The 57,671-nt window shown below is 36.5% G+C and carries 54 protein-coding genes (1 of these 54 only partly in view); 24 read left to right on the top strand and 30 right to left on the bottom strand.

Translation table 11 applies throughout. The features are described 5' to 3' along the window. The 3 genes from EQG63_RS03610 to EQG63_RS03600 form a co-directional block, all read right to left on the bottom strand. Positions 1–917: the 5' portion of an OmpA family protein gene (locus tag EQG63_RS03610; RefSeq protein WP_129434516.1), read on the bottom strand. The gene continues 952 nt to the left of window position 1, outside the view; the window shows 917 of its 1,869 coding nt (coding positions 1–917); its start codon is at positions 915–917; the stop codon falls past the left edge of the window. Positions 918–928: 11 nt separating this feature from the next. After that, positions 929–1,861 carry a PorP/SprF family type IX secretion system membrane protein gene (locus EQG63_RS03605; RefSeq protein ID WP_129434514.1) on the bottom strand — a complete coding sequence of 311 codons (933 nt, stop codon included), beginning with the start codon at positions 1,859–1,861 and terminating at the stop codon, positions 929–931. Between the two features lie 65 nt (positions 1,862–1,926). Beyond that, positions 1,927–7,386, bottom strand: a complete 5,460-nt coding sequence (locus EQG63_RS03600; protein ID WP_129434512.1) for a fibronectin type III domain-containing protein — start codon at positions 7,384–7,386, stop codon at positions 1,927–1,929. Positions 7,387–7,550: 164 nt separating this feature from the next. Here EQG63_RS03600 and hflX point away from each other — a divergent pair, with 164 nt between their 5' ends. After that, positions 7,551–8,777 carry a GTPase HflX gene (gene hflX, locus EQG63_RS03595; RefSeq protein WP_129435272.1) on the top strand — a complete coding sequence of 409 codons (1,227 nt, stop codon included), beginning with the start codon at positions 7,551–7,553 and terminating at the stop codon, positions 8,775–8,777. A 48-nt stretch (positions 8,778–8,825) separates the two neighbouring features. Here hflX and EQG63_RS03590 read toward each other — a convergent pair whose 3' ends face one another. Genes EQG63_RS03590 through EQG63_RS03560 form a run of 7 tightly spaced genes read right to left on the bottom strand, consistent with a single transcriptional unit; the run spans position 8,826 to position 13,369 of the window. Further along, complete coding sequence (locus EQG63_RS03590) at positions 8,826–9,716, bottom strand: DUF3078 domain-containing protein (RefSeq protein ID WP_129434510.1); 891 nt, start codon at positions 9,714–9,716, stop codon at positions 8,826–8,828. Positions 9,717–9,760: 44 nt separating this feature from the next. Further along, positions 9,761–10,267 carry a DUF2480 family protein gene (locus tag EQG63_RS03585; RefSeq protein WP_129434508.1) on the bottom strand — a complete coding sequence of 169 codons (507 nt, stop codon included), beginning with the start codon at positions 10,265–10,267 and terminating at the stop codon, positions 9,761–9,763. 6 nt (positions 10,268–10,273) lie between these two features. Continuing rightward, positions 10,274–10,819 carry a GNAT family N-acetyltransferase gene (locus tag EQG63_RS03580; RefSeq protein ID WP_129434506.1) on the bottom strand — a complete coding sequence of 182 codons (546 nt, stop codon included), beginning with the start codon at positions 10,817–10,819 and terminating at the stop codon, positions 10,274–10,276. A 7-nt stretch (positions 10,820–10,826) separates the two neighbouring features. Next, positions 10,827–11,150: an SUF system Fe-S cluster assembly protein gene (locus EQG63_RS03575; RefSeq protein ID WP_129434504.1), complete on the bottom strand. Its 324-nt coding sequence runs from the start codon at positions 11,148–11,150 to the stop codon at positions 10,827–10,829. Positions 11,151–11,195: 45 nt separating this feature from the next. Continuing rightward, complete coding sequence (locus EQG63_RS03570; RefSeq protein ID WP_129434502.1) at positions 11,196–11,615, bottom strand: SufE family protein; 420 nt, start codon at positions 11,613–11,615, stop codon at positions 11,196–11,198. Between the two features lie 10 nt (positions 11,616–11,625). Beyond that, positions 11,626–12,138 carry a hypothetical protein gene (locus EQG63_RS03565; RefSeq protein ID WP_129434500.1) on the bottom strand — a complete coding sequence of 171 codons (513 nt, stop codon included), beginning with the start codon at positions 12,136–12,138 and terminating at the stop codon, positions 11,626–11,628. Positions 12,139–12,154: 16 nt separating this feature from the next. After that, entirely contained in the window at positions 12,155–13,369 is a 1,215-nt protein-coding gene (locus EQG63_RS03560) for an aminotransferase class V-fold PLP-dependent enzyme (RefSeq protein WP_129434499.1), read from the bottom strand. A 165-nt stretch (positions 13,370–13,534) separates the two neighbouring features. Between EQG63_RS03560 and EQG63_RS03555 the strand changes: the two genes are divergently transcribed. Continuing rightward, the gene (locus EQG63_RS03555) at positions 13,535–14,872 is read left to right on the top strand and encodes a serine hydrolase domain-containing protein (protein ID WP_129434497.1); all 1,338 of its coding nucleotides are present in this window, start codon (positions 13,535–13,537) and stop codon (positions 14,870–14,872) included. Between the two features lie 4 nt (positions 14,873–14,876). Here the strand turns inward: EQG63_RS03555 and EQG63_RS03550 are convergent, their stop codons facing one another. The 7 genes from EQG63_RS03550 to EQG63_RS03520 all read right to left on the bottom strand — a co-directional run bounded on the left by EQG63_RS03550 (position 14,877) and on the right by EQG63_RS03520 (position 21,469). Further along, positions 14,877–15,962 carry a hypothetical protein gene (locus EQG63_RS03550; RefSeq protein WP_129434495.1) on the bottom strand — a complete coding sequence of 362 codons (1,086 nt, stop codon included), beginning with the start codon at positions 15,960–15,962 and terminating at the stop codon, positions 14,877–14,879. A 271-nt stretch (positions 15,963–16,233) separates the two neighbouring features. Continuing rightward, positions 16,234–17,550 (bottom strand): Fe-S cluster assembly protein SufD, encoded by a 1,317-nt coding sequence (gene sufD / locus EQG63_RS03545; RefSeq protein WP_129434493.1) that lies wholly within the window; start codon positions 17,548–17,550, stop codon positions 16,234–16,236. Between the two features lie 2 nt (positions 17,551–17,552). After that, positions 17,553–18,305 (bottom strand): Fe-S cluster assembly ATPase SufC, encoded by a 753-nt coding sequence (gene sufC / locus EQG63_RS03540; RefSeq protein ID WP_129434491.1) that lies wholly within the window; start codon positions 18,303–18,305, stop codon positions 17,553–17,555. Positions 18,306–18,324: 19 nt separating this feature from the next. Then, complete coding sequence (locus tag EQG63_RS12325) at positions 18,325–19,029, bottom strand: DUF5684 domain-containing protein (RefSeq protein ID WP_206733253.1); 705 nt, start codon at positions 19,027–19,029, stop codon at positions 18,325–18,327. Between the two features lie 117 nt (positions 19,030–19,146). Continuing rightward, on the bottom strand, positions 19,147–19,638 hold the full coding sequence (locus EQG63_RS03530) for a flavodoxin family protein (protein ID WP_235827804.1): 492 nt from the start codon (positions 19,636–19,638) through the stop codon (positions 19,147–19,149). Then, positions 19,638–21,086, bottom strand: coding sequence for a Fe-S cluster assembly protein SufB (sufB, locus tag EQG63_RS03525; protein WP_129434487.1), 1,449 nt, complete (start codon positions 21,084–21,086; stop codon positions 19,638–19,640). The genes EQG63_RS03530 and sufB overlap by 1 nt, the downstream gene beginning before the upstream one ends. 53 nt (positions 21,087–21,139) lie before the next feature. Continuing rightward, positions 21,140–21,469, bottom strand: coding sequence for a HesB/IscA family protein (locus EQG63_RS03520; RefSeq protein WP_129434485.1), 330 nt, complete (start codon positions 21,467–21,469; stop codon positions 21,140–21,142). 161 nt (positions 21,470–21,630) lie between these two features. Here EQG63_RS03520 and EQG63_RS03515 point away from each other — a divergent pair, with 161 nt between their 5' ends. The 7 genes from EQG63_RS03515 to rnpA all read left to right on the top strand — a co-directional run bounded on the left by EQG63_RS03515 (position 21,631) and on the right by rnpA (position 30,454). Then, positions 21,631–22,590, top strand: a complete 960-nt coding sequence (locus EQG63_RS03515; protein ID WP_129434483.1) for a YjgN family protein — start codon at positions 21,631–21,633, stop codon at positions 22,588–22,590. Between the two features lie 3 nt (positions 22,591–22,593). Further along, positions 22,594–23,658, top strand: a complete 1,065-nt coding sequence (locus EQG63_RS03510; protein WP_129434481.1) for a M48 family metallopeptidase — start codon at positions 22,594–22,596, stop codon at positions 23,656–23,658. Between the two features lie 117 nt (positions 23,659–23,775). Continuing rightward, positions 23,776–24,636, top strand: a complete 861-nt coding sequence (locus tag EQG63_RS03505) for an MBL fold metallo-hydrolase (RefSeq protein ID WP_129434479.1) — start codon at positions 23,776–23,778, stop codon at positions 24,634–24,636. A gap of 62 nt (positions 24,637–24,698) precedes the next feature. After that, positions 24,699–26,306, top strand: coding sequence for a S8 family peptidase (locus EQG63_RS03500; RefSeq protein ID WP_129434477.1), 1,608 nt, complete (start codon positions 24,699–24,701; stop codon positions 26,304–26,306). A 62-nt stretch (positions 26,307–26,368) separates the two neighbouring features. Next, the gene (locus tag EQG63_RS03495; protein WP_129434475.1) at positions 26,369–28,237 is read left to right on the top strand and encodes a M1 family metallopeptidase; all 1,869 of its coding nucleotides are present in this window, start codon (positions 26,369–26,371) and stop codon (positions 28,235–28,237) included. 90 nt (positions 28,238–28,327) lie between these two features. After that, on the top strand, positions 28,328–30,013 hold the full coding sequence (gene ggt / locus EQG63_RS03490) for a gamma-glutamyltransferase (RefSeq protein ID WP_129434473.1): 1,686 nt from the start codon (positions 28,328–28,330) through the stop codon (positions 30,011–30,013). A gap of 63 nt (positions 30,014–30,076) precedes the next feature. Then, positions 30,077–30,454: a ribonuclease P protein component gene (gene rnpA, locus EQG63_RS03485; protein ID WP_129434471.1), complete on the top strand. Its 378-nt coding sequence runs from the start codon at positions 30,077–30,079 to the stop codon at positions 30,452–30,454. A 57-nt stretch (positions 30,455–30,511) separates the two neighbouring features. Here the strand turns inward: rnpA and pckA are convergent, their stop codons facing one another. Continuing rightward, a complete protein-coding gene (gene pckA / locus EQG63_RS03480) occupies positions 30,512–32,137 on the bottom strand; it encodes a phosphoenolpyruvate carboxykinase (ATP) (protein ID WP_129434469.1) in 1,626 nt (541 codons plus the stop codon). Between the two features lie 69 nt (positions 32,138–32,206). Further along, positions 32,207–32,593, bottom strand: a complete 387-nt coding sequence (locus EQG63_RS03475; protein ID WP_129434467.1) for a DUF423 domain-containing protein — start codon at positions 32,591–32,593, stop codon at positions 32,207–32,209. Between the two features lie 115 nt (positions 32,594–32,708). On the opposite strand from EQG63_RS03475, the gene EQG63_RS03470 reads away from it, so the two are divergent. Continuing rightward, the gene (locus tag EQG63_RS03470) at positions 32,709–34,061 is read left to right on the top strand and encodes a saccharopine dehydrogenase family protein (RefSeq protein WP_129434465.1); all 1,353 of its coding nucleotides are present in this window, start codon (positions 32,709–32,711) and stop codon (positions 34,059–34,061) included. Between the two features lie 57 nt (positions 34,062–34,118). On the opposite strand, the gene EQG63_RS03465 is transcribed toward EQG63_RS03470, so the two are convergent. Then, positions 34,119–34,733, bottom strand: a complete 615-nt coding sequence (locus EQG63_RS03465; protein WP_129434463.1) for a hypothetical protein — start codon at positions 34,731–34,733, stop codon at positions 34,119–34,121. A gap of 150 nt (positions 34,734–34,883) precedes the next feature. On the opposite strand from EQG63_RS03465, the gene EQG63_RS03460 reads away from it, so the two are divergent. Continuing rightward, the gene (locus EQG63_RS03460) at positions 34,884–35,354 is read left to right on the top strand and encodes an Lrp/AsnC family transcriptional regulator (RefSeq protein WP_129434461.1); all 471 of its coding nucleotides are present in this window, start codon (positions 34,884–34,886) and stop codon (positions 35,352–35,354) included. Between the two features lie 62 nt (positions 35,355–35,416). On the opposite strand, the gene EQG63_RS03455 is transcribed toward EQG63_RS03460, so the two are convergent. Then, the gene (locus EQG63_RS03455) at positions 35,417–36,307 is read right to left on the bottom strand and encodes an NAD(P)H-binding protein (RefSeq protein WP_129434459.1); all 891 of its coding nucleotides are present in this window, start codon (positions 36,305–36,307) and stop codon (positions 35,417–35,419) included. Between the two features lie 72 nt (positions 36,308–36,379). Here EQG63_RS03455 and EQG63_RS03450 point away from each other — a divergent pair, with 72 nt between their 5' ends. Further along, positions 36,380–36,739: a winged helix-turn-helix transcriptional regulator gene (locus EQG63_RS03450; RefSeq protein ID WP_235827803.1), complete on the top strand. Its 360-nt coding sequence runs from the start codon at positions 36,380–36,382 to the stop codon at positions 36,737–36,739. A 49-nt stretch (positions 36,740–36,788) separates the two neighbouring features. On the opposite strand, the gene EQG63_RS03445 is transcribed toward EQG63_RS03450, so the two are convergent. After that, positions 36,789–37,472, bottom strand: coding sequence for a zinc metallopeptidase (locus EQG63_RS03445; RefSeq protein ID WP_129435266.1), 684 nt, complete (start codon positions 37,470–37,472; stop codon positions 36,789–36,791). A gap of 167 nt (positions 37,473–37,639) precedes the next feature. Then, entirely contained in the window at positions 37,640–40,474 is a 2,835-nt protein-coding gene (leuS, locus tag EQG63_RS03440) for a leucine--tRNA ligase (RefSeq protein ID WP_129434457.1), read from the bottom strand. A gap of 197 nt (positions 40,475–40,671) precedes the next feature. On the opposite strand from leuS, the gene EQG63_RS03435 reads away from it, so the two are divergent. The 4 genes from EQG63_RS03435 (at position 40,672) to truB (ending at position 43,467) form a co-directional block, all read left to right on the top strand. Next, a complete protein-coding gene (locus EQG63_RS03435; protein ID WP_129434455.1) occupies positions 40,672–41,547 on the top strand; it encodes a cell division protein FtsX in 876 nt (291 codons plus the stop codon). A gap of 46 nt (positions 41,548–41,593) precedes the next feature. Then, entirely contained in the window at positions 41,594–41,830 is a 237-nt protein-coding gene (locus EQG63_RS03430) for a DUF3098 domain-containing protein (protein ID WP_129434453.1), read from the top strand. Positions 41,831–41,946: 116 nt separating this feature from the next. Next, on the top strand, positions 41,947–42,756 hold the full coding sequence (locus tag EQG63_RS03425; RefSeq protein WP_129434452.1) for an undecaprenyl-diphosphate phosphatase: 810 nt from the start codon (positions 41,947–41,949) through the stop codon (positions 42,754–42,756). A gap of 6 nt (positions 42,757–42,762) precedes the next feature. After that, entirely contained in the window at positions 42,763–43,467 is a 705-nt protein-coding gene (gene truB / locus EQG63_RS03420) for a tRNA pseudouridine(55) synthase TruB (RefSeq protein WP_129434450.1), read from the top strand. A gap of 2 nt (positions 43,468–43,469) precedes the next feature. Here truB and EQG63_RS03415 read toward each other — a convergent pair whose 3' ends face one another. Beyond that, the gene (locus EQG63_RS03415; protein ID WP_129434448.1) at positions 43,470–44,093 is read right to left on the bottom strand and encodes a thioredoxin family protein; all 624 of its coding nucleotides are present in this window, start codon (positions 44,091–44,093) and stop codon (positions 43,470–43,472) included. 69 nt (positions 44,094–44,162) lie between these two features. On the opposite strand from EQG63_RS03415, the gene EQG63_RS03410 reads away from it, so the two are divergent. After that, on the top strand, positions 44,163–44,720 hold the full coding sequence (locus EQG63_RS03410; RefSeq protein WP_129434446.1) for a DNA-3-methyladenine glycosylase I: 558 nt from the start codon (positions 44,163–44,165) through the stop codon (positions 44,718–44,720). A 46-nt stretch (positions 44,721–44,766) separates the two neighbouring features. Here EQG63_RS03410 and EQG63_RS03405 read toward each other — a convergent pair whose 3' ends face one another. Beyond that, positions 44,767–46,116: a LamG-like jellyroll fold domain-containing protein gene (locus tag EQG63_RS03405; protein WP_129434443.1), complete on the bottom strand. Its 1,350-nt coding sequence runs from the start codon at positions 46,114–46,116 to the stop codon at positions 44,767–44,769. 184 nt (positions 46,117–46,300) lie between these two features. Between EQG63_RS03405 and EQG63_RS03400 the strand changes: the two genes are divergently transcribed. Continuing rightward, complete coding sequence (locus tag EQG63_RS03400; protein WP_129434441.1) at positions 46,301–46,525, top strand: VF530 family protein; 225 nt, start codon at positions 46,301–46,303, stop codon at positions 46,523–46,525. Here EQG63_RS03400 and aat read toward each other — a convergent pair. From aat to EQG63_RS03385, 3 genes are all read right to left on the bottom strand, one after another. After that, a complete protein-coding gene (gene aat / locus EQG63_RS03395; protein WP_129434439.1) occupies positions 46,522–47,160 on the bottom strand; it encodes a leucyl/phenylalanyl-tRNA--protein transferase in 639 nt (212 codons plus the stop codon). The genes EQG63_RS03400 and aat overlap by 4 nt on opposite strands. 90 nt (positions 47,161–47,250) lie before the next feature. Then, the gene (locus EQG63_RS03390; protein WP_129434437.1) at positions 47,251–47,628 is read right to left on the bottom strand and encodes a DUF3127 domain-containing protein; all 378 of its coding nucleotides are present in this window, start codon (positions 47,626–47,628) and stop codon (positions 47,251–47,253) included. A 14-nt stretch (positions 47,629–47,642) separates the two neighbouring features. Further along, complete coding sequence (locus EQG63_RS03385; RefSeq protein ID WP_129434435.1) at positions 47,643–48,515, bottom strand: flavin reductase family protein; 873 nt, start codon at positions 48,513–48,515, stop codon at positions 47,643–47,645. 148 nt (positions 48,516–48,663) lie between these two features. On the opposite strand from EQG63_RS03385, the gene EQG63_RS03380 reads away from it, so the two are divergent. Genes EQG63_RS03380 through EQG63_RS03355 form a run of 6 tightly spaced genes read left to right on the top strand, consistent with a single transcriptional unit; the run spans position 48,664 to position 55,018 of the window. Next, complete coding sequence (locus EQG63_RS03380) at positions 48,664–49,815, top strand: sensor histidine kinase (protein WP_129434433.1); 1,152 nt, start codon at positions 48,664–48,666, stop codon at positions 49,813–49,815. Continuing rightward, entirely contained in the window at positions 49,806–50,918 is a 1,113-nt protein-coding gene (locus EQG63_RS03375) for an NAD(P)/FAD-dependent oxidoreductase (RefSeq protein WP_129434431.1), read from the top strand. The genes EQG63_RS03380 and EQG63_RS03375 overlap by 10 nt, the downstream gene beginning before the upstream one ends. Continuing rightward, on the top strand, positions 50,919–51,653 hold the full coding sequence (gene mtgA / locus EQG63_RS03370; protein ID WP_129434429.1) for a monofunctional biosynthetic peptidoglycan transglycosylase: 735 nt from the start codon (positions 50,919–50,921) through the stop codon (positions 51,651–51,653). Positions 51,654–51,711: 58 nt separating this feature from the next. After that, positions 51,712–52,566: a DUF4349 domain-containing protein gene (locus tag EQG63_RS03365; protein ID WP_129434427.1), complete on the top strand. Its 855-nt coding sequence runs from the start codon at positions 51,712–51,714 to the stop codon at positions 52,564–52,566. Positions 52,567–52,571: 5 nt separating this feature from the next. Next, positions 52,572–54,209, top strand: a complete 1,638-nt coding sequence (locus EQG63_RS03360) for a S41 family peptidase (RefSeq protein WP_129434425.1) — start codon at positions 52,572–52,574, stop codon at positions 54,207–54,209. Then, entirely contained in the window at positions 54,209–55,018 is an 810-nt protein-coding gene (locus tag EQG63_RS03355) for an OmpA family protein (protein WP_129434423.1), read from the top strand. The genes EQG63_RS03360 and EQG63_RS03355 overlap by 1 nt, the downstream gene beginning before the upstream one ends. On the opposite strand, the gene EQG63_RS03350 is transcribed toward EQG63_RS03355, so the two are convergent. Further along, positions 55,015–55,461: a GNAT family N-acetyltransferase gene (locus EQG63_RS03350; protein WP_129434421.1), complete on the bottom strand. Its 447-nt coding sequence runs from the start codon at positions 55,459–55,461 to the stop codon at positions 55,015–55,017. The two genes, EQG63_RS03355 and EQG63_RS03350, sit on opposite strands and share 4 nt — an antisense overlap. A gap of 57 nt (positions 55,462–55,518) precedes the next feature. Beyond that, a complete protein-coding gene (locus EQG63_RS03345) occupies positions 55,519–57,573 on the bottom strand; it encodes a LysM peptidoglycan-binding domain-containing protein (RefSeq protein WP_129434419.1) in 2,055 nt (684 codons plus the stop codon). Between the last annotated feature and the right edge of the window lie 98 nt (positions 57,574–57,671).

Raw genomic sequence — 57,671 nt, 5'->3', positions numbered from 1 at the left:
ATATCATTACCCCCAATTCCACCAGGACGGTCAGAATTAAAGTATAATGTAGTTCCATCTTTACTTAAAGAAGGATTAGAGGTATTGAATTCTTTTCCATTAAATGATAATGCCGTGATATTTTCCCATTTACCCTCTTTATTGGTAGCTTTGAAAAGGTACATTTTACCGAATTTATTTTTCTTGTCGTCTGATTTTACAAAATCATTTTCGAAAAAACTTTCTCTAGTAAAATAAATAGTATTTCCATCTGCCGATAAGGCTACTGGACCTTCATGGAATTTAGTATTCAATTCTGTGATTGTAGTCACTTCGCCATTGGCTTTATTATCTGTAAAATCGACTTTATACAAATCCAATTTAGGTTGTCCGTTCCAGTTATAGGTTTTTCTAGATTCGTTTCTAGCCGAAGACATATATAGTGTATTCCCGTTTAAAAGAGCACCAAAATCAGAATATTTACTATTGATTTCTATCGAATTTACATCAAATTGCTTTTTTTGTTTGGACAAATTAGCTACATAATTTTTTTCTGCTAGGTAATTTTTTGCTCTAGAATCGCCAGGTGATGCTGCAGCAAATTTGTCCATTAGAGTATTTGCTTCCTCGTACTTTTTATTAGCTTTTAGCATTTGAGCATAGCGGAAATAGGTTTCCCCATCTTGAGGTGTTTCTACCGTTTTGGCGTACCATTTTTCGGCTTCAACAGCGTTGAACATATTATAATAACAATCTGCTAATTGTTTGTACACGTATGTATCGGCTTTTTGTTTATCGACTAGTTTAAGATATTCTTTAGCAGCCGTTACATATTCATAACTCTTATAAAGTTTATCAGCCGACTTTGTATCATTGTTTTGAGAATAACCACTAAAAAAAGTTAAAACAAAACTTAAGGAAATATATATTTTTTTCATCTTCAATTGTATTAGAAATAACGAGGAGAACTCGACACTTTTTTAGGGAAATTCAAATCAAATAATAAAATAACTTCGTGCGAAGATGGTGTTGCTATTTTCAAATCGGAAACAATATGATCATATGCATATCCAATACGCAAACCATCTGTTATTTTATAATTTACCATCGCACCAAAAGAATCTTGTAATCGATATGTTGCACCTAACTCAAACTTTTCAAAAAACAAGAAGTTTGTCGATACATCTAAAGAAGTTGGCGCATTAAACGCCGATTTAACCATAAAAAATGGTTTGAATTTTAAATTTGGGTTCAACTGAAACACATAACCTCCTGTGAAAAAGTAATGCAAAGCTTCAGTTCCAAATTTTAAAGCTTGACCACTTCTGTCAATATTCAAATGGTTGGATTTTAACATATTAGGCACCGAAAAAGCTAAATAATATTTATTGGTATAATAAAACAATCCAGACCCAATGTTTAAATAGGTTTTATTAATATTTTGAGAGAAAGCAGGGTCGTTTGGATCAGGTACATTAGCATAAACCTCATCAAATAAGCCTACTTTATGAAAAGTGGCACCCGCTTTAATACCCATTGCTAATTTGTGCTCACCCCCAAGATTTAAAGTGTAGGAAACATCTCCATACACATTGGTTTCATTAACAGGACCAATTTTATCGGAAATAGCTGAAAGCCCTAGACCCACATTTTTCCCTACTGGCGAATGCCCTGTAGCCGTAAAAGTAGTTGGAGAATCTTCAATATTTACCCATTGTTTTCTATATAATAAACCAATTGATAAATTTTCTTTTGAACCAGCATAAGCAGGATTAATCACGTTCATATTATACATATACTGAGTATAATGGGGATCTTGCTGTGCTTGTGTCTCCAGGAAGGAAACGAGTGAAACAATTGTTACGAAAAATAATTTTCTCATTTTTTATTATTATTTATAAGAAGCATAGTCTGCTATTTCATACAAACTATGCTCCTCTTTTATATTTATCTATTAATGTAAATCCAACCAGTTTTGTTTGCGCCATCATTTTGTTCAATTACAAAATAATAGGTTCCATCTGGAAGTGCATCACCTTTATCTGATTGACCTTTCCATTGGTTGGTGTAATTCGCATAGCTGTACACTTTTGTTCCATATCTGTTAAATATGCTCAATTGTTTTACACCTAATCCTTGTAAGTCAAAAAATTCATTATCACCATCTCCGTTAGGCGAAATTCCTTTTTGAATAATACAAAGAGTACTCACCACTCGGAACGTTTGTGTATCTACACATCCATCAGGAATCGTGGTAACACTTACGGTAAATGTATGAGGGAAACTTGTTGCCGGCATACCCAGTTGAGAAACATTTAAAGTATTTTGATTACCTCCAACGGTATCTCCATTAGAATTAGTCCATACATAATTCACGGAAGCTGGATCGTAAGAGTTTTCAAATGGCTTAGCCGTGATAATATAACTTACACCCTCACATTCTCCACTTGTCGTAATAGGAATATCTGCAGTATCTAATGAAACTTCTATTTGTTGTGAAGTTGAACATCCAAAATTAGAAACCACTACTTCATATGTACCAAATTGGGTCACAGAAATTGTACTTGTATTATTAGGGCTTGGTTGTGTTCCACCTCCTAATAAGGTCCATGTATAGGTTACATTTGGATCAGTCAGTGCAAAATTAGTTGGAGTAACAGAAAGTGTTGCAGCTTCGTTCACACATTTTATTTCATTTGTTGGAGTTATCGTAAAACTAGGAACAAAATTAACTGTAAATGACATTTGTATTGGAGTAACATTCGTACATCCATTCAATGTAATCACTACTTCGTATAATCCTGTTACATTCGGATTTATTTGACTTCCAGTTGCAGCAATTGGAACTCCGTTAATTGTCCAAGCATACGTTGCATCAGTCACTACGAAATTAGTTGGAACAACTGTAATAGTTGTGGTTGAAATTTCATTGGCACAAATGGTATTATCAGCATCGGAAGAAACTAACGTCGCTACTGGATTCGGATTAATTGTAATTGTAACCGATTCTTGTACTTGATTACATCCGTTGATAGGCGCAATAGTATTTGTAACTGTATAGGTACCTGGTGTACTTGCAGCTATATCAATCTCTCCTGTAACCGAATTAATAACCAATCCTGGGGTGGATGAGAAGGCTCCTGCAATCCCTAACCCAATAAAAGTTGGTAGTTGATTAACAGAATTTTGACAGAAAGAACTACTTGCATAGGCAAAGGTAGCAACAGGCATCGCCGAAATAGTAACATTGGCTGTATAACTACTATCTGGACATCCTCCAGAAGCAGCGATGTAATTTGTAACTACATAAGAACCAACTGTACTTGCCATTAAGTTTATCTCTCCTGTAACAGGATCGATAACTAACCCTGGTGTTGAAGAGAAAGTTCCTGCAATCCCTCCTCCAGAAAATATTGGAAATGGATTGGCAGCATTTTGACAATAAGGCATAGCCGAATAATTAAATGTACCCACTGCTGGTTGTGTAATGGTTACAGTAGTCGTAATTGGTGTCCCTGGACATCCTGCTACAAACACATTATAATTTACAGTATAGGTTCCCGCTAAACTAGTATTTGGCGTAATTGCACCAGTCGTAGAATTAATTGTTAATCCCGCAGGAGTTGCATAATAATATCCACCCGCAGTTCCTGTTTGTGTTACAGGTTGAGCTGCAGTTGTTGTTCTACAAAATGCCGGAGCACTATATGTAATTGTAGCCGATGCAGGATTTGAAATAGTAATACTCCATGTAGCTGTAGAAGAGTTACAATCGGTCGTTCCAGGAATAAAACTAGTTACGGTATATGTTCCGACAGTACTAGCAGCAATATCAATAACTCCAGAAGTAGGATTAATAATTAATCCAGGTGTACTAGAATAAGTACCCGCTGTTGATCCAACACCTAATGTTGGAGCTATTGTCGTAGTGCCTCCATCTTTACAATAAAAATTGCTAGGATAAGAAAAACGAGCAAACGGACAACAATCTAATGGTGCAGGACCAGAAGTTCGTGTAATTCTAATATAACCTCTTTTTCCTGGGTAACTACTCGTGGTAGTATAATTTGTAATCATGATTACATATACTTGTCCAGCAACTGCCCCATTTAAGGTAAAGGTTTCAGTGTCTGCAGCTGAGAAACTACATCCTAGCGGTGCTGGTCGAGTATTACCAACTGTTATAGACGAACAAGCAGTAGCTACATTCGGGAAAGGTCCCCAAGTAACATAATCAACATCTAAACCATTGGTCGCTGGATTAGAAAAGTCAGGTGCCGTACTTTGCTCCATAAAATAGGTATAATTACCATTGGTTTGTACGGTTAAATAGTAAAAAGTTGGTGATGGTGCCGATCCCAAACATCCAACAGTTGTAGTAGCAGTGCCACTAATTGGATTAGGGTTGGCAGGAACACCAACGTCATTTCTTAGGATAACAGCATTCACAGCACATACAGGGATGGCGTTATTACAATAAATAACTTTTGTCCCTACGCAAATTTCAAATCTTTTTGTAGAAACCGCAGTTCCAGGAGAATATACTCTAATTTTATAAGTTTCTCCAATTATTAAACCAGTTTCCATGCCTCCATTAGTCGTTCTACAACTAACTTGAGTTAATGTACCACAATCAGTTCCTCTATATAAAGAATAGTTAAGTCCTCCAGGAGCCGCATTTGGGAAAAACTGTGGACTTGTAACAGCCGAAACAGCTTCCAGTAAAGAAATATAGTGAGTTGTTGCGGTAGCCGTAAAATGGAACCAAACATCATCATTATCAGCCGTTGCGCCACAAGTATTCGCTTGTGTAGAAGCCGTTGCACCTGCAACCGTTCCAAAAACGGTTTGTGTACAATTTGTATTTTGGTTTACTGGAACGGGTTTCGAATTAATACACTCATCATTAATATCTGGAGTATTAAATGTTCCCACTGCAGACCAAGGACTGCTATCAGTTGACGAACAAACCGCTCTTACATAAAAATCATAACAAGTCACCGGTGTTAATCCAACAAATGTGTATGGCTTAACCGATGTAACCACACCACTTGGGTTAGGATTTGGTAAATCTCCTGGTGGAGTAGATCCACAAGGCAATATAATTACTTCCCAATTAGAAGCAGTTCCTCCGCCAGGGTTCGCTGGTTGTGTCCAGTTAACCATAGCCGTAAATGGAGTTACAGTAGTTGTTATTAAAGTAGTTGGTCTCGAACAAGTTGGTAAAGTTGTAAAATCTCCTACAACACTCCAAATACTTTTTTGAGTTGGACTACATACTGTTCTAATATAATATAAATAAGTTGTATTCGGATTTAATCCTGTTACAATAAAAGTACTTGTATTAACATTAGCAAATGTTGGTACTGTTCCCGCTGTTGGAGGCGGTGTTGGTGGATTTTGAGGTACCACATAAATATCCCATAGCGTTCCTCCGTTGGTAGCCCAACTTAAAGTTGCTCCTTGAGTGGTAGGCAATGTATCTACTAATGCCGTTGGCTCTAAACACGCAGGTGTCTGACAATCAAAAGTTCCTGAATATAATGGAGTAGTGGTACTCACTGATCCAGTATTAGGTAGTTTTGTAAATATCGTTTGTCCAAAATTGTTAATAATTTGAATCCCGATTTCAGTTGGACTTGCTCCTCCTGCTGTCCAGAATAATTCAAATGGTAATGTCTCACACAAAGGAACATTCACATTCAATGTTGTTCCTGTTGCCATTGTCAAAGTTTGAACAACAACATTATTTTGTTTTACTAACATTATTCCAGGATTCGTAGTACTATCCCATCCATCACCAAAAGTATCCGTCAATCTAAAAACGTATGTACATTTGTCTACGGCATTACAGATTTCAGTATTAAATAAGAAAGGTCCCGCCCAAGGGCTAAACAAACCTCCTCCACAATCTGCTCTTACCCAATATTGGTAAGCTGTTGCTGAAGTTAATCCTGTTGCTGGATAATTCGTATTTACTGTTGTAGGTGTTCCAGAACCAGCAGGAATTGCTGAACCGGCAGTTTGAATCGCCACTTCCCAATTTGTTGCTCCTGTTGGACCTACCCATGATAAGTTTGCAGTAGTTGTTGTAATAGTGTTAACCGACAATGTTGTTGGTGGTTCACAAAATTTTTGTTGTATGATTAAAGAGTAAGGTATTCCCGCTGCTGGTGTAGTACTTGATGATATTACAAACACATAGGTTTGACCTGCTACAACTGCTAAATTTGGAATAATTCTTGGTCCAGAGCCCGTATTGGCAACTCCGCCTACACAGGTGCCAGGGAAACTGGCACACCCATTATAAACAAACATACTTGACGAGGTAGCCCCGCCTCCAGGCGTCATTGTAGCCGTTATATTTCCGGTAAAAGTCGCAGTATAAGAATAGAATACTTCAGCACCTTGTAAATAATTCGTAGTGGTTGGTGTCGCCCCACAAAGAGCAACTCCTTGAATTGTATCTACATCATCGCCATATAAATTTGTATTACTATTAGTACTATAGGGTAATGCCGTAATATTTATAGGGGCACTACAGATAGATCCTGCAGGTGTTGTTGAAAAGTTAATTGGTCCTGCCCATTGGCTATAATTTCCACTACCACAATCGGCGCGTACGTAAAATTCGTATAAAGTTCCTGGAGTTAACCCAGTGTAGTTATAAGAAGTTGTTCCAACTGGAGTTCCAGGGCCTGTAGGCAAACCTGTTCCGGAAGGTTGTACAACAACTTCCCACTGCGTTGCAGATCCATTGTTTGTCCATCCTAATAAGGCAGAAGTTGGTGTAATGGTTCCAACAGTTAGTATATTTGGGTCTAAACATTGTTGAACCACTCTTGCTTCATCAATTAACCATCGATCTCCATCAATTGTACCGGTATCTTGAAAATTTGTTTTAACAAAAGCAATATAAAGTTGTGTTCCTGCTGGATAAGCAGCTAAACTTACCGTTTTTTCTTCATATACATTAAATGTAGCATTTAAAGTAGCTTCGGTCCAAGACTGAATAGTAGTATAAGCCCCTTGATTCGTTTGAGTTGGATTTGTAGAAACACGTATTTCATAAATCGATCCATTGTTTCCTGTTAACGTTTGACGAGTAAAGAATCGAAGTTGAGAGTTAGCACCGACCGTAATTTGTGGCGTTACTAACCAATCTATTGATGTATTTCCTGCTCCAATATTTTCGCGATCCATAATCGCCGCTTTGGCACCAGCATAAACTCTTGTTGGGTCTGTTGTTTCGGCCCAGCTTACACCTGTACCTGTACCATTGTCCATTGTAATCCAGTTTCCTGGCGTGGTTGGTGGGAAAGTAGCTCCTTCAAAACCTTCGTTTATTTGGGCAAAACTCAAATAAGGAAGAATCATCATGAAAAAACTAAAAGTAATTTTTTTCATATTATCTAAAATTCATTGGTTAGGTTAGTTAATCGTATAATTTGCCTAAAATAGTGATTTATGTTAATAAAGAGTCAAAAAAAAATATTTTTACCGATAAAGTGTTTGATTTAATCGATTAAATGCGTCTTTTATTCTGTAAATTTGCCATTCATAAAAGCAATATGTTAGAAAAAGTAGAACATAATTTTGAAAAAACAATTGTCGTTGGAATTGTAACCCAACAACAAAGTGAAGAAAAACTTAATGAATACCTTGACGAGTTAGAATTTTTAACTTTTACGGCTGGCGGTGAAGTGGTAAAACGTTTTTCACAAAAAATGGACAAACCCAATCCGAAGACTTTCGTAGGAACTGGAAAACTGGAAGACATCAAAACCTATATCGCCGAAAACCAAATAACAACAGTAATTTTTGATGATGAACTTACTCCTTCACAGCAAAAAAACATTACTCGTGAGCTGGATTGTAAGGTGTTAGACCGAACCAATCTTATTCTTGATATTTTTGCGCAACGTGCCGAAACTTCTTATGCAAGAACACAGGTGGAACTCGCACAATGTCAATATTTACTACCCCGTTTATCAGGAATGTGGACGCATTTGGAGCGTCAACGAGGGGGTATTGGAATGCGTGGTCCTGGAGAAACAGAAATTGAAACCGACCGCCGTATAGTTCGTGACAGAATCTCTTTATTGAAAGAAAAAATAAAAGTAATCGACAAACAGCAGTCGATTCAGCGAAGTAATCGGGGCGCTATGGTTCGCGTGGCTCTTGTTGGTTATACCAATGTGGGAAAATCGACTTTAATGAATGCAGTTGGGAAAAGCGAAGTGTTTGTAGAAAACAAATTGTTTGCAACTCTTGACACCACAGTTCGAAAAGTAGTCATCAAAAACCTTCCTTTTTTATTGTCGGATACCGTAGGATTTATTAGAAAATTACCCACTCAATTGGTAGATTCTTTCAAAAGTACCTTAGACGAAGTGCGCGAAGCCGATTTATTACTTCATGTAGTAGATATTTCACATCCCGAGTTTGAAGATCATATCGCTTCGGTAAATCAAATTTTACAAGACATTAAAAGTGCGGATAAGCCGACCATTATGGTTTTTAATAAAATAGATGCGTACAAACATCTTACCATTGATCCAGATGATTTAATGACCGAAAAAACGACCAAACACTATACTTTAGAAGAGTGGAAACAAACCTGGATGAGTAAACTTGGAGAAGACAATGCTTTATTTATTTCGGCCACCGAAAAAGAAAACTTTGAAGAATTCCGCAAGAAAGTATACGAATCAGTACGACAAATTCACATTACTCGATTTCCGTATAACAAATTTTTATATCCGGATTTCGAAGATGCTATCGAAAAAGAGGAATAAAAAAATGTTGCCTGAGGTTCTCGAAGGCAACATTTTTTTTTAAAACCCTTAAAAAGTATAATTAACTCCTAAACCGAATACTTCTCTAATTTGAAAGGCACCGACTGCATTGTCATCATAAATGGCTTGAAACGAAATATTGGTGGAAATATACTTGTTCACTTTCATAACTAAATTTGCTTGGTAATCGATATCGACATTTTGTGGTTTGTCTAGATAATTGGAGTATAAATTCAAAATATTTTCCCAAGAAATGTTTTCCATCACACTAAACTTATAATACCCCTGAATTCCAGCACCAAATTCAAATCGAGAAGATTCGCCTTGCTCTACGCCAAATGCTGCATTTAATTGTGTAAAATGAGGATGAACAAGAATCAAACGAGATGTCGCAGGAGCAAAATTCACTTTAAGGTTATCACTTTTCTTCCATAACATACCAGGTCCCGCTTGTAAATAAGCAGGTGAAAAGAAATGGGATATCTTAGCACCCGTTGCATCGTTACCGCTATCCATTTGTGTTTTAAAATTTACGAAAGCAGAATAAAACCAATATCCGGAAGCTTTTTTTCCTAACAAGGACGTCAATTCTAATCGGTCATCTGTTTTTTGAACATCGGCTCCTTTTAATTTATTCAAACCGTATGCGATAATAAATTTATTATCCCAAATCATCTCGGGAGTTTTATAATTGAAATCGTAATTCAATCCTATATTACCAGCCATATTGGATGTTCCACCAGCGCGCCAATCATTGTTGAATGCGGATTGATTAAAAAGAAATACAAAATTTCCAGCACGTTTCCAACCCATATTGGTGGTGTCTTTTGCTTTTGCTTCAGTTGCAGAAGTTATGTTTATCAATTCTTTTTCGGTCTTTTGAGCAAAAGAAAAAGCAGTCACAAATAAAAGTGAGCTCACTATAATTAACCTTTTCATAGCGTTTGAGTTTTTAAGTTCACTCAAATTTATGAAAATTTTTCTTATTTTTTTGATTTATAGAGGGGTACTGCAGAGCACGCTTCTCCATACATAATGCTCTTCGCATATTGTTGCAATTTTTCAATGGCAAAAATATAGGCCGATTCTGGAACTGGCTTTTTAGAACAACCTTTTAAGATAACAGGCTTATCTTGGTACTGTGAAAAGTCAATTTTAGCCATTTCGTCTTGGTATATCGAGGTTTCCAAATCAGTAGGGTTTCCTAAAACCACTTTTTTTGAAAAAGGAGCAACATAAGAAGCTACTAAAATGGAAGCCCAAGCAGGCAAAATAGCATCGGTAGTACAATTTATAGCTACATAATGTCCTTGGTATTGTTGCCAATTATAGTTTTTAAGTGCTTCACGAAAGTCTTTTTCTTTCAACAGAAAACCTTCTATCAGCCATTGTGAAATATCAATAGATGTACGAATACCTTCTTGATAATAGTCTTCTAAATCGAAAACCTCAAGTACCGAATTCGCAACTTTATTTACAATTTCTTCCATTTTTAATCAGCTTAATGCAATGTAATTATTTTTCGATAAAGACCAATAAACCATCGCAGTTTCTTTATGTATTTCTGCAAAACAAAATTTCTGCAACAAGTTTATCGAGGCACTATTTTCGAACAAACACTGCGCAGTTATTTCTTGTACCATTTCAATTGAAAATGCCCAACGAATCATTTCTCGGACGGCTTCTTCAGCAAATCCTTTACCTCTTTCTTCTTTTATGATCCCATAGCCAATATCGACGCTCTGCTTTTCATAATTAAAGCCTTTAAAGCCCAAATCACCTATAATCTCTGAAGTCTCTTTTTTAATGATCATCCAAGATTCAAAACCAGTCGGCGCTTCTACTTTAGAAAGGTTGTTAATGATTCTGGGTAGTGTTTCAATGACGTCCTCATCTGGCCAACCTATCCCTTTTTTCAATCCCATTTGGAACACATCATCAAAATTATTTTTTATCAGATTGTGACAGAGCTCTAAATTATATGGGATTAGGATTAATCTTTGAGTTTCTAACCGATTTTCGGTTAATTTTGGAACTTTCATTAAAAAATTAAAGCATTCCTAATTCTAGTTTGGCTTCTTCGCTCATTAAATCTTTAGACCAGGGCGGATCGAAGGTAATTTCGACTTCACAACCTTTTACTTCTCCGATTTTTTTGATTTTTTCTTCTACTTCTTTAGGTAGCGTTTCCGCTACGGGGCAGTTTGGTGATGTCAAGGTCATCAAAATTTTTACATCAAAATCTTCATTGACAAAAACATCATAAATCAATCCCAATTCGTAAATATCGACAGGAATTTCAGGATCGTAAATCGTTTTTAACACCTTTACTACTTCTTCTCCTAAATTGATTGTATCGTTAAATTCTTCCATTTTCTTTGTCATTGCGAGCTTGCGAAGCAATCTCTGTTTTATTAATTATCCTTTCGCTTGAAAAGCCAAAGCGTACATTTTTATTTTTTTAATCATAGATACCAAACCGTTAGCACGAGTAGGTGACAAATGTTCTTTTAATCCAATTTCATCTATAAAATCGGTATTCGCATCCAAAATCGCTTGTGGGGATTGATTGGAAAAAGTGCGAATTAAAATTCCGATGATTCCTTTGGTTAAAATCGCATCACTATCGGCTGTAAACACAATATTTCCGTCTTTTTCTTCAGCATGTACCCATACTTTCGATTGGCATCCCTTGATAATATTGTCTTCCGTTTTGTATTCTTCATTAATTAGCGGAAGTGATTTCCCTAACTCGATAATGTATTCGTAACGTTCCATCCAGTCGTCGAACATCGAAAATTCGTCTACTATGGAATCTTGTATTTCTTTAATTGTCATTTTGTTTTTCTTATTTCTGTTCGGTATAAGAAACCAATTTTTTTACTAATTTTTCAATTTCTGCAGGCGGAAATCCATGATCAAAACCTGCCGAATTGTATTCTTTCCCATCCACAACTACACGCATATCGGCATGAGGTGCACCATCATATTGACGTTTTTCGGTCGGTGCTTTCAAACTAGCCAATTTATCTAATGGAAGGTTTTTAATCAAACCTTTTAACTCGTCCGATTGCGCATTTGTCAAAGTAATTTTGGTAAATTCTTCCGAATCACGCTGGTTGGTAAAGGCTAATTGTGCTCCATCCCATTTTATTCTCAAATGGTAGCCCCTGGTGTTTGCCGAATATTCTAAAAGTGTTCCGATTTGTTCTTTCGTATTAGTTTCTACATTGGTTGGAAGTGTTGAAGCTTCCACATTTGTCATCATAGGCGCAGTGGTTTCATCGCTCGAAGCTTTTTTACACTTACAAGACGTTAACAATACAAGGACAGAAAACAGGGTCAATAGCGTCGATTTCATAGTTTTAATTTTTAAATTAAGAAAGCATCATTTTTGCTTTTTTAACGGCTTCTACAAATATATCAATTTCTTCTTTGGTATTATAGAACGAAAAACTGGCGCGAACTGTACCTGGAATATTGAAATAATTCATAATAGGTTGTGCACAATGATGTCCTGTGCGAACCGCTATCCCTAATTTATCTATAATCGTGCCAATATCATAGGGATGTATGCCTTCGATATTGAAAGAAATGACAGAAGTCTTCTTCTCAGAAGTTCCATATATTTTTAAGCCTTCTATTTCCAGTAATCTTTTAGTGGCATGCGCTAACAACTCTTTTTCTTGTTGTTGAATGTTTTCAAAACCTACTGCATTCAAATAATCGATGGCCGTTCCCAATACAATTCCATCGGCAATATTAGGCGTTCCTGCTTCAAATTTATGAGGCAATTCGGCGTAGGTTGTCTTTTCGAAAGTCACTTCTTTAATCATTTCACCGCCACCCATATAAGGCGGAAGTTTATTTAACCAGGCTTCTTTCCCATATAAAATCCCCACACCAGTGGGTCCACAAATTTTATGTCCAGAGAATACATAGAAATCACAATCTAAGGCTTGCACATCCGGTTTTAAATGCGGCGTAGCCTGAGCACCATCAATTAAAATAGCAGCGCCTACTTGGTGCGCTTTTTCAATCATGTATTCGATTGGATTAATGGTTCCCAACGCGTTGGAAATGTGATTAACCGCAACAATTTTAGTTTTATTAGATAGCAATCGGTCGTATTCCGACAGGATTAACTCTCCTTTTTCATTCATTGGAATGACTATTAGTTTGGCGCCTGTTTTTTCGCACAACATTTGCCAAGGCACAATATTACTGTGGTGTTCTAAAGCCGAAACCATTACCTCATCACCCTCTTTTAATAACGAAGCGAAACCATTGGTCACTAAATTAATACCTTGAGTGGTTCCCGAAGTAAAAATAACTTCATGGAGATACTGAGCATTAATATGTTTTTGTATTTTTTCACGAGAAGCTTCATAGGCATCGGTAGCCAACTGACTCAACGTATGTACGCCTCTATGAATATTGGCATTAATTTCTTCGTAGTATTTGGTAATCGCATCAATAACTACTCTGGGTTTTTGAGAAGTCGCACCATTATCGAAATATATCAAGGGTTTTCCATTTACTTTTTGAGTAAGTATAGGAAAATCAGCACGTATTTTTTGGATATCTAACATTTTGCTATTTAGAAAAATTCTAAACACAAAAGTAGATAAATAGCCACGAATACACGAATAATTTAATAATTCTTTTTATGTTCTTATCGTTTAACGAATAATTTCTATAGAATTCATTCGTGTATTCGTGGCAAATATATAAATTGCAGTAAATATTCTGTTTCTATGAAAAAAGCTTTTCGTTTTCTTGGTTTAGTCGTGTTGGCTGGAATTATTTATTACGGATTCGAAACGTATCCAAAATTGGACCTTATTTCAGGATTCGCTTCTAAAAGTGTGGCATCGGCGCATTTTTTAGACAACCGTTCGTTAGGAGTGATTGAAAAAGGAGATAACGACATCGATTTGATTGATTTGGCCAAAAACGAAATCAACGAAAAAGAAAAATTTGCAGAAGCTTCTGTTTACGGATTAAAGACCCGTCGTGCCATTTACCGTGAAGGCTTAGGTGCCGTATTGATCAATGCAGATTATGATGCTTCCAAACCTTATGATGTTCCGAAAAGGAATTTTACCCTAAACAAAAACATTCCGTTTCCTTATGGCGATGGCGAAGCCGAAAAACCCACTTTTACGAATGTGGATTACAAACGAATTGACGCCGCCTTACACCAAGCATTTGAAGCCAATATTGAAGGTAAAAAAACAAGTCGTGGAATTGTAGTAGTGTATAAAGACAAAATTATTGGTGAAAAATATGCTCCCGGATTTACTAAAGATTCCCGTTTGTTGGGTTGGTCAATGACTAAAAGTATTACGGCTACACTATTTGGCATTTTACAAAAACAAGGCCAACTGAAGGTTACGCAACCAGCCCCAATTGCCGAGTGGCAAAAAGATGAACGTAAAAACATTACCCTACACAATTTATTACAAATGAATTCTGGTTTGGAATGGGACGAGGATTACGGAAAAATATCGGATGTGACCAAAATGTTGTTTCAAGAAAGCGACATGTCAAAATCACAAATCAACAAACCTCTGGTAGGAAAACCAAATGCTACGTGGAATTATTCTTCAGGAACTACCAATTTATTATCAGGAATTCTTCGCCAACAATTTAAAACACATCAAGAATATTTGGATTTTTGGTACAGTGCTTTGATTGACAAAATCGGGATGCACTCGATGTTAGTGGAAGCCGATTTGGAAGGCAATTATATTGGGTCTTCTTATGCCTGGGCTAACGCTCGCGACTGGGCCAAATTTGGCTTATTATACCTCCACAATGGGAATTGGAACGGCGAACAACTGTTTGACCCCACTTGGTCGAAATATGTGGCGACGCCTACTCCTACTTCCGACAAACAATACGGGGCACAATTTTGGCTAAATGCCGGAGCTAAAATGCCCGATTGTCCCAAAGACATTTATTACGCGGATGGTTTTCAGGGACAACGCGTTTTCGTAATACCGTCACACGAAATGGTGATTGTACGTTTAGGAACAGGACATATTGATTTGAATGCCTTGGTAAAAGAAGTATTAGCAAGTGTGAAGTAATGTGTTATTTGAAATATGTGACAGATTTACCATCAAAATAACCAATCCCATTGTTTGATGATAAAAACACTATCTCTTTTTCTCCGATGAATTCGAATTTAATTACATTCATTTGATAACCTACAGAATTTGCTAATCCTGGAGTCCAAATTATCCAAGGTTTGAAAACAAATTCTTTAGAGCAACCATCTACTTTTTCAATAAATTTCCAAAAACCATTGTTTGTATAATAATAAATATGCTTGTCGTAAGGATTAAAAGTAACTCCTCCTAAATACTCTAATGATTCTTTATATCCAGCTAGAGTAAATGTTTTTATTTCACCTGAGGTATCATAATAATTCCTTATGGTATCTTTGTAAACTTTGTGCTCTAAAACATCGGACAAATCAACACTTTTATAAAAGTCTTTCCCTAAAGTTTTATTCATTTTAACCAATTTAGACGAAAAAGAAAAATGCATTAAACTTTCTGAAATAAAAATATCTCCTTTTTCATTTTGAGCAACCCCTTTTATATTAGATATGTCAAGGTTGTGAGGAAATTTAATTAGAGTATCATTTCCAATTATTTTCATTTTTTCAGGAAACTCTTTAAACAATTTTGAAGAATTATGTTCCCATACATCATATTTATCATCATATAGGGACGACAAGCTTTCATCTGAATAAAATTCTTTAGAATTTAAATCAAAAAAACAAAGTGTTCCTCCCCATTCTCCTGCATCATAACCAAACCAAACTCTTTGTTCTTTATCTAAAAAAACAACATCCATAGGAATCAGATATTTTGCTTTAATTGCTTTACCAATCTGATTATACATTTTTGATTTTTTGTCTGGAACAAAGTTTTGGTTTTTAAAACGTATGTTAAACTTTGAAACTACAACCAAATTATCATTTTTGTCAATTAAAATTTTAAATACACTTCCTTCAACAGTATCTTTTTTAATAAGTTTACCACTTTTTGTTCTTTTAAAAATACTACCTTGTTTTTCAGCAATGACTAATTCTCCTTTTGATGTTTTAGCTAAAGCCGTAATGTCTTTCTGAAGAAATTTTACTTTCTCTTTCTCTAAATCAAATACCACCAAACTATCTCCTTTTGTAATGACGTAAACGAATTTATCAATAGCGACAAAATCTTTATAGTTAGTGTTTAACAAATTAACTCGCTTGGCATAAACACTATCCTTTTTTACTTGAGAAAAAAGAAAATTTGAAAGACAGATGAAGAAAAGGAAAATTGCTTTTTTCAAAATATATATTGATTATGGTTTTAATTGTAAGATGATCATTTAAACAAAAAGGTTGGGAAGCAAGTATAATAAATAAATAAACCGCCAATTGGCGGTTCATATCTTACAAATCAAATCCCATTTTCACTCCTAATTTTTCGGCAATGATTCGGGCGATTTTCGCTTTTAATTCTGGTATTTTAATACTCGCTGTCACTTCACTGGTAAAAGCATACATTAATAAGGCTTTGGCTTCTTTCTTCGGAATACCACGTTGTTGCATGTAGAACATCGCGCTGTCATCCAACTGACCAATGGTACATCCGTGGGAACATTTTACATCGTCTGCAAAAATTTCCAATTGCGGTTTGGCATTGATCGTCGCCTTATCACTCAACAAAATATTATTATTTTGCTGAAAAGCGTCGGTTTTTTGTGCTTCCTTTTCTACGAAAATCTTACCGTTGAATACACCAGTAGCATTTCCATCCAAAATCGTTTTATAATTCTGATGGCTTTCGCAATTTGGTGTGGCATGTTGTACCAAAGTATAGTGATCAACGTGCTGTTTGTCAGCAATAATGGTAATTCCTTTTAAGGTAGAATCGATACGTTCGCCTTGGTGGTAGAAGTTCAGATTGTTTCTGGTAATATTTCCACCAAACGAAAAGGTGTGCACCGAAACATGGCTTTCTTGTTTTTGAGCAATGTAGGTATTGTCAATTAAATTGGCCGTTTGCACGTCGTTTTGAATTTTATAATAATCGACTATCGCACGTTTTTGAGCAAAAACTTCTGTAACCGAATTGGTCAACACTGGGTTTTCATTCAAGCTATGATGACGCTCCACAATTTGAACGTGGGCATTTTCATTCACCACAATCAGATTACGCGGTTGCACCATTAACGCATTTTCTACACCTGTCGAAAAATAGATAATTTCAATAGGTTTTTCCACCACTTTGCTTTTCGGAATATTGATGTAGGCTCCTTCTAATGAAAAGGCCGTGTTTAACGAGGTCAAACTGTCTTCTGTATTCGCAATTTGATTAAAATAGGTATCGATAACCATTTTATATTTGGGCTTGGTTAATGCCGATGACATCAAACAAACATCCAATCCGTCATGTGTCGTAGAAGACAAAAATGAACTGAATATACCGTCAATAAAAACCACTTTATAAGTGTCGATTTCGTGTAAGAAGAACTTTTTTACTTCTTTAAACTCGATGGTATTTTCTTTCTTTGGGAATACGCTAAAGTCATTTTTCAGAATAGCATTTAGCGAGGTATATTTCCAAGCTTCTTCTTTTTTAGTAGGAAAGCCTTTTGCTTCAAAATTCTTGATGGCATTGTTTCGTACTTCGTGAAGTTCTGATGTGGTATCAATTTTCTCCTCGAAGGCCATGAATGACGAGATTAATTTTTCTTTCAACTCCATTTTTATACCTCTTGTTCTTGTTTAATCCAATCGTATCCTCTTTCTTCTAACTCTAAAGCCAAAGAAGCATCTCCCGATTTTACAATTTTTCCGTCCATTAATACGTGAACGAAATCAGGAACGATATAATCTAGCAAACGTTGGTAGTGCGTAATGACTAAGACCGCATTGCTTTCATTTTTTAATTTATTTACACCATTGGCAACAATACGTAACGCATCGATATCCAAACCAGAATCGGTTTCGTCCAAAATTGCGATTTTAGGCTCTAACATTGCCATTTGGAAGATTTCATTACGTTTCTTTTCACCACCCGAAAAACCTTCGTTTAAAGAACGAGATAAAAACTTACGATCCATTTCCAATAATTCGGATTTCTCACGGATTAATTTCAACATTTCGTTCGCCGGCATTTCTTCTTTACCATTGGCTTTACGACTTTCGTTGATGGCTGTTTTGATAAAGTTCGTTACCGAAACACCCGGAATTTCTACAGGGTATTGAAACGAAAGAAAGATTCCTTTGTGTGCTCGTTCTTCAGGAGCCAATTCTGAAATTTCTTCTCCATCCAAAAAGATTTCTCCTTCCGATACTTCGTAGTTTTCATTTCCAGCAATGATAGAAGACAACGTCGATTTTCCAGCACCGTTGGGTCCCATAATCGCATGAACTTCTCCTGCTTTTATTTCCAGGTTAATCCCTTTTAATATTTCCTTATCTTCAACAGAAGCGTGTAAATTTTTTATTTGTAACATTCTAATTTATTTTATTTTTTTAATCAAACCCGTATTCATCATCTCCAAATCCTAATATCGGATAATATATAAATGGTAGTAAAATCAAGCCAAACACAAAAGTATCATACTTCCCAAATTTCTTAGATAACGCATTGGTCACTAAAATTGACATAACAATATTCACAAATGGAATAAGGAACAATAAAAACCACCAGTCAGGTTTTTGAGTTATTTTTAGCATCACGATGATGTTATAAATCGGAACTATTGAGGCCCATCCTTTTTCACCCGCTTTTTCAAAAATTTTCCACATCGCCATTATATTAATTGCAATTGTGAAAACTATTATGGCGAGAATAAAAAGATAAAAGATATCTTCCGTGAAAACGTCTATGAAAAAAGATGAAAATTCAAAACCATCATAAACACCCAATATGATAAACTTTATAAGGCATAATGAAACATAAATGATTACCCCTATATTCACTATCTCTTTAAACTCAATTGACTGATATACTTTTTTAAAATCCTTATAGAAAAAGAAAACCGCCGAAAAAAGTAATGCTGCATTAATTAAACCGATTACTGTCCCAAAATTCATTCTGGAATCTGAATAATAATCATTTTGAAATTGATGTTCAATATACCAATTTGAAGCTATCCCAAAAATTAAATATGCCAATAAGCAAAATGATGATCTTAGGAAAACTTTTTTAGAAAAATACTTATTTATAAATTCCATATATAACTTCTTATCCAACACTTCCTTCTAATGAAACTTCAATTGTTAATTTATTCAATCTTTTTTTGTCTTCTACAGAAGCATGCAAATTTTTAATTGATAACATTGTCCTTTATTTTATAAGAAAGCTAATTCTATATTTTGTGTTTCTTCGGGTATATCGGCATTAAAATGCTTACTTCCCAGATAATCCATTCCTAAATACTCGGCAGATTTTACAAACGGAATGTAAAAATTGTAATCCAATTCGCTTTCAAAATCGTGTGAATTGGATATCACCGCCATTTTTTTTCCTCTTAATTTTCTTCCCCATTCTTTTTCGATGCGTATCAAATCTGAAAAACGATCAAAAAAGACTTTCATAATACCACTCATGCTGTACCAGTAAATAGGTGTGGCAAAAATTAGGGTATCGTATTTTTCAATAATTCCTTTTATCAAAGGCAAAAAATCATCATTTCTGTTCGTACTTTCATAATCGTAATAAGAGAAATTGTGATCACTTAAGTTTACCACATCAATCTCAAATTGAGAAGCAACCGCTTCAATAATTCTAGTAGTATTCCCGTTTTTACGTGACGAACCGACGATGATTACCTTATTACTCATTATCCCACCGAGCCTTCTAAAGAAATTTCCAATAATTTTTGAGCCTCTACAGCAAATTCCATCGGTAATTTATTCAATACTTCTTTGCTGAATCCGTTTACGATAAGCGCAATTGCTTTTTCAGTTGGAATACCACGTTGGTTGCAATAAAACACCTGGTCTTCCCCAATTTTGGAAGTCGTGGCCTCGTGTTCGATTTTAGCCGACGTATTCTTAGATTCGATATATGGGAAAGTATGCGCCCCACAATTGTTACCCATTAACAACGAGTCACATTGCGAGAAGTTACGCGCATTTTCGGCACGGGAACTAATTTGTACTAAACCTCTATAACTGTTTTGTGATTTTCCGGCTGAGATACCTTTAGAAATAATGGTCGATTTGGTGTTTTTACCCAAATGAATCATTTTCGTTCCAGTATCGGCTTGTTGGAAATTGTTAGTTACGGCAATCGAATAGAATTCTCCAATCGAGTTATCCCCTTTTAAAATACATGAAGGATATTTCCAGGTTACAGCAGAACCCGTTTCTACTTGTGTCCACGAAATTTTGGCGTTTTTCTCGCACAACCCTCTTTTGGTCACAAAGTTAAACACCCCACCTTTCCCTTCTTTATTTCCAGGGTACCAATTTTGTACCGTTGAATATTTGATTTCGGCATCGTCAAGCGCAATAAGTTCTACTACTGCAGCATGCAATTGATTTTCATCACGACTTGGCGCGGTACAACCTTCCAAATAGGAAACATAACTGCCTTCATCGGCAATTACTAACGTACGCTCAAACTGACCAGTTCCACCTTGATTGATACGGAAATAGGTCGACAATTCCATGGGACATTTCACTCCTTTCGGAATGTAACAGAAGGATCCATCAGAGAAAACCGCCGAATTTAAAGCCGCATAAAAATTGTCTTTTTGTGGCACAACCGAACCAATGTATTTTTGAACCAATTCGGGATGTTCTTTAATCGCTTCCGAAATTGGACAAAAGATAATTCCTTTTTCCGCCAATGTTTTTTTGAAAGTTGTCGCTACCGAAACAGAATCGACCACAATATCCATAGCGATATTGTTCATTTTCTTTTGTTCATCGATAGAAATTCCTAGCTTTTTATACATTTCCAACAATTCCGAATCGACATCGTCTAAGGTTTTGTTTGGATCTGCTTTTTTGGGTGCCGAATAGTAAGCGATAGCTTGAAAATCCGGTTTTTGATACTGCACATTTGCCCATTCTGGTTCTTCCATTTCCTGCCAAGCGCGGAAAGCTTCCAAACGCCAATCAGTCATCCATTGTGGTTCTTCTTTTTTCAAAGAAATAGCACGAACAATATCTTCATTTAAGCCAATAGGAAAGGTTTCCGATTGTAATTCGGTGTAAAATCCGTATTCGTATTCTTTGTTTTCGAGTTCGACTTTTAAATCGTCTTCTGTATATTTTGACATTTTTTTAGTTTTGAAACTTGACTAGATTTGTTAAACCTGTCAGCTATATTTTTTTATAACGAGAATGACTCTCCGCAACCACAAGTTCTATTCGCATTCGGGTTATTAAAAACAAACCCTTTCCCGTTCAATCCGCCTGAAAATTCCAAAACAGTTCCTACTAAGTATAAAAACGATTTTTTCTCAACGGCAATTTTTACGTGATTATCTTCGAAAACCTTGTCGTTTTCGCCAATTTCTTTGTCGAATTTTAGTTCATAAGACAAGCCTGAACATCCTCCGCTCTTCACTCCCACTCTTACGTAATCGTTAGTAGGGTCAAAACCATCGTCTTTCATCATATCGACAATTTTCTTACTTGCTGATTCTGAAACTTTTATCATTGCTTATTTTGATTTTGTCTAAATTAACTCTATTAAACGGCAAAGATATGACATAAAAAACCTTTTTCATAATTAGTAACATTTTTATAACTAATCTTTTCATAGAAAAAAATTATTAATATCTTGCCGACGAACTATAAAACCCAACAAATTTAACTTTTATGGAAAATTCTGTGTCTGAATTAAAAAACTACGAACTTGATTATAAAGGAAAAGGAGAAGATCTTTTTGGAATTACAATTGTAAACTGGTTACTAACTGCGGTTACTCTTGGTTTTTATTATCCTTGGGCTAAAGCCAAAAGATTGCAATATTTATACAGCAACACCACTTTAAACGATGAGCCTTTTGCTTTTCATGGTACTGGTAAAGAAATGTTTAAAGGATTTATAAAAGCGCTTCTAATTTTTGCAGCCTTATATGGAGTCCTATTTTTATTTCTGTATCTTGAAATGCCAGGTATGGGACTTATCTTATTTTATCTAGGTTTTTTGGCTATTTTCCCTATTGCTATCCACGGGGCTTACAGATATCGTATGTCAAGAACTTCTTGGAGAGGAATTCGTTTTGGATATCGAGGAGACCGAAAGGAATTCACACTAGAATTTTTTAAAAATATAGGTTTAACGATTATTACTTTGGGAATTTATGGTTCTTGGATGACTATTAATTTAAGAAGATATCTTTTAGGAAACATCCGATTTGGCAACACTGAGTTTGAATACGAAGGTGATGGTGGTGAATATTTTGTGATGAACTTGAAAAACTATTTTTTAACCATTTTTACCTTAGGAATTTATATTTTTTGGTGGCAGAAAGAATTATTTGAATACTACGTGAACAATTTAAGTGTACACAAAGGCAAAGAAAATCTAGAATTTCGATCGAAAGTAACAGGTGGTGGCTTTTTAAAACTGAGCATCGTAAACTTTTTTATTGTTATTTTTACATTAGGACTTGGTTACTCCTGGGCATTTACTAGAAATATGAAATATTTTTTATCGAATATTGAATTAGAAGGGAATTTATGCCTAGATACCATCACTCAAACAGAAGCGAACTATAACGATGCTACAGGCGAAGATTTAGAAGACGCTTTGGATATGGATTTTGTATTATAAGACATGCTATTTAAAACCACAGCAAGATTTTATGACGGAAAGACTTCAGTGCCTCAAAACATTGAGGTCTTTCTTGATATTAAGCAAGATAAATTATCCTTTGAAAACGGTCAACAAAAAATAGTTTGGAAAAATACAGCGATCAAATTCAGTAAAAACAACAATAATTTAATTTGCGAACATGGTAACGATCCTATTCAGCAAATTTTTATTTCAGATGCTGATTTTATCAAGAAAACCTACCCCATTCTTAAATCGAAAGGACACCAACATTGGTATGATGGTTTGGTGAATCTTGGTTTTATGAACCACCTTTTAATTGCTATCTCACTTCTAGCGCTTATTGGATTATCCTATGTTTATGTTTTGCCTTGGGTGGCCGAAAAAGCAGTTACTATTATTCCCGAAAGTTATGATAACGAAATAGGACAGTTAGCATTTAATGAAGAGATGTTGCTGAATAAAATTGATTCATCAAAAACAAAAACATTAAATCAATTTGCTTCCGAATTGAAATTGAACAACAAGAAAAAATTAAAATTTACAGTGGTCAATTCGGATATTGTCAATGCCTATGCGTTACCTGATGGAAATATTGTGGTGTTTACAGGAATTTTAAACGCCTTGCAATCAACAGAAGAACTTGCAGGTTTACTTGGTCATGAATCGTCACATGTCAACAACCGACATTCAATGAAAATGCTGTGTCGCAATCTATCAGGCTATTTATTCATATCGGCTATTTTAGGAGATGCTAACGGAGTTATGGCTATAATTGGGGATAATGTAAATAGTTTGAATAATCTTTCGTTCTCCAGAAAATTTGAAACCGAAGCCGACAATGATGGCTATACCGTTTTGATTAAAAACAACTTGAATCCAGAAGGAATGACAAAACTATTTACACGTTTAAAAGAAGAAGAAACCATTGATATCCCTGAGTTTTTAAGCTCACATCCTGTAACCGACGAGCGAATTAAAGAAATCCAAAAACGGATCAAATCAGGGAAACACAATACAATTGACAATCAAAAGCTTACTTTTTTATTTCAAAAAATAAAAGAATAACTTTATCCAAATAATTCGAGAAATGAAATCGCTATTTACAATACGGTTGTTGCAAACAACCACCTATAAATAAAAAGCGATACCATATATGCCCTTAAAAAAATAAATTTTACATATATGAAAATATATCCTATTGAAGCCGGAAACTTCAAACTAGATGGTGGAGCAATGTTTGGCGTGGTTCCTAAAACGATATGGCACAAAACCAATCCCGCCGATGAAAACAACCTGATTGACATCGCAGCTCGCTGTATGTTAGTAGAAGAAGGCAATCGTTTAATTTTGATTGATACCGGAATGGGCAACAAACAATCCGATAAATTTTTTGGCTATTATTCGCTTTGGGGCGATGATTCTCTAGACAAATCTTTAGCGAAGTATGGTTTTCACCGCGATGATGTGACTGATGTATTCCTAACACATTTGCATTTTGATCATAGTGGTGGAAGTGTGAATTGGAACAAAGACAAAACAGGTTACGAAGTCGCGTTTAAAAATGCTACTTTTTGGACGAATGACAATCATTGGGAATGGGCAACACAACCCAATGCCCGCGAAAAGGCCTCTTTTTTGTCGGAAAATATCTTACCCATGCAAGAAAGTGGACAATTGAAATTCATTAATCGTCCCGATTCGGATTTTGGTGTTTCTAAAGAAATGGATTTTGGAATTTTCTATGTGGATGGTCATACCGAAAAAATGATGATTCCGCACCTTCAATACAAAGACAAAACCATCGTTTTTTGTGCCGATTTAATACCGACTGCAGGGCATCTGCCTTTACCTTACGTAATGGGATATGATACGCGTCCGCTCTTAACTTTACCAGAAAAAGCAAAATTCTTAAATACCGCCGCCGAAAATAATTATTATTTATGGCTCGAACACGATGCTCACAACCAAATTATCACCGTAGAAAAAACGGAAAAAGGCATTCGTTTAAAAGAAGTTTTCCGCTGTGAAGATGTATTAATCTAATGTTAAAATAGTTACATTTGTTGAGATAAATCAGATATTTACACCTTTAAAACTAATAAAAAATGAGAATTTTAAAAACCATAACTTTTACGGGAACTATTGCAATGATGATTGCCAGTTGTAGTGCGCCAAAAGGAATTGTAAGTGTTGATCCGGCAAAAGTTGATCAAATGCCTTTAAAAACGACCCCTTTAGCAGAAAAAGATTTACAACGTTGGAGTCATTTAGACCTTGTTAAGGATACCGTTCCTGGAATGAGTGTTGATCGCGCTTATGCTGAAGTTTTAAAAGGTAAAAAAGCCAACAAAATTATTTTAGCGGTTGTCGATTCTGGAATTGACATCGAACATGAAGATTTGAAAGCTTCGATTTGGAAAAATCCAAAAGAGATTGCTGGAAATAAAAAAGATGATGACAATAATGGTTATGTAGACGATGTTAATGGTTGGAATTTTCTAGGTGATTCGGAAAACGAGCAGTTAGAAATGACACGTATCGTTAAAAAAGGAAACGATGGATCGATTCAATATGAAAATGCTTTGGCCGAATTAACTCAGAAAAAAGCCGAATTAGAGCCTCAAAAACAGCAGTTGGATATGATTCTTAATGCCGATAAATCCATTTCGGAACATTTAAAGAAAACCAATTATACACTAGCAGAAGTGAAAGCCATTCAAACCACTGATCAAGGTTTATTGCAATCGCAAAACATCATGTCTCAAATACTAGCCCAAGCGGGTACCAAAGAAAAATTTGATGCAGAAATGCAAGAATACAAGGACTATATTTTTGAAAATTTAAACTATAATCTGAACACCGAATTTAATGCGCGAAAAGTTGTAGGAGACAATCCAAACGATATTAACGATAAAAAATATGGTAATGGTAACGTTATGGGACCTAAAAAAGAAACAGGAAAACACGGAACTCACGTAGCGGGAATTATTGCTCAAGCCAGAAAAAATGGCAAAGGTGGTGATGGTGTAGCATCTGATTATGTTCAAATTATGGCCTTACGCGCTGTACCAAACGGAGACGAATATGATAAAGATATTGCGTTGGCTATTCGTTATGCTGCTGATAATGGTGCTAAAGTCATCAACGGAAGTTTTGGTAAATCGTATTCACCAAACAGACAATGGGTGTATGATGCTATCAAATATGCCGAATCTAAAGATGTATTATTTGTACATGCTGCAGGTAATGACGCTAAAAATATTGATGTTGCTCCTAACTTTCCAAACGATGCAGAACTGAAAGGTCCTGAATTTGCAGACAATGTAATAACCGTTGGCGCTTTAAATTATGAGTATGGTTCAAAAATAATGGCCGATTTTTCTAACTACGGTTTGCAAAATGTGGATGTCTTTGCTCCTGGTGTAAAAATTTATGCTACTACGCCCAATAACACTTACGAATACCTTGCAGGAACCTCTATGGCTTCTCCAAATGTAGCAGGTGTTGCAGCGTTAATTCGTGCTTTTTACCCTACATTAACGGCTTCACAGGTAAAACATATTATTATGGATTCTGGAACGCTTTTAAACAACACTTTTACCTTAGCTGGAGAAAGTGGAGAGGCAACCACCCTAAACAAAATATCAAAATCTGGAAAAATTGTAAATGCGTACAACGCACTTATTCTAGCTGAAAAATTAGCTAAAAAATAATTCTTGAAATTTATGTATATTGGGAAGGGAAATCAATCCCTTCCTTTTTTTATTTTATGACTATGAGAAAGTATCTTTTGTTACTGCTTCCGTTTACAGTATTGGCACAAAACAATCCAAATCCAGGCTATTGGCAACAAAAAGTGGATTATAAAATGGAGGTGTCGATGGATGTAAAAACCTATCAGTATAAAGGAAAACAAACCCTAATTTATACTAACAATTCTCCCGATACACTAAAAAGAGTGTATTTTCACTTATACAATAATGCCTTCCAACCCAACAGCCCAATGGATGCCCGAATTCAGTCGATCAAAGACCCAGATGCACGAATGGCAACCAAGAAAAAAGTGGATGGAAAAGAGGTTCGCGTTAGCCGAATTGCAGCTTTAAAACCAAATGAAATCGGGTATTTATATGTCAGTAATTTAAAACAAGACGGAAATCCTGTCAACAATAAGCGAGTGAGCACCATATTGGAAGTCGATTTGGCAAATCCTTTGTTGCCTAAAGCTTCTACTACATTTACGATGGATTTTGACGGACAAGTGCCTGTTCAAATTCGTCGTTCGGGAAGAAACAACAAAGAAGGGATTGAATTGTCAATGGCACAATGGTATCCCAAAATGGCCGAATATGATGGAGATGGTTGGCAAGCAGATCCTTACATAGCCCGTGAATTTCATGGAGTTTGGGGCGATTTTGAGGTGAAAATTACCATCGATAAAAAATACATTTTAGGTGGAACTGGTTACCTGCAAAACGGAAATCAAATTGGCTACAATTACCAAGACGAAGGCGTTAAAGTTGTGATTCCTAAAAAAGAAAAAACATTGACTTGGCATTTTATCGCACCCAATGTGCACGATTTTACATGGGCTGCTGATAAAGAATACATTCATGATGTATACAAAACCAATTTCGGAACCACTTTACATTTTCTATACCAAGACAAAGCACCATTTGCTCAAAATTGGAAGAACTTACAACCGAAAACTGCTCAGTTAATGGAAATTTACAATTCCACAGTTGGTAAGTATCCCTACAAACAATATTCTGTTATTCAAGGAGGCGATGGCGGAATGGAATATGCCATGTGTACTTTAATCCTAGGTGAAGGCGAATTTGAAGGCCTTTTAGGAGTAACTGCCCACGAAATGGCACACTCTTGGTTTCAGCACGTGTTAGCCAGTAACGAAGCCAAACACAGTTGGATGGATGAAGGTTTCACCACTTGGTTAGAAAACCATGGTTTAAATGAAATTGCCGAGAAAAAAATAGCCAATCCACACGAAGATTCTTATAAAAGTTATGTTGCCTTAGTGAAATCTGGCAAAGAACAGTCACAAGCCACTCATGCCGACCGATACGATGAAAATCGTCCGTACAGCATTCAAGCCTATAGCAAAGGAAATCTGTTTTTAACACAGTTGGAATACCTAATCGGTAAAGAAAACCTTTTAAAAACGATTAAAAGATATTATGCCGACTACAAATTCACGCATCCAACGCCTACCGACATCAAACACACAGCCGAAAAAGTTTCTGGGGCGAATTTGGATTGGTTTTTAAGCGATTGGACTAAAACTACAAATACCATCGATTACAGCATTAAAAATGTTGAAGACTTGGTAACTGCCACAAAAGTAACATTGGAGCGAATAGGACGCACGCCTATGCCTCTGGATATTGCGGTATTGTATGAAGATGGAAGCGCTGAAAGTTTTTACATTCCGAATACGTTAATGCGTTATACAAAAGAGAATCAATTTCCTAGTATTAAAAGAACAGTTTTAGAAGGTTGGGATTGGGCCTATCCGACTTTTTCGTTTCAAATCAACAAAGAAAAAGGAAAAATAAAATCCATTGAAATCGACCCAAGCGGTCTAATGGCCGATGTAAATAGAGAAAACAATAGTTTTAAGAAATAATAAAAGGACTCAGCTGAGTCCTTTTTTATTAAATTTACAAAACCCCTCTAAACTAAAACAACGGCAACAACCAACACTAAAAAAACAATCATGAAAAAAACAATACTGCTGTTTTACTTCTTTATCCTTTTATGGAATCCTTTCCAAAGCACTGCTCAGACGTATGGTCAAAACGGAATGGTGGTATCTTCCAATACTGTAGCTTCTCAAGTGGGTGTCGCTATTCTCAAAAAAGGAGGAAATGCCATCGATGCAAGTATTGCAACTGCTTTTGCACTAGCCGTAACCCATCCGGAAGCCGGCAATATCGGAGGAGGAGGTTTTTTAGTTTTTAGAAAAGCATCCGGCGAAGCAACTACCATCGATTTTCGAGAAAAAGCACCACTCGCTGCATCGCCCAACATGTTTTTAGATGGTAACGGTAAATTAATCGAAAACAGCAATCACGATAGTGCAAAAGCAATCGGAGTGCCGGGTACTGTAGCTGGCCTGTATTTGGCACATCAAAAATATGGGAAATTACCTTGGCGAGAATTGGTACAACCGGCTGTCGATTTGGCTCAAAAAGGCTTCACCATGCCATGGGGCTTGTATTTTCAAGCTCTTAGCTATACTGATACCTATAAATCAAATGAATTTTTAGCGAATTATTTTAAAAGCGACACTGCAAAAATTACCAAACCCGGAGAATTGTGGAAGCAACCTGCACTTGCCCAAACCCTGGAACTCATTCGCGACAAAGGGCAAGATGGCTTTTACAAAGGGGAAGTGGCCGCCGAAATTGAAAATTTCATGAAAAAAAATGGAGGCATTATCACCAAAAAAGACCTGGAAAAGTATATTGCCGTTGAGCGTAAACCGATAAAAGGCACTTTTAAAGGCTATGAAATTTATACCATGCCGCCACCAAGTTCTGGTGGTACTGCCTTAATCGAAATGATGAACATGATGGAATTGGCTAATTTTGATTCCATTCCGTTTAATTCGACAAAATATGTGCATTTAATAACCGAAGTCATGCGAAGAGCCTTTGCTGATCGTGCGGCTCATTTAGGAGATCCTGACTTTAATAAAAACATTCCAATAGAGAAATTAATCTCCAAAGAATTTGCTGCGATGCGATTTAAAAATATCGACAAAAATAAAGCTTCTGTGAGCGATCCGAGTAAATTTGGACAATCATACGACGGCAACAATACTACCCATTTTTCAGTAGTGGATAAAGATGGAAATGCGGTTTCAATGACCTATACTTTGGAAGATTCTTACGGGTCTAAAATGGGTTCCGACAAACTTGGGTTTATTTTTAATAATGAAATGGGAGACTTTAACCCCGTGCCTGGTGTCACCACAACCGACGGACAAATAGGTTCTGCAGCAAACATAATTGCTCCCGAAAAAAGAATGCTTTCGAGCATGTCACCCACCATTGTTGCTAAAAACGGCAAACCCTATTTAATTATCGGTTCGCCGGGAGGGAGAACCATCATCAATACTGTTTTTCAAACCGTACTGAATGTTTTGGGGTACGACATGCCTATTGACAAAGCTATTGAAGCCATGAAAATACACCATCAGTGGCTTCCCGATACTATCGTTTATGAAAAAAATCTCCTATCACCCGATACAAAAGTGGCATTAGAAAAAATGGGACATCAGTTACAAGAAATTGATACTCTTGGGGAACTCATGGGTATCACGTATTTAGAAGCCTTTAAGGTGTATGTTGGAGTTTCCGATTCTTCAAGTCCGGATGGAGGCGCAGCCGGTTATTAATTGCAGATTAATATACTATCGAATCAGGTAATCTTTTGTATTTTTGCGGCTTCAATGTAAACCATGAAGAACACCTACCCCAAACACGAAAAGCTCAAAAGCAAAACCGCCATCGATCTTCTTTTTTCGGAAGGAAAATCGGTGTCGAAATACCCGTTGCGATTGGTTTTTGCGCCTATTGCGTTGGAAAATGATGAGGTGATTAAATTCGGGGTTTCAGTTTCTAAAAAATACTTTAAAAAGGCTGTAGATCGGAATTATTTTAAACGGGTGTTACGAGAAACCTACCGTTTAAACAAGCACATCCTTTTGGAACACCTTAATCAGCCTTACGCCATCATGTTTTTCTATCAAACCAAAGACAAACTTTCGTATCAAGAAATCAACGAGAAAACCATCCGTCTTTTTGAAAAGTTTGTAGAGGCGATTCAAGACAAATAAAAAAGAGTTCCGAAATTCGGAACTCTTTTTCTCTATTCAATAGAATTAATAATCGTATTATAATTGTGGTCCTGCTTGAACAAGGTTTTTACCTTCTTCATTGTCAGTATATTGAACGAAGTTTTTAATAAATCTTCCTGCTAAATCTTCTGCTTTGGTAGTCCATTCAGCAGCGTCAGCGTAGGTATTTCTTGGATCTAAAATACTAGTTTCTACATTTGGTAATGCAGTGGGTACAGCGAAGTTAAATACCGGTACTACAGTGGTTTCTGATTTTTCGATAGAACCATCTAAAATTGCATCAATGATAGCACGCGTATCTTTAATAGAAATACGTTTTCCGGTACCATTCCAACCTGTATTCACCATATAAGCAGTCGCTTGGTGCTCTTCCATTTTCTTTACCAACTCTTCACCATATTTTGTAGGGTGTAACGTTAAAAAGGCTTTTCCGAAACACGCAGAGAAAGTTGGCTCTGGTTGTGTTACTCCTCTTTCCGTTCCCGCTAATTTAGCTGTGAAACCGGATAAGAAGTAGTATTTTGTTTGTTCTGGAGTCAACTTAGAAACCGGAGGCATCACTCCAAAAGCATCTGCTGTTAAGAAGATTACTTTATTGGCATGACCCGCTTTAGAAACTGGTTTAACAATATTATCGATATGATTAATTGGGTACGAAACACGCGTATTTTGTGTAACGGAACCGTCTTTGAAATCTATTTTTCCGTTAGCATCAACCGTAACGTTTTCTAATAAGGCATCTTTACGGATTGCATTAAAAATATCGGGTTCGTTTTCTTTACTTAAATCGATAGTTTTTGCATAACATCCACCTTCAAAGTTGAAAACACCATCATTATCCCATCCATGCTCATCGTCTCCAATTAATTCACGCTTTGGATCGGTTGATAACGTTGTTTTTCCTGTTCCAGATAATCCGAAGAATACTGCAACATCGCCGTCTTTACCTTTATTGGCAGAACAGTGCATCGAAGAAATTCCTTTTAATGGTAAGTAATAATTCATTAAGGCAAATAAACCTTTTTTCATTTCACCACCGTACCAAGTTCCACCAATTAACTGAATTTTTTCTGTTAAGTTGAAAGCAACATATACTTCCGAATTTAAATTATGCGCGGCATAATCCTTGAAAGTAGATTTAGAACCATTCATTACCACGAAATCAGGCTCACCAAAATTCTTCAATTCTTCAGCTGTTGGTCGAATAAACATATTCGTTACAAAGTGTGCTTGCCAAGCTACTTCCATGATGAAACGAACTTTTAAACGTGTGTTCTCGTTCGCCCCACAAAAAGCATCTACCACAAATAATCTTTTAGCAGATAATTGAGAAACTGTGTTCTCTTTTAACGCTTTCCAAGTGTCGGTAGAAATTGGTTTGTTATCGTTTACTGCTTTGTCAGAGGTCCACCAAATAGTATTTTCGGTTGTAGCATCTTTTACAATGTATTTATCTTTAGGAGAACGACCTGTGAACTCACCTGTCATTACGTTAACAGCGCCAAGCTCTGTCAACTGTCCTCTTTCAAATCCTTCTAAGTTCGGATTTAGTTCTTCCTGATATAATAGTTCGTATGAAGGATTATATACAATTTCTTTAACGTCCTTGATTCCGTATTTTTCTAACGAAATCGTATTCGTAGCTGGGGTGTATGTTTCCATAAATTTTACGATATGTTGTGTTTTTTTATAACGGCAAAAGTAAAAATATTATTTGAATTGCTTTAGTGTTTATCCTTTTTTTGTGATAATATAGAAGAAAGTCATGCCCCAAGCAGCAATTAATAACAATCCACCAATAGGAGTGATCGGTCCTAAAAATTTAAAATTTACTCCCGAAATACCACTTGTTGACAATAAAAAAATGGAAACAGAAAAAAAGAGCGTGCCCAGTAAAGCTAAATTATACACCACATTTTTTTGTTCTGGTAATAAAAAAGAAGTACTGCTTACAAACAGTAAAAATAAGGCGTGATACATCATATAACGTACTCCTACTTCAAAGGAACCTAATTGGTCTGGGCTCATCACTTTTTTAAGCGCATGGGCACCAAAAGCACCCAAAACAATTGATGCTAATCCAAAACACAAAGCGGTCAGTAAAATTTTCTTTTCCATGAATTATTTTTCTTCAAAAATACGACAGCACAATTAATTTTTTAGCATTTCTTCACTAAAGACTTTCAAAAAAATAACATTTTACTACATTTGTGTGATTTTTTTTCCAATCAAAATGAGAAATGTACTTATCATTGGAGCAGGTCGTTCTGCTTCTTCGCTTATAAAATACCTTTTAGAGAAATCTGAAAGTGAAAATTTACACCTTACCATTGGTGATTTGTCCTTAGAATTAGCCTTACGCAAAACCAAAGGTCATAAAAATGCCACAGCGATTGCTTTAGACATTCATAATGAAACACAACGTCAGAGTGAAATTCAAAAAGCCGACATTGTGATTTCGATGTTGCCTGCTCACATGCATATCGAAGTCGCCAAAGATTGTATTGCTTACAAAAAGCACATGGTGACTGCCTCTTATATCAGTGATGCGATGCAAAGCTTAGATGCACAAGCCAAAGAAAACGGATTGGTTTTCATGAACGAAGTCGGACTTGATCCCGGAATAGACCATATGAGCGCTATGAAAGTTATTGATGAAATTCGCGACAAAGGTGGAAAAATCATATTATTCGAATCGTTTTGTGGTGGATTAGTAGCACCTGAAAGCGACACCAATCTTTGGAATTATAAATTTACTTGGGCACCACGCAACGTTGTTTTAGCAGGTCAAGGGGGTGCTGCCAAATTCATACAGGAAGGTACGTACAAATACATTCCGTACAATAAATTATTTAGAAGAACCGAATTTTTAGAAGTAGAAAACTATGGCCGATTTGAAGTCTATGCCAATCGCGATTCTTTAAAATACAGAAGCGTATACGGATTAGATAATGCCCTTACTGTATATCGTGGTACCATTCGAAGAGTAGGTTATTCGAAGGCTTGGGACATGTTCGTACAGTTAGGAATGACCGATGACACGTATGTGATTGATGATTCTGAAAACATGAGCTTTAGAGAATTTGTAAATCTATTCTTGCCGTATCACCCAACGGATTCGGTTGAAATCAAATTGCGCCACCAATTAAAAATTGACCAAGACGATGTCATGTGGGATAAATTGGTCGAATTGGATTTATTCAACCCAAACCGAATCGTAGGCTTAAAAAATGCGACTCCGGCTCAAATGCTAGAAAAAATACTTACCGAAAGCTGGACCCTACAACCGGATGATAAAGACATGATTGTCATGTACCACAAATTTGGGTATGAATTGAATGGCGAACGCAAACAAATTGATGCTACTATGGTGTGCATCGGCGATGATCAAACCTACACAGCGATGGCAAAAACGGTAGGCTTGCCGGTGGCTATGGCAACCCTGCAAATTTTAAATGGGAATATAAAAACCCCTGGAGTACAACTTCCTATCAAAGAAGAAGTGTATTTACCAATTTTAAAAGAATTGGAACAATACGGTGTGTTATTTCACGAAAAAGAAGTACCCTATAACGGTTACAATTAAAACTGATTACGTTATTGTAAAAAGACCTATTTTCATTTGAAAATAGGTCTTTTTCGTTTACGAAACCTTCATCTGAATGAAATGCTTTTGTTTGTTGATTTCGTCCTGTAATTGACGGCTTATTTTTTGTTCGCGTTCAATGGTTTTTCTTTTGTACTCTTGATATTCTTCTTCCAATTCCACCAAAACACTTTTAGCGTTTAGCGTCAATTCATTGGATTTGTTATATTTTATGGCGAAAATACATGTTAAAATCAAGGATCCAAAAAAGAGAATACTGAACAATGTTCCAAAAACGAATTGATTGAATTCAATTCCTAAAAATATCACCGTTGGTCCCGCATTGGTATATTTGGAAAGCGAAGCATTGGTTTGTTCAAGCTTTGTTTTTAAATTCTCTATTTCACTTTTTTGCTGTTGAACCATCGCTTTTGAATCTGTCAATTGGGCTTCCAGGTTCGAGTAGGAATGGGTGACACTTTCTTTAAGGTTTTCGATCCATTTTCGCTTTACAATTTGTAAATCCCGATAACTTTCCGATTGAGTTAAAATATGATCAAACTGATTAATTATTGTGGTTGAGGTAGACGGTGTTTCCTGAGCAGTAGTGATTGTTCCGATGAATAGTAAAAACAATAGTAGTTGCCATCTTTGAATTGCAATGATTTTCATTCTTTTAGATTTGAAGGTTAAACATAGTAGGTTGATAATGAAACGATAACATTTTTATTTTATTGTATTACTACTATTTAGTTATCAATAGAGGTATTATAGTTTCGATTCGACATAAAATTGTATATTTATCTTTCAAATTTTATTAAAATGAAAATAAACCACTTACAAATTGAAATAGACGGTATCGACAAAGAAATCCTCCGTGATTTGATGGATGATGCACGAAAACCCATTTTGCAAATTGCCAACAAAATCGGAATTTCTGGCGCAGCCATTCACCAACGTTTGCGAAAATTGGAAGAAGCGAATGTCATTTCTTCTTCCAAATTAATCGTAAACACTAAGGTTTTAGGCTATAGCACGATGGCTTTTGTAGGTATTTATCTGGATAAAGCGGCTCGAAATGCAGAAGCAGTGAGGGATTTGAAAAAAATACCAGAAGTATTGGAGTGTCATTACACTACCGGAAATTGGAGTATTTTGATTAAAATCATTTGTCGGGATAACGAGCATTTGATGCATTTATTAAACACCAAAATTCAAGCAATAGAAGGCGTTTCCAGAACGGAAACCTTTATTTCCTTAGACCAACAAATTGAACGTCAAATTCAGCTGTAGATTGCTTCGTTCTTCGCAATGACAAAATAAAAAAAATCCGCTCTTGTGAAGCGGATTTCCTTTTAATGATTATACCCCTGAGCAAATTCTTTGGCAAATTCTTCCAGTTTTATTTTCCCTTGTGGTTGCTCATTTCTGTTGAAGTAATCTTCCTGAATCAAACCTTCTCGAATTGATTTGCCCATTTGCACATAGCTTTTGGCAAAAACCTCCGGAAGACCCGCTTGTGTCATCCCTTGAAAGGTGTCTTCATCTGAAAATAGCAGCCATGGCAATTCGGGCTTTCCAATCGCTTCACCAATCACTTTTACAATATCCGAAAACGTACGAACATCACTTGATACGTACTGGATACTTTGTCCCTTAAAATTCAAGGCTAACAATTGTTTCGCAGCAGCATTCGCTATATCGTGAGGATGCGTTAAAACTAATTGTTGATCGGCACTACCCAAATTCGAACCCAAAATCCCTGCATTTTTAATCATATCGACCAACGTGTAGAAATTAGTGTAGAAGTACGAAGGGCGCAATTTCACAACATTGATTCCTTCTATAGGAGTCAATCTATTTTCCAAATAAGCCAGTCCGTCAATGGGCCCTGCTCCTGTCCCCATATGTGCTCCGATGCTACTCAATTGCACAATGTTTGTCACACCACTTTCTTGAATTGCAACGACAAAGTTTTCTGCCACTTCTTTTTGATAACCCAACCAATCGCTCACACTAAATGTTGGTGGAATCATCAGATACACAGCATCAGCTCCTAAAAAAGTGTTGGTTAAAAAGTCCTTATCCAAAACACTTCCGATGGCAGCTTTTGCTCCCAATTTTTCAATTTCATCTTTTCGTGATGCATTACTACTAATGATTGTCACCTCGTGTCCGGCTGTAATTAATGCTGAAGCCAAAGGTTTTGTAATATTTCCGGTGGAACCTGTTAAAACGTATTTCATGATTTTTATATTTAAAATGTTTTGACAAAGGTATTTTTATACTTACTTTTGTACAAGTACCTACCAAAAAGTATGCTGAAAATGATTAAAGAAGCCTCAACCAATAATGAAAACCGCAAAGCCATAAGTGCTGTTTGTCCGGTTAGTTTTGCCTTGGAAAAAGTCGGCGGACGTTGGAAACCGCTCATTCTATGGAATTTAAGAAATGGTAAATTGCGTTATAGCGAACTTAAAAAAGCCATTCCCCCGATAACCGAAAAAATGCTAATTCAGCATTTGAAACAACTTGAAGCCGATAATTTAGTGTCGCGAACCGTTGTTGAAGTGATGCCGCCACACGTTGATTATAATCTTACCCGTTCGGGTGTTGAACTGCTACCCGCTCTAGCCGCTTTGGCGGATTGGGGTGTTCGCAACAGCAATAGCCTATAAAAAAATCCGCTTTTGTGAAGCGGATTTTCATTTTTATAAGTTGTTTGGTCTATCGTCTGTTCATATAAATAGAAACATAATACAATAGAGTTGCAATAGATCCGATTGCAGCTACCACATACGTTCTTGCTGCCCATTTTAAAGCATCTTCCGCTCCGGCATATTCGGCTTGATTGACCATGTTTTTATTTTTCAACCAAGCTAAAGCCCTATTACTAGCGTCATATTCGACTGGTAAAGTTATGATCGAAAATATGGTAGTTGCCGCAAAAACTACAATTCCGACTAGCAATAAACTTGGAAATACTTTAATCAGTAAGATTCCAGCAATTAAAATCCATTGCACCAAACTAGAAGCCACTTGAACTACCGGTACTAATTTAGAACGCATTTCTAACCACTCGTATCCCACGGCATGTTGCACGGCGTGTCCGCATTCGTGTGCGGCTACGGCAGCAGCAGCGGCATTACGTTGATTGTAAACGCCCTCCGATAAATTAACTGTTTTATTCGCAGGATTGTAATGATCTGTTAACATACCTGGAGTAGAAATTACTTTTACATCTCTAATTCCATTATCGGCCAACATTTTTTCGGCAATTTCGGCGCCCGACATCCCGTTTTGCAATTGTAATTTAGAATAATGCTCAAACTTGCTTTTCAGTCTTGAACTAACCAACCAGCTTACCAGCATAATTCCTCCTGCTAATAGCATATAACCTGAACTAAACATCATATCTTTTGTTTTTAAATTGTGAGTTAAATTTACTCAATTACTATCAAATTACAAGCCAAAGTACAAAAATGTCATTTTGGCATTCTTGGAAGCACAAAAAAACCCGAATACTTTTTAGTAATCGGGTTTTCTATCGACTCCTCTCGAAGTAACATCGTTATACACTACCCTACCAAGTTGATAATTTTCCCTGGAACGATAATCACTTTATTTGGCGTTCTGCCTTGCAATTGGGCTTGTGTTCTTTCATCGGCCATTACGATGGCTTCAATTTGAGCCGCCGTTAAATCTAAGGGCAACTTAATCGTGAAACGCATTTTTCCGTTGAACGAAACAGGATATTCTTTCTCCGATTCTATCAAATACTTTTCTTCAAATTTCGGGAAAGCTACAGTAGAAATCGAACCTTCGTGACCTAAACCACTCCATAATTCTTCCGCAATATGAGGTGCATACGGCGAAACCAAAAGTGCTAAAGGCTCTAAAATCGCTCTGTGATTGCATTTTAATTGTTGCAATTCATTCACGCAAATCATAAATTGAGAAACCGAAGTGTTGAATGAGAAATTCTCGATGTCTTCCGTTACTTTTTTGATGGTTTTATGTAGTGATTTGTACATCTCGGCCGTTGGCTCCGCCTCCGTAACTATCAGTCCGTTATCATCAAAATACAAACGCCATAATTTTTTCAAGAAACCAGAAACACCGGTAATACCCGCCGTATTCCAAGGTTTCGCTTGCTCTAAAGGTCCTAAGAACATTTCGTACAAACGCAACGTATCGGCGCCATATTCATTACAAATATCATCGGGATTGACTACGTTGTATTTCGATTTCGACATTTTTTCGACTTCACGACCAACGATGTATTTACCATCTTCTAATACAAATTCAGCATTTGCATAATCAGAATATAAAGGATGTGCTTTGAATTTTTCAATGTCTAATTCGTTGGTGATGTCATTGATTACAGCTAAATCGACGTGGATTGGATGTACATTTTTATCTTTGATTAATCCTTTCGAGTATAATGTTTTTGAATCTTCACTTCTATAAACAAAAGCACTCATTCCCAAAATCATTCCCTGATTGATCAGTTTTTTGAACGGTTCTTCCGTTGGGGCGAAACCTCTATCTTTTAAGAACTTGTTCCAAAAACGAGAGTATAATAAATGGCCCGTGGCGTGTTCACTTCCACCAATATATAAATCGACATTTTCCCAATATTTTAAGGCTGATTCACTTGCAAAATCTTCTGCATTGTGCGCATCCATATAACGCATCCAATACCAAGAAGAACCTGCCCAACCCGGCATGGTGTTTAATTCTAAGGCGAAAACTTTGGTGTTGTCAATTAAATCATTGTTAACTACTGTATTGTTTTCAGTATCCCAAGCCCAAAACGTTGCGTTTCCTAATGGCGGTTGTCCGTCTTCAGTGGGTAAGTATTTCTCCACTTCTGGCAACACAATTGGCAAGTGTTTTTTGTCAATCATTTGTGGTAAACCCTTCACATAATACAGTGGGAACGGTTCTCCCCAATAGCGTTGGCGAGAGAAAACGGCATCACGTAAACGGTAATTGACTTTGGCATTTCCGGCGCCGATTTTTTCTAATTCCTCGATGATTTTCTTCGTCCCCGATTTGTAATCCAATCCGTTTAAGAAATCAGAGTTGACCAATTCGAAACCACTTTTTTCTCCGAAAGCCGCTTCCGAAATATCTCGATTGAAAATGTTTTTAATGGCTGGCATTCCGTTGGTTCCGTTGAAGAAATTCGCGAATGCATAATCGCGTTCATCCCCACATGGAACTGCCATCACCGCACCCGTTCCGTAACCGGCTAATACGTAATCGCCAATCCAAACCGGAATGGCTTCTTTGGTAAAAGGATGCTCGGCATAGGCACCAGTGAAAACTCCTGAAATCGTTTTTACATCGGCCATTCTTTCACGCTCACTACGTTTGGCTGTTGCTTCCACATAGGCTTCCACCGCTGCTTTTTGTTCTGGAGTGGTAATTTGTGCCACCAATTCGTGTTCGGGCGCTAAGGTCATAAACGTTACCCCGAAAATGGTATCAGGTCGCGTGGTGAACACATCAATCTTTGCCTCGTGATTATTCACGTTGAAAGACACCATCGCACCCACCGATTTTCCGATCCAATTGCGTTGTGATTCTTTGATCGATTCACTCCAATCAATAGTTTCTAAACCTTGTAACAAACGTTCCGCATAGGCAGAAATGCGCATGCTCCATTGGGTCATTTTTTTACGAATCACGGGATGTCCCCCACGTTCTGAAACGCCGTTTACAATTTCGTCATTCGCTAAAACCGTACCCAAAGCCGGACACCAGTTGACTTCGGTTTCCGCTAAATAGGTTAATCGGTATTGTAATAATATTTTTTGTTGTTGATCGGATGAAAAAGCGTTCCATTCAGCCGCTGAAAAAACAGCAATATTGTCATCGCAAACTGCTTTTACATTGGCATTTCCTTCTGCCGCGAAAATCGCAACCAAAGTTGAAATATCTTCCGCTTTATCTGAAGAAATATTATACCAAGAATTGAATAATTGAATGAAAATCCATTGGGTATGTTTGTAATAATCGGGATTAGAAGTACGCACTTCACGACTCCAATCGAATGAAAAACCGATTTTATCTAATTGTTCACGGTATCGTGCAATGTTTTCACGAGTGGTTTTTTCAGGATGTTGACCCGTTTGAATGGCATATTGCTCCGCAGGTAAACCAAACGAATCGTAGCCTTGTGGGTGCAACACATTAAAACCTTGATGTCTTTTGTATCGTGCCACAATATCGGAAGCAATGTAACCTAGTGGATGCCCAACGTGCAATCCCGCTCCCGAAGGATACGGAAACATGTCTAGCACATAATATTTTGGTTTGTCGGAGGTATTACTTGCAGCAAAAGTTTGATTTTCTGCCCAATATTGTTGCCATTTGGCTTCGATTTTTTCGTGGAAATATTTCATTTTAAGTTTAAAGTTTACTGTTTACAGCTTACAGCACATTCGTAAAAGTTAAAAACTAATAACCGTGAACTGTCAACTGTTAACACAAAAATCAGGTGCAAATTTACATTTATTATAAGAAACACGAAACTTTGGGCGTTATTAACTTTAAATAAAGAAATTCTTTGTTATTTTTACCGCAAATAAATTGTTATAGTATGAGTTCATCTTTTGATAAGTTTCAAAAACGTCGATTAATTACCTCTTATTTTTCTGTAGTTTTAAGTGTAGGCTTGGTGCTTTTTATGCTTGGTTTACTGGCATTATTTATAGTGAATGCACAAAAATTATCGAATGATTTTAAAGAAGGGATCACTATGACTGTCTTTTTTAAAGACGATGCAAAAGATACTACTTTGACCAAATATGGCAACATGCTTAAAGAAGCCAAATTTGCCAAAGACTATGTGTTTGTTTCGAAAGAACAAGCCGCAAAAGATCATGAAAAAACATTAGGGGAAAATTTTACAGAGTTTTTGGGATCCAATCCGTTGAAAAACTCTTACGATATCCATTTGAGAGCCGCTTATGTACAAAGCGATAGCGTTGCTAGAATTGAAAGAGAACTTAGAGAAAACCCATTGGTTGCTGATATTTTTTACGACAAACAATTGGTGAAAATGGTGAATGAAAATGTAAAAAAAGCCAGTATGTGGATTTTAATCATCAGTGGTTTTTTAACCATTATTGCGGTATTATTAATCAACAGTTCGCTTCGTTTATCTATTTATGCCAATCGTTTTATCATCAAAACCATGCAAATGGTGGGTGCTACTAAAGGGTTTATTAGAAAACCATTCATTTGGCGTAGTGTAAAATTAGGAATGATTGGTGGCGGAGTCGCGATTGTTGCGTTACTTGGATTATTATTTTATATCGACAATAGTTGGCCAACTTTAGGTGTTTTTTCTGATGTGGTATCGGTAATTATCATTTTAATTGGGGTTTTCGGATTGGGGATTTTAATCACTTGGTTAAGTACGCATTTCGCAACCCAACGTTTCTTGAATTTAAGAACAGACGATTTATATTAATCAAATTAGAAGGAACAACCGATTGCTTCGTTCCTCGCAATGACTTATGGAAGAAAACAAACAAGGCTTTCTTTTTGGGAAAGCAAACTATAAATTTTTACTCATCGGATTAGGCGTTATTGCATTAGGATTTATCCTAATGGCGGGCGGTGGAAGCGATGACCCAAAAGTATTTAACGAAGCTATTTTTAGTTTTAGAAGAATTCGATTAGCGCCGACTGTAGTCTTAATTGGTTTCGGAATTACGATTTATTCTATTTTAAAAAATCCAAAGAAACACTAGTTAGACGCTTTAGATTTTTAGACATCTTAGACAGATTATAACCCAAAATCTAATCCTAAGATAGTCTGAAAACGAGCAATCTAAGTTGTCTGATTTTCTAATAATCTAACCCTCAAATGGATTTACTACAAGCAATACTTATCGCCATTGTTGAAGGAATAACGGAATATTTACCCGTTTCTTCAACCGCTCACATGATCTTTACCAGTTCCTATTTCGGAATACAAGAAGACGATTTTGTAAAACTGTTTCAAGTTTCCATACAATTTGGGGCGATTCTAGCGGTGGTAGCATTGTATTGGCGTAAGTTTTTCAATTTTTCCAAATTGAATTTCTTTATCAAACTTGCGGCGGCTGTACTGCCCGCTCTGGTTTTAGGAAAATTATTCGACGATAAAATTGAAGCCGTGCTAGGCAATCCTATTCCGATTGCGATTGTGCTTATAGTGGGTGGAATTGTACTGTTATTCATCGACCAACAATTTCAAAATCCAACCATTGTAAAAGAAGAAGATATTACCATCAAAAAAGCGGTAACTATAGGTTTTTGGCAGTGTTTGGCCATGATGCCAGGTACCAGTAGAAGTGCTGCTTCCATCATTGGTGGTATGCAACAAGGACTAAGCCGTCATGCGGCAGCGGAGTTTTCTTTCTTTTTAGCCGTTCCGACCATGTTGGCGGTGACCTGTTATTCGGTGTTTTTAAAGACCTACGAACACAGTCAGATGAAAGGTTACGAACTAATTTTACAATCGAACGACACGATAAAAATGTTTGTCATTGGCAATATTGTGGCTTTTGTTGTGGCCGTTTTAGCCATTAAATTCTTTATTGGAATCATCAAACAGTACGGTTTTAAACCTTGGGGTTGGTACCGAATTGTGGCTGGAACGATACTTTTACTTTATTTTTCATATTTAAAATAATCCGATTTGTATACTGCAGAAGATATTTTAGCGGGACAAGTGCTATTGATTGACAAACCGTTAACTTGGAGTTCGTTTCAAGCCGTAAATAAATTAAAATACACCTTAAAAAATCGATTAGGGCTTCCTAAAAAGTTTAAAATTGGGCATGCCGGCACCTTAGACCCGTTGGCCACAGGTTTATTGATTGTGTGTACGGGAAAATTCACCAAAAGTATTACTGAAATTCAGGCGCAAACCAAAGAATATACCGGAACAATTCATTTGGGAGCGACGACTCCTTCTTATGATTTGGAAACCGAAATCGACGCTACTTTTCCAACAGCACACATTACCGAAACTTTGATTCATGAGACAGTCAAACAATTTTTAGGTGAAATTGACCAAAAACCACCAGTGTTTTCGGCGATCAAAAAAGACGGAAAGCGTTTGTACGAACACGCTCGCGCTGGTTCAGCAGTTGAAATTGCGTCACGAAAAACCACGATTTACGAATTTGAAATTACCCGAATTGCCTTACCCGAAATCGATTTTAGAGTCAGTTGTAGTAAAGGCACTTATATCCGTTCGTTGGCGTATGATTTTGGATTGGCCTTGCAATCCGGAGGACATTTAACAGCATTACGCCGAACCAAAATTGGGGATTATTCGGTAGAAAACGGAATTACTCCGGAAGCCTTTGACAAGTTGATCCCGAAACAAGAAAAATAATGCTATATTTTTTGATGAGCCAATTCTTCTAGATGCACCATCAAATTCGTTAGTTCTTTCATGGTACTTAATCCTTTATCATGCAAATACCACATTTGCAATTCTGTTTTGGCGGTTTCATCTACCACGCCATATTGCTTTTTATAACTTTGGATGAGGTGGGTAGCTCCTTCGGGTCTAGGTCCCCAGCTTGCTTTTAAATCATTATGTTCTTGGTCCAAAATAATTAGTTTCGGAACGGAACGACTACCATTGGTCAAAAAACAATTCATCAGTCCGTTATTTTCATCTCTAAAAACAAAACGCAATTCAATCTTATCGGTCACCGATGCCATTTTAAATAAAATGGGATTTATTTGCGCTGCATCACCACACCAGCCTTCCGTTAGTACCAACCAAGTATACGATTTATTCAAATATTTTAATTGTTTAATGACCTCATCTGGAACTTCCAATGTTTTTTCCAAACGATTCATACGGGTTTGATTGAGTTTGCTATAATTTAATAAATCCTCCGATTGTTCGTTTCCAGAAGATTTCCCTTGTGTTAATAAATCAGAAACTATTTTTCTATATTCGAGATACGAGTGGCTGTTTAAAAGTCCTTGTGCGATTTCTGTTTTCATTGTTGCAACTTTTATTTGTGTAAATTTACAACTAATTCAAAAATCAATAGGTAACAAAAATCACAAAGAATGGAAAAAAAACGTTGTGCTTGGTGCGAAAAAGACGATTTATACCGCAATTATCACGATAACGAATGGGGAAATCCCGTTTATGATGACGAAACTATTTTTGAATTTTTAGTTTTGGAAACTTTTCAAGCGGGATTGAGTTGGTATACTATTTTAGCCAAACGCGAAAATTTTAGAAAAGCCTTCGACAACTTTGATTATACAAAAATAGCGGGGTATAGCGATGCTAAAATTGAAAAATTGAAAGAGGATGCCGGAATCATCCGAAACGGCTTAAAAATCAAAGCCACGGTAACCAATGCGCAAGCTTTTATAAAAGTCCAAGAAGAATTTGGTACTTTCTCCCAATACATTTGGGACTTTGTGGGTGGAAAACCTATTGATAATCATCCGAAGTCATTAAAAGAAGTGCAAGCCACCACCGAAATATCCGACAAACTGAGTAAAGATTTGAAAAAACGCGGCTTCAAATTTGTGGGTTCTACTGTAGTTTATGCCCACATGCAAGCCACTGGCATGGTGAATGATCACGTGGAAGATTGCTGGAAGAGAAACTAAAAAAGGAGGTCAAATTTGACCTCCTTTTTTAATAATTTTGTAATAATTACTCTTTTATCAATCGTATTGTTTTTACATTTCCATTAGTGGTAACCGCTCGTAAAATATAAACACCTTTCGAGTAGTGGCTAAAATCTATTGAATTTGCTCCCACGGTTAAATTAGAACTATAAATCGATTGACCAAGTACATCAAAAATTTCCACCTTCAATGTTTCGTTAAAATTCAATGTAAAACTATTCTTTGAAGGGTTAGGATAAACCAATAACTCATTGGAAGTGAAATTATCAGTACTTAATGCAGCACATTCCTCAGAAGAAAAAGTACTACTTGCATTCGTATCAGTATAAACCCAGCCGTCACAAGGCCCAAAAGAAAGATTGGCAGCATTAGTCGCATAAATACCTGGATCATAATTGTCAACATCTTCACAGGAAGTGAACATCCAAAAACAACCTACTTGTTTTAAAACCCATTTAGTATTATCCCATACTATTTCATAGGATTCCGGTAAAGTACAGCTAGATTCAGCAGTAAAAAAACTACAATCTAAGTCATTATCTGTAGCATAACGAGGTCTACCGTTTACTTCGCCTGTGTAATAATATTTGCCTGCATAACTTCCCGTTACAGTAATAGGTGGATGTGCTGGTGGCGTACTACAACCCGCACCTGGAACAAAAGAAAAATTTCCAGAAGCGCTAGCATACTTATATGTTGAGTTTACCGCTCTATTGAGAATTACTCCATTATTGGATCCGTCAAAATTCATATCCAATTCCAATCCCTGTTCCGTATTGCTTACACAACTTGTATAATTATCAAAGATCTCTGTACTGGTTCTTAAATCGTTCCAGATGCGTAAGTTATCAAATTTACAATTATTTGTGGTACTAAATGAACCAAGATTAATTCTCGTATAATTAGAATTATCTTGAAATTCAATAGGCTGTGTGAAAACAGAATCCAATACTTGAATACCATTAACATACATTTTTATATTTTTAGTAGCGGTATTGTTCACCACAAATGTAACGTGATACCATTGTCCAACAGTGAAAGAAGGAGTCCCGCCAATGGTCTCGAAAGTAGTACCATCACCCAATTTTAAAACCGATACTCCTGAAGCATCAACATAAAATTCAATCGGTTTTGCAACTGTAGTAACACCAGGCGCGCACAGGAATCTAGCGTTACCATTACTAGCCGCATTCAAATAAAAATCATACTCAAAGGTAAACGTAGTAATATTGAGTGGAAATGGTGGATAACCATTCAACCCAGAGATCGTAAAAATCGAACTAGTCGATAGATTAATCGCATTATTTTGCGCTTGAGAGCCAAAAACAGTAAAGAAAAAGATGAAGAAAAGACTGTAAAAATAATGTTGCTTCATAGATTAAGATTTGTATTCGGATGTAAAAATAAGAAATTTTATAAAAAGTGGTTTTCTATTATAAATCCAATTACTAACTTATGATTCCTTTAGAGAAATTCTAAATAATATTAAGAAGATAACCTAACAAAAGCAGAATTAGAAAAATTACCCGTAATTTTGAAATATTTAAAATAACGTATATATGCCTGTAAAAAACGATCCACTTCACGGTATTACCTTAAAGACTATTGTAGAGCAATTAGTGGACTTTTATGGATTTGATACTTTGGCAGAATTGATAAACATTAAATGTTTTAAAGATAAACCATCGGTAAAGTCAAGTTTGACCTTTTTACGTAAAACCGATTGGGCTCGAAAAAAAGTGGAAGAATTGTACGTAAGAACCTTGCCTAAGTTAAAAAATTAGTGCTTCTTCAAAATATCAATAAAATCTTCCCTAGGAATTTCTCGACATCCCAAACTCGCCAAGTGATCGTTGTACATTTGGCAATCTAACAATTGGTATTTATTCTTTTTTAAATAGGCAACTAGAGCAATAAAGGCCACTTTGGAAGCATTACTCATCAACGAAAACATGCTTTCACCACAAAACACATGATCCATATCTACACCATACAAACCACCTACCAATTTATGTTCGAACCAAACCTCAACCGACATAGCGCGTCCTATTTCGTGTAAAAAAGTATAGGTATCGAGCATTTCATCGGTAATCCAGGTGCCATGTTGCCCTTCCCGTTTGATTTGTTGGCAATGTTGCATGACGCCTCTAAAGTCTTTATTAAAAGTCACTTCATAAATGCCTTTATTGATTACATTCCGCATGCTTTTAGAGGGTTTGAATTCATCCGGAAACAGCACCATTCTATCAGCCGGACACCACCACATAATAGGATCATTATCATCAAACCAAGGAAAAATGCCATTTTTATACGCCAAAAGCAATCGCTCGGGAGACAAATCACCCCCAATAGCCAAGATGCCTTCTTTGGAGGTTTGTTCTACTGGTGGAAAGTACAATTCTTTGGTAATGAAATACATCGGTAATAGCAATTTTCAATTTCAATAAAAAATGTCATACTTCGACAAGCTCAGTATGACATTCAAATATCTTAAATCTATATTCTGAAATTAGAACGGTAAATCATCATGCTCTTCTTCATTAAAACTTGGTGCTGGTTCGAATGCTTGAGCAGCTGGCATAGCTGGCATTGGCTGCCCAGCTGGTGCTTCTTGCTGTAAACGCTCAATTCTCCATCCTTGAATGGTATTGAAATATTTGGTTTCCCCTTGTGGGTTAACCCACTCGCGACCTCTTAAATTAATTGATACTTTTACTTGCTCACCTGGTTGGAAATTATTCAAATCATCCACTTTTGCTTGCGTAAATTCTATCATTATCGTTTGTGGATATTGCTCTTCAGTTGTAACCACTAACTCTCTTTTCTTGAATGATGCACTAACCTCTTGTGTTGGGTTAATCACTTTAATTCTTCCTGTAACTTCCATTGCTCTTAAATTTATTATTTTGCTAACAACACTTTCCATGCCGAAAGTATGTCTTGTTTTTCTAGGTATTCTTTGGCTAACTGATTGACTTTATGTCGGTCATCAGCACTTAAAACTGCTTTAATTGTAAAATTTTCTTGGACAAATATAGCAATTTCTTCTTCAGTTGGCAAGGCTTCAATATTTCCTAACATTCCCAAATCATTGCCAGTAAAAAATCCGTTTTCTTTGATAAAATTCGGAATCGCATCAACTCCAATTCCTAAAGTTACCAATGGTTTTGGCACTTCAAACAATCCCATATTGGAACGCGAATACCAATTGCCACCCAAACGAGAAACCAAGTCAATTTTATGTTGGTCGATAACGCCATTTTCATCCAATACCGCTTCATTCACATGCACACGAACGACTTCACAAATGATTAAGTTCCCGGCACCACCTTCGGTTCCTAAGTGAATCACTTCATTGACTTTACATTCAAATTGTACGGGCGATTCAGCTACACGAGCTGGTTTTACAATATCAGAAGCAACGGCTGTTAATCCTGATTTTTCAAATTCGTTTACGCCTTCTGCATATTCGGTACTTGATAATGACATTTGTTGCACGATATCATAATTCACCACATTAATTACCACTTCTTTTGTGGCCATGGCGTTTTCTAAAGTGTGTTTGGTCGAATTCCCGCGTACTCTTCGCGCAGGAGAAAAAACCAAAATAGGTGGATTGGCACTAAACACGTTAAAAAAACTAAAGGGCGACAAATTAGGGCGGCCTTCAGCATCAACCGTACTCGCAAAAGCGATTGGTCTTGGGGCGATTGCACCTTGCAAATAACCTTGTAATTGGGGAGTGGGTATGTCTTTTGGTGAAAAACTTTTCATTTCGTTTACTATATTTTCATTTGTATTCGATGGAACTGGCTTCGCTTTGTTTCATCCTAAATTGATTTGGAACAAAAATAAGAAAAGAACAAAGAAAATAGAGCAAAGAAAATAGACTTTTACTATATTTATCCACTCAAGTAACTATATGATTTTTTCAAACCGTAGTAACGCCATGCGTTGGATATTAGTAGGGCTTTCATTCCTGATCATTGTGTTGATTTTGTGGAATACCTATTCGTTTTTCCAGATTTTCAAAGACGAAGAACGCAACAAAATGGAATTATGGGCGACCGCACAAAAGTCGCTACACAATGCTTCCGACAATACCGATGTTGATTTACCCCTTCAAATAATTACCAATAATACGACCATTCCGAATATTTTAACCAACGAAAAAGACAGTATTCTAGGAAGTAGTAACATTGAAGAGGAAATTATTAACGACCCGAAACAATCGAAAATCCTACTGGAACAATTCAAAAAAGCCAATAACCGAATCACCATTCGAATTGACGAGAATAGTTTTCAGTATTTGTATTATGCCAATTCGCCTTTATTGAGCAAATTAAAATATTACCCAATTGCCTTACTTCTGATTATTTTTCTTTTTGGCGCTTTGGTCTATAATTACTACAAAACCAATAAAATTTCAGGACAAAACAAACTTTGGGCGGGAATGGCTAAGGAAACCGCTCATCAAATCGGCACACCTTTATCCTCGCTAATTGGTTGGGTTGAAATCATGAAAGCCGATAATGTAGACGAAACTACCGTCACCGAAATTGAAAAAGACATCAATCGCTTACTCAATATCACTGATCGTTTTTCCAAAATTGGATCGGAACCTGTTTTAGAAGAAAAAGATATTATTGCCGAAACCCATGCTGCTTTCGAATACCTACAATCTCGATTTTCAGGTCAGGTAGCATTTGATTTTCAAGCACCCGAAAAATCACTAAAAGTCAACATCAATCCGATTTTACACAGTTGGACCATTGAAAATTTGGTCAAAAATTCGATTGACGCCATGCGTGGTCGTGGTGCAATCAAAATCGTAATGGAAGAAGAAGGACTATTCATCAAAATTAAAATTTCGGATACTGGAAAAGGAATTGCCAAAAACCAATTTAAAAAAGTATTCGAACCGGGTTTTACCACCAAAAAACGCGGTTGGGGATTGGGACTTTCATTGACCAAGAGAATTGTTGAAGAATATCATAAAGGAAAAATTAAAGTGGCACATTCGGAACTAAACAAAGGAACCACTTTTCAAATTAGTTATAGAAAATGCAGTTAAGTTATTGGGAAATAAAAAATTGGTTTACCAATGTCGATTATACGATTGTTGGTAGTGGAATTGTGGGTTTGCATACCGCTTTGCGTTTGCGCGAACGTTTTCCGGAAAGTAAAATCCTGATCCTTGAAAAAGGAATGTTACCCGAAGGCGCTAGTACCAAAAATGCCGGTTTTGCTTGCTTTGGTAGTCTGTCGGAAATTATAGACGACCTAAAATCACATTCTGAAGAAGAAGTAATGCAACTGGTTCAAAAACGTTGGAACGGTTTGCAATTACTGCGTAAAAATTTAGGGGATGCGGTAATCGACTTAAAACCTCATGGCGGTTACGAATTGTTTTTAGAAAGCGACGACACGACCTATACGGAATGTTTACAAAAACTGCCGTTCATCAATGAATTGCTACGACCTTTATTTCGAAGTGATGTATTTGAAAAGAATGTCGATCGTTTTGGCTTTCAGAACATCAAAGAATATACGATTTTCAATCCGTTTGAAGCGCAAATCGATACGGGAAACATGATGCAAGCGTTGTTGAAAAAAGCCTATGAAAACGGCATTTCAATATTGAACAACCAAACTGTTACAAATTTCACTGATACTGGAAATGCAGTTGAAATGGAAATCAACGACTACACCTTCACCACCAAAAATTTACTTTTTGCCACCAACGGATTTGCCGGTGCACTCACACAGGGTGAAGTAAAACCCGCTCGTGCACAAGTTTTAATTACTGAGCCTATTCCGAATTTAGACATTAAGGGAACCTTTCATCTTGACAAAGGCTATTACTACTTCAGAAATATTAATGATCGTATTTTATTTGGTGGCGGTCGTAATTTAGACTTTGAAGGGGAAACCACCACTTCGTTACAACAAACCGAATTGATTCAGCATAAATTGGAAGAATTACTAAAAACTGTAATTTTGCCGCAAACTGATTTCAAAGTGGCGCACCGTTGGAGTGGCATTATGGGTGTTGGTGCCCATAAAAGTCCCATCGTGAAATCCTTGTCGAACAACGTGTATTGTGGTGTTCGCATGGGCGGAATGGGAGTGGCCATTGGCAGTTTAATTGGACAAGAATTAGCAGATTTAATATAAATGGCAGCAAAAAAACCAACTTCTACTCGAAGTAGTAAAAAAGAAAACACCAGTTTTGGAAGTAAAGTCAAACGCTTTTTATGGAAAGCTTTCCTTTGGTTTAATATTGTTTCGATTGCTTTAGTGTTGCTTTTCAAGTTTGTGCCGGTGCCTTTTACCCCATTAATGGCTGTGAGAGCATTGGAACATAATTCGGATGGAAAAGACATGGTATGCAGCCACGATTGGGTTCCTATAAGTGAAATTTCGATGAATCTTCAAAAAGCGGTAATTGCTAGTGAAGACGGGATGTTTCTTAAACACAATGGCTTCGATTTTAGTGCCATGAACAAAGCCTTTAGTGGGAATTTAAAAGGTAAAAAACTCAAAGGAGGAAGTACCATTTCGCAACAAACCGCCAAAAATGTATTCTTATGGCAAGGTCGTAGTTATTTCAGAAAAGCGTTAGAAGCCTATTATACCGTTTTAATCGAACTGATTTGGGGTAAAAAACGCATTATGGAAGTCTATCTCAATAGCATCGAAATGGGCGATGGTGTCTATGGTGCAGAAGCTGCCAGCAAACACTGGTTTCATAAAAGCGCCAATAACTTAACCAAATACGAAGCCGCATCGATAGCAGCCATATTACCTAGTCCGCGAAAATACAAAGCCATTAATTCTTCCGGTTATGTTGAACGTCGCAAAAACAAAACCCTTCGCGTGATGCGTCATGTTGGGAAGTTAGAATATTAACTTTGGTTCCATTTTTGCTACAGCATTTATTACGTCTAATCTTATAAATGTTGTAGTTATGAAAAAGTTATGCCTTTTACTGTCGCTTTTTGTATTCTTTGCTTGTAAAGATCAAGTTGCGAGTGCTGATGAAGCGATAATAGTTTCGGAAGTAGCAGCACCCTCTCCGAATAAAAGTTATGATAAAAAAGAAGTTGCAGCTGATATGGAAATTCCTGCGGGTGAAGAAGTAGCTTCAGCTCCTACTCCGATTTCTATTGAAACCAAAATCATTAAAAATGCCAATTTACGATTTGAAGCAGAGGACATCAATCAGTCGTTTGCCAGCATTCAAAAGTCGGTAAAAAAATATAAGGCCACAATTTCGAACGATGCTTCGGGGAAAGACTACAATTCCAGCTATAGAAATCTTACCATTCGCATTCCGAATCAGTACTTTGATACTTTTATTTCAGAAATCAGTCAAGGGGTAAAACATTTCGATACCAAAGAAATTTCGCAACAAGATGTCACCGAAGAATACGTAGATGTGGAATCACGCATGAAAGCCAAAAAGAAACTGGAAGAGCGCTATTTGCAACTGTTAAGCAAAGCCAATAAAGTTTCGGAAATGCTGGAAATTGAAAAACAACTCGCCGAAATTAGAGAAGAAATTGAAGCCAAAGAAGGCCGATTGAAATACCTACAAAATCGTGTGGACTTGAGTACCATCAGCATCGAAATGTACACGTCTAATCCTTCGGAAAGTGGTGCTACGGTTTCCTACGGTGGTAAAATTTGGAATTCCATCAAATCGGGTTTCAACGAATTGTCAAATTTTGTGTTAAGTTTGATTAGTATTTGGCCACTTATCCTTATTTTCGTTTTAGGTTTCTTCTTTATTAGAAGACGATTTGTAAAGAAAAAAGAATAATACCTATGTTCCAATCCATAAAAAAAAGATATATACTTCCTGTTGTTGCTGGTGGATTTTTATTTGTTGGGGTGAGTTTTCAAGACGATTTTTTTGAAATAGCCAAGCAAATAGAAATTTTTACCACGCTATTCAAAACCGTCAATATGAATTATGTGGATCAGACCAATCCCGCGAATTTGATGGACAAAGCCATTAAAAGTATGCTGGCCGATTTGGATCCATACACCAACTATTTTAACGAAGGCGATGTAGCGCGTTTTAAAATTAATAGTACAGGCGAATACACTGGTATTGGCGCTATGATTAGCCGAAAAGAAGGGAAAACGTATATTCGCGAACCCTATAAAGGCTATGCAGCCGACAAAGCCGGTTTAAAAGCAGGCGATGAATTGGTACAAATCAACGATGTTATTTTAGCCGAGTTTAAAGAAGATGCTTCCCAGTTATTAAAAGGGAGTAAAAACACCAAATTGGACGTCAAATACAGAAGAAATGGCGAATTAAAATCGACTCAAATTATTCTGGATGAGGTCGATTTGAAGGCTGTTCCTTTTTACGGCATGACCGATGCTAAAACGGGCTATATCGTATTGTCGCAATTCAATGCGAAAGCTTCTTCTGAAACCAAGGAAGCCTTGTTAAAATTAAAAGATCAAGGCGCAACCCAAATTATTTTGGACTTACGCGGCAATCCTGGAGGTTTACTTCATGAAGCGGTGAACATTTGTAATTTATTTGTACCGGCTAATGAAATCATTGTAACAACCAAATCGAAAATTCAAAAACACAACAACAGCTATAAAACCACCAAACAACCTATCGATTTAGACATTCCTTTGGCCATTTTAGTCGATGGCAAAAGTGCTTCTGCCAGTGAAATTGTTTCGGGCGCGTTGCAAGATTTAGATCGCGCCGTGGTGATTGGTAGCCGAAGTTTTGGAAAAGGCTTGGTACAACGCCCGCTCGATTTAACTTATGGCACGCAATTAAAAGTGACCATTTCCAGATATTATACGCCTTCAGGAAGATGTATTCAGGCGCTAGATTATTCTAAAAAAGATGCGAATGGTAAAGCAGTAAAAACCGATGCCAAAAATTACAATTCATTTAAAACCAAAAAAGGAAGAACGGTGTATGATGGCGGTGGAATTCAACCGGATATTGAAATGGCGGAAACCAAGACCAGTACGATTGCCGATGCCTTGACTCGAAATGATGCCATTTTTAATTACGCCACACAGTATGTGACTAAAAACCCGAATCTAGGGGATAAAATTCCAACGATGACCGATGCTGATTTTGAAGATTTCAAATCCTTTTTGAAATCGCAAAAATTCTCATTCGACACCAAAACGGAGTTAGCTCTGAAAGAAGTATTGGAACAAGCTAAAAAAGAAAGCATTGACAGCTCCATCAAATTGCAGTATGACGCTTTGTTTGCTTCGCTTAAAAAAGCAGAAGACATTGAATTGGACAAAAATAAAACGGAAATTCTAGACTTATTAAAAGACGAAATCATCAAACGTTTTCAGTACAAAGAAGGCTTGTATTTGTATTATACTAAAAACAATTCGGAAATAAAAAGAGCCACACAATTGCTTAACAATTCGGCAGAATACAATAAAATTTTAATGAAATAATGCGTTTTTTACTACTTATCTTATTTTTTTCGTTGCATTTGAACGCTCAAGACGATGTAGTTCATTCAGTGTATTTTGAATTTGACAAATACAATCTAGAAGAAAAACAAGCCAACGAGACGGTGAAGTTTATTAAATCGATTGATTCAACTCGAATTGAATCGGTACAAATTTTTGGCTATTGTGACGATCGAGGTAAAGATGCTTACAATTTTAAATTGTCGAACAATCGAGCCAATACCATTAAAAACAAATTAATCGGCAACGGTATTACCAATAAAATCATCATTTCTATTGAAGGGAAAGGTCGCGTAATGATTGACGACGATGTATTGGAAAACATTCCCGAAATCCGTTCTAAAAACCGTCGTGTCGATGTGGTGTTAAACCTAAAACCTTTACCTAAAATAGAACTTCCTGGTGTTTTTAAGAACTTCAAAAAAAATATGATTGTTGGCGATCGTATTTATTTGGAGAATTTACTTTTTGAGCGCGGTAGTGGGAAACTAAGCGTGGCCTCTAAAAACGAATTGGATAAAGTAGCCAAAGAATTACAGAAATACAAAAACCTTCAGTTTGAAATTCAAGGACATGTATGTTGCACGCCACCCAACCAGAAGGAAGCTATCGATAGAGGCACCCGAAAGCGAGAATTATCTGTCAACCGAGCCAAATCGGTATATAATTATTTGGTGTTGAAAAAAATTGATAAAGCCAGAATGTCGTATAAAGGTTATGGGAACTCCAAATCCTTAGGAAGAGAACCGCAATATGACCGAAGAGTTGAAATTGTGATTACGAAGAATTAACTTTTTTTCATCTCAATATGCGGAATATCATCTTCTAAATACATTTCGGACGTTTGGATAAAACCGTGACTCTCGTAAAATTTCTTCAAATACAATTGGGCAGAAATTGTAATCTCAGTTGTATTGAATGCAGTTTCAACCGCTTCAATGGCCGTTTGCATTAATTCGTGACCTAATTTCTTATCACGGTGTTTGGGTGAAACAATCACTCGGCCGATAGACGTTTCCTCAAAATAATCTCCAGCTCCAAACAATCGACAATACGCCGCCAAATCACCTTCATAATAACCTAAAACGTGAATTGCTTTTTGATCTTTACCATCAACATCCTGATAAACGCAATTTTGCTCCACCACAAACACTTCTGAACGCACTTGTAGTATTTCGTATAATTCTTGAGTAGAAAGTTCGTTAAATCGCTTTATTTTGAATTGTAGCTGCATGGGTAAAGTTTTGAACAAAATTAAAATAAAAAAGGGACTCTTTCGAATCCCTTTGGTTTATATTTTCAACTTCATCCCTGGTTGGAGGTCGTTTTCTTTGATATTATTTTTCTTTTTCAGCTCGGTAACGGTTGTTTGATGCTTCTGCGAAATTTTAAACAACGAATCGCCTTTTTGTACGATGTATAATTTTTGTTCTTCGTATTTGCTGTTTTTCTTCTTCGGCGCTTCCACAATTACTTCCGCCACTTTTTCAATCTTTAGCTTATCGCCTACATTGATGTTGGTCGTGGTCATGTTGTTCCAGTTCATGATATCGTTTACGCTTACTTTGTTCAGCTTAGCGATTTGAAAGATATTTTGCCCTTTTTCCACCACATGAAACGTTGCTTCCGCTTCCGTAGTTGCTACCACTGCTTCTTTTACTTCAGGAACTATTTCGGTTGATGGTTTTAGTTTTAATTTATCCCCTACTTTAATCGCTCCGTCTTTAAGATTGTTGTATTTCTTAATATCGGCCACATACATTTTATGCATTTTGGCAATGGTAGTTAAGGTTTGTCCTTGTTCTACGACATGTTCTGCAACCGCACTATTTTTCTCAACCGTTGGTTCTTTTTTGATTTTGCTTTCCGTTTTAGCAACTTCAGCAATCGCTATCTCTTGTGTTGACGTTACCAATTCTGTTTTAGGCTTTTTTATCTTTTCCGTAACGACAATTTTATCGTCGTACATGATTTTCAATTTGGCGCCTAATTTTACATTATTGCTTTTTAAACGGTTCCATTTTTTTACATCGGTAACCGCTACATCGTATTTGCTAGCAATTTCTCCTAAATTATCGCCACGTTTTACCGTATGGTATTTCGTTTTCGTAACTTCTTTGGTCACTTTTCTAGTTTCCACAATTGCTTCTTCCACCACTGTTTCTGTGCCTAGCGTATCTTTCACCACTTTTACTTTTGGCTTCGGTCCAAATTGCTTTTCACGTTGACTTTCTTGATAATCAACATAAGCATAAACTTTACTTTCGTTAGAAGCTAATACTGCAATCTTTTTCTTAGGCAAGCAAATGAAGTTGGTTTTTCCAGTGACATACGGAACCACTTTCATTTTGTACGACGGATTCAAAAACTCGATATCATTTTCAGAAACATCCAAAAGATTCGACAATTGTTTGAAGGTGATTTTTCTTTTCAAACCAATCGTATCGGTTTCAAAATGATTCACTACTGCTTTTTGAGGCACAATTCCGTGTTCTTTATGATATTCGAAAATATACATGGTCGCTAAAAATGCCGGAACATAACCCGCTGTTTCTCTCGGTAATTTATTCTTGATATTCCAGAAATTTTGATGACCACCAGAACGACGAATCGCTTTGGAAACATTTCCAGCTCCTGAGTTATAAGAAGCTAACACCAATTCCCAGTCGCCAAATATTTTGTACATGCCTTCCATATAACGTGCCGCAGCATCGGAAGCTTTGAAAGTATCTTTACGCTCATCGACATACGAATCAATTTTTAGTCCGTATTGTTTTCCCGTTTCATACATAAACTGCCACAAACCAGTAGCACCTACACGAGAAACTGCACTAGAACGCAAAGCCGATTCTACAATGGCTAAGTATTTGATTTCTAAAGGTACGTTGTAACGTGCCAATGCTTCTTCAAACATTGGGAAATAGTACTGTGACAATCCCATTAAACGCTCGTACGAACGTTTACGGTTTTTAAGGAAATTCTTAACAAGGTTTTCCAACTGCTGATTGTATTCAATATTAAAGGGTGATTTCTCATCCATCAATCGAAGCCTTTCTTTGAAAACATCGGTTGGCAGATCATAATCGACCGGAACATTTAAATCTAAATTTTTAATGTCGGAAACCAATCCGTCAAAAATATCTTGCGTATTGGAAAGTTCTTTTATATGCTGGTTGTCAATACAATCGGAGGTTTCATCCACGACGAATGTATTTTTTAAAGAGTCTAAAAAGGATAACTTAAGAACTGGTTTAAGTATAGAATCTTGGGAAACGCTATCTTGAGCAAAAGTTACACATGTAGGTATGAGCAGCAATAGGGTTAGGGCAATGTTTTTTCTAATCATAGGCTGTATTTTGTAAATAGTTGATAATTAACCATTTATATTAATATGCAAACTTAAAGTCTTAAAACGAAAATCAACAATAAATATTGTTAAAATTG

It is taken from the genome of Flavobacterium amnicola (assembly GCF_004122165.1).
Taxonomy (GTDB): Bacteria; Bacteroidota; Bacteroidia; order Flavobacteriales; family Flavobacteriaceae; genus Flavobacterium; species Flavobacterium amnicola.
Note: the sequence above shows the minus strand (reverse complement) of the source record. Positions and strands in the feature narration are given on the sequence as shown.

Bases quoted from the DNA above. Each gene is read 5' to 3' on its own strand.
- EQG63_RS03605 (WP_129434514.1), bottom strand. From the start codon at position 1,861: ATGAGAAAATTATTTTTCGTAACAATTGTTTCACTCGTTTCCTTCCTG.
- EQG63_RS03600 (WP_129434512.1), bottom strand. From the start codon at position 7,386: ATGAAAAAAATTACTTTTAGTTTTTTCATGATGATTCTTCCTTATTTG.
- hflX (WP_129435272.1), top strand. From the start codon at position 7,551: ATGTTAGAAAAAGTAGAACATAATTTTGAAAAAACAATTGTCGTTGGA.
- EQG63_RS03590 (WP_129434510.1), bottom strand. From the start codon at position 9,716: ATGAAAAGGTTAATTATAGTGAGCTCACTTTTATTTGTGACTGCTTTT.
- EQG63_RS03585 (WP_129434508.1), bottom strand. From the start codon at position 10,267: ATGGAAGAAATTGTAAATAAAGTTGCGAATTCGGTACTTGAGGTTTTC.
- EQG63_RS03580 (WP_129434506.1), bottom strand. From the start codon at position 10,819: ATGAAAGTTCCAAAATTAACCGAAAATCGGTTAGAAACTCAAAGATTA.
- EQG63_RS03575 (WP_129434504.1), bottom strand. From the start codon at position 11,150: ATGGAAGAATTTAACGATACAATCAATTTAGGAGAAGAAGTAGTAAAG.
- EQG63_RS03570 (WP_129434502.1), bottom strand. From the start codon at position 11,615: ATGACAATTAAAGAAATACAAGATTCCATAGTAGACGAATTTTCGATG.
- EQG63_RS03565 (WP_129434500.1), bottom strand. From the start codon at position 12,138: ATGAAATCGACGCTATTGACCCTGTTTTCTGTCCTTGTATTGTTAACG.
- EQG63_RS03560 (WP_129434499.1), bottom strand. From the start codon at position 13,369: ATGTTAGATATCCAAAAAATACGTGCTGATTTTCCTATACTTACTCAA.
- EQG63_RS03555 (WP_129434497.1), top strand. From the start codon at position 13,535: ATGAAAAAAGCTTTTCGTTTTCTTGGTTTAGTCGTGTTGGCTGGAATT.
- sufD (WP_129434493.1), bottom strand. From the start codon at position 17,550: ATGGAGTTGAAAGAAAAATTAATCTCGTCATTCATGGCCTTCGAGGAG.
- sufC (WP_129434491.1), bottom strand. From the start codon at position 18,305: ATGTTACAAATAAAAAATTTACACGCTTCTGTTGAAGATAAGGAAATA.
- EQG63_RS12325 (WP_206733253.1), bottom strand. From the start codon at position 19,029: ATGGAATTTATAAATAAGTATTTTTCTAAAAAAGTTTTCCTAAGATCA.
- EQG63_RS03530 (WP_235827804.1), bottom strand. From the start codon at position 19,638: ATGAGTAATAAGGTAATCATCGTCGGTTCGTCACGTAAAAACGGGAAT.
- sufB (WP_129434487.1), bottom strand. From the start codon at position 21,086: ATGTCAAAATATACAGAAGACGATTTAAAAGTCGAACTCGAAAACAAA.
- EQG63_RS03520 (WP_129434485.1), bottom strand. From the start codon at position 21,469: ATGATAAAAGTTTCAGAATCAGCAAGTAAGAAAATTGTCGATATGATG.
- EQG63_RS03515 (WP_129434483.1), top strand. From the start codon at position 21,631: ATGGAAAATTCTGTGTCTGAATTAAAAAACTACGAACTTGATTATAAA.
- EQG63_RS03510 (WP_129434481.1), top strand. From the start codon at position 22,594: ATGCTATTTAAAACCACAGCAAGATTTTATGACGGAAAGACTTCAGTG.
- EQG63_RS03505 (WP_129434479.1), top strand. From the start codon at position 23,776: ATGAAAATATATCCTATTGAAGCCGGAAACTTCAAACTAGATGGTGGA.
- EQG63_RS03500 (WP_129434477.1), top strand. From the start codon at position 24,699: ATGAGAATTTTAAAAACCATAACTTTTACGGGAACTATTGCAATGATG.
- EQG63_RS03495 (WP_129434475.1), top strand. From the start codon at position 26,369: ATGAGAAAGTATCTTTTGTTACTGCTTCCGTTTACAGTATTGGCACAA.
- ggt (WP_129434473.1), top strand. From the start codon at position 28,328: ATGAAAAAAACAATACTGCTGTTTTACTTCTTTATCCTTTTATGGAAT.
- rnpA (WP_129434471.1), top strand. From the start codon at position 30,077: ATGAAGAACACCTACCCCAAACACGAAAAGCTCAAAAGCAAAACCGCC.
- pckA (WP_129434469.1), bottom strand. From the start codon at position 32,137: ATGGAAACATACACCCCAGCTACGAATACGATTTCGTTAGAAAAATAC.
- EQG63_RS03475 (WP_129434467.1), bottom strand. From the start codon at position 32,593: ATGGAAAAGAAAATTTTACTGACCGCTTTGTGTTTTGGATTAGCATCA.
- EQG63_RS03470 (WP_129434465.1), top strand. From the start codon at position 32,709: ATGAGAAATGTACTTATCATTGGAGCAGGTCGTTCTGCTTCTTCGCTT.
- EQG63_RS03465 (WP_129434463.1), bottom strand. From the start codon at position 34,733: ATGAAAATCATTGCAATTCAAAGATGGCAACTACTATTGTTTTTACTA.
- EQG63_RS03460 (WP_129434461.1), top strand. From the start codon at position 34,884: ATGAAAATAAACCACTTACAAATTGAAATAGACGGTATCGACAAAGAA.
- EQG63_RS03455 (WP_129434459.1), bottom strand. From the start codon at position 36,307: ATGAAATACGTTTTAACAGGTTCCACCGGAAATATTACAAAACCTTTG.
- EQG63_RS03450 (WP_235827803.1), top strand. From the start codon at position 36,380: ATGCTGAAAATGATTAAAGAAGCCTCAACCAATAATGAAAACCGCAAA.
- EQG63_RS03445 (WP_129435266.1), bottom strand. From the start codon at position 37,472: ATGTTTAGTTCAGGTTATATGCTATTAGCAGGAGGAATTATGCTGGTA.
- leuS (WP_129434457.1), bottom strand. From the start codon at position 40,474: ATGAAATATTTCCACGAAAAAATCGAAGCCAAATGGCAACAATATTGG.
- EQG63_RS03435 (WP_129434455.1), top strand. From the start codon at position 40,672: ATGAGTTCATCTTTTGATAAGTTTCAAAAACGTCGATTAATTACCTCT.
- EQG63_RS03430 (WP_129434453.1), top strand. From the start codon at position 41,594: ATGGAAGAAAACAAACAAGGCTTTCTTTTTGGGAAAGCAAACTATAAA.
- EQG63_RS03425 (WP_129434452.1), top strand. From the start codon at position 41,947: ATGGATTTACTACAAGCAATACTTATCGCCATTGTTGAAGGAATAACG.
- EQG63_RS03415 (WP_129434448.1), bottom strand. From the start codon at position 44,093: ATGAAAACAGAAATCGCACAAGGACTTTTAAACAGCCACTCGTATCTC.
- EQG63_RS03410 (WP_129434446.1), top strand. From the start codon at position 44,163: ATGGAAAAAAAACGTTGTGCTTGGTGCGAAAAAGACGATTTATACCGC.
- EQG63_RS03405 (WP_129434443.1), bottom strand. From the start codon at position 46,116: ATGAAGCAACATTATTTTTACAGTCTTTTCTTCATCTTTTTCTTTACT.
- EQG63_RS03400 (WP_129434441.1), top strand. From the start codon at position 46,301: ATGCCTGTAAAAAACGATCCACTTCACGGTATTACCTTAAAGACTATT.
- aat (WP_129434439.1), bottom strand. From the start codon at position 47,160: ATGTATTTCATTACCAAAGAATTGTACTTTCCACCAGTAGAACAAACC.
- EQG63_RS03390 (WP_129434437.1), bottom strand. From the start codon at position 47,628: ATGGAAGTTACAGGAAGAATTAAAGTGATTAACCCAACACAAGAGGTT.
- EQG63_RS03385 (WP_129434435.1), bottom strand. From the start codon at position 48,515: ATGAAAAGTTTTTCACCAAAAGACATACCCACTCCCCAATTACAAGGT.
- EQG63_RS03380 (WP_129434433.1), top strand. From the start codon at position 48,664: ATGATTTTTTCAAACCGTAGTAACGCCATGCGTTGGATATTAGTAGGG.
- EQG63_RS03375 (WP_129434431.1), top strand. From the start codon at position 49,806: ATGCAGTTAAGTTATTGGGAAATAAAAAATTGGTTTACCAATGTCGAT.
- mtgA (WP_129434429.1), top strand. From the start codon at position 50,919: ATGGCAGCAAAAAAACCAACTTCTACTCGAAGTAGTAAAAAAGAAAAC.
- EQG63_RS03365 (WP_129434427.1), top strand. From the start codon at position 51,712: ATGAAAAAGTTATGCCTTTTACTGTCGCTTTTTGTATTCTTTGCTTGT.
- EQG63_RS03360 (WP_129434425.1), top strand. From the start codon at position 52,572: ATGTTCCAATCCATAAAAAAAAGATATATACTTCCTGTTGTTGCTGGT.
- EQG63_RS03355 (WP_129434423.1), top strand. From the start codon at position 54,209: ATGCGTTTTTTACTACTTATCTTATTTTTTTCGTTGCATTTGAACGCT.
- EQG63_RS03350 (WP_129434421.1), bottom strand. From the start codon at position 55,461: ATGCAGCTACAATTCAAAATAAAGCGATTTAACGAACTTTCTACTCAA.
- EQG63_RS03345 (WP_129434419.1), bottom strand. From the start codon at position 57,573: ATGATTAGAAAAAACATTGCCCTAACCCTATTGCTGCTCATACCTACA.